This is a genomic window from Pseudomonas sp. MD330_10 (assembly GCF_042610415.1).
GTDB lineage: Bacteria > Pseudomonadota > Gammaproteobacteria > Pseudomonadales > Pseudomonadaceae > Aquipseudomonas > Aquipseudomonas rhodesiae.
This window is the reverse complement of record NZ_JBHGZU010000012.1, coordinates 56,097-113,767: the sequence shown is the minus strand read 5'-3', so window position 1 is coordinate 113,767 and position 57,671 is coordinate 56,097. Positions and strand designations below refer to the sequence as shown.

The following is a 57,671-nucleotide window of genomic DNA, read 5'->3' as shown; positions in this document are numbered from 1 at the left end:
CAAGCGCTCAATACCTGCCGCCTCCGCAGCCATGGCAGGGATGGCATCTTCGGTTACCCCGAAACTGCGCAGCCCGGAGGGGATCTCCACATCGGCGCACAGGCGCGTCATCGCCTCGACGGCCTGATCGGCGGCAGCGTTGACACTCAAGCCGGCCACATTCACGCCCATGGCCTCGGCGATGTCGCGCATGCGTTCGACACACGCCAATTTATTCCACTGCATCACGTAGGGCAGCAGCAACGAATTACTCACGCCGTGACCGACGTTGTAGCGCCCACCCAGCGGGTACGCCAAGGCATGCACCGCGCCCACGCCGGCGTTACCAAAGGCCATGCCGGCCATCAGGCTGGCGGTGGCCATGTCGTCACGAGCCTTCAGGTCAACCGGATTGGCGTAGGCCTTGGGCAACGCGTTGACGATCAGCTTGATCGCGCCAATGGCCAGGGCATCGGTGATCGGCGAGGCATTGAGCGACAAGTAGGATTCGATCGCGTGCACCAGCGCGTCCACGCCACTGGCGGCGGTGACGCTGCGCGGGCAGGTCAGGGTCATTTGCGGGCTGATCAGTGCGACATCCGGCAATAGGTAATCGCTGACGATGCCTTTTTTCAACTGGGCAGCCTTGTCGGAGAGGATCGCCACATTGGTCACCTCCGAGCCGGTGCCGGCGGTGGTGGGAATCGCGATCAGCGGCGGGCCTTTGCGCGGCACTTGGTCAACACCGAACAAATCCTCCAGCGCGCCGTGGTAACCGGCATAAGCGGCCACGCTCTTGGCAATGTCGATGGCGCTGCCACCGCCCACGCCGATCAAACCGTCGTGCCCGCCGTCGCGGTACGCCTGCATGCAGTCTTCGACAATGGCGATTTCCGGGTCGGGTTTTACGCGGTCGAAAATCTCATAGCTGCGCCCGCCCAAATGCTCCAGAGCCAGGGCCACCGTGCCGGACTGAACCAGTGCGGCATCGGTGACAATCAGTGGGTTATCCACATCCAGGCGCGTCAGCTCGGCGGCCAGTTGCTCGATGGCACCGGCGCCGGTCAGCAGTTTGTGGGCGATCTTGAATGAGGAAGTACTCATGTGCGCGGCCTCTTTTTGATGGATGGGCTGGCACAAGAGTAGCTGACTGAAACAGGTTGTCTTTCATTCAGCGGCTGAATGGTCACAGAACCTATGTGGGAGGAGGCGTGTCCCTTCCCACATAGGTTCTGCGCTGGACTTTACACCTGAGCAGTACGCAGTTTTTCACTGCGCCCGCGCAGCCATTCCAGGGTCAGCAGCAACAATACCGAGAACGCAATCAACAACGTCGCCGCCGCGGCAATGGTGGGGCTGAGGTTTTCGCGGATGCCGCTGAACATCTGGCGCGGCAAGGTCGCTTGCTCGGGGCCGGCGAGGAACAGCGTCACCACCACCTCATCGAACGAAGTGGCGAACGCGAACAGCGCTCCGGAAATTACCCCCGGCGCAATCAGCGGCAACGTCACCCGACGGAATGCGGTCAACGGCGACGCCCCCAGGCTGGCCGCCGCCCGCACCAGGTTATGGTTGAAGCCCTGCAAAGTGGCCGACACGGTGATGATCACGAACGGCACACCCAACACCGCATGCACCACGATCAGCGAGAAGAAGCTATTGCCCAGGCCCAGCGGCGCGAAGAACAGGTAGCTGGCCACGCCGATGATCACCACCGGCACGACCATCGGCGAAATCACCAAAGCCATCACCAGCGCCTTACCGGGGAAGTCGCCGCGGGTCAGGCCGATGGCCGCCAAGGTGCCGAAGACCATGGCCAGCACCGTGGCCGCCGGGGCGACGATGATGCTGTTTTTCAGGGCGCGCATCCACTCCGCCGAGGCGAAGAAATCTTGGTACCAGTGCAGAGAGAAGCCTTGCAGCGGGTACACCAGAAAGCTGCCGCTGTTGAACGACAGGGGGATGATCACCAGCACTGGCAGTATCAGAAACAGCAGGATCAGGCCGCAGAGAATCCGCAAGCTGTAAAACCACACCCGTTCCACCGGTGACATATAAGGGCTCAGCATCGCAAGGTCTCCTTAGCTCAGGCGCAGGCGGCTGGCGCCGACCAGCCGGTTGTAGATCAGGTACAGCAATACGGTCGCCAGCAGCAGCAAGCCGCCCAGTGCCGTGGCCATGCCCCAGTTGATGCTGGTGTTGGTGTAGAAGGCCACGAAGTAGCTGACCATCTGGTCGTTCGGGCTGCCCAGCAGCGCCGGGGTGATGTAGTAACCAATCGCCAGAATGAACACCAGCAGGCAACCGGCGCCGACGCCGGCGTAGGTCTGCGGGAAGTACACGCGCCAGAAACTGGTGAACGGGTGGCAGCCCAGGGAAATCGCCGCGCGCATGTAGGTTGGCGAGATCCCCTTCATCACGCTGTAGATCGGCAGGATCATGAACGGCAGCAGAATGTGCACCATGGAGATGTAGACCCCAGTGCGGTTGAACACCAACTCCAGGGGTTTATCGATCAGCCCCATGCTCAGCAGGGCGCTGTTGATCAGCCCGCCGGATTGCAGCAGCACGATCCACGCCGCCACCCGCACCAGGATCGAGGTCCAGAACGGCAACAGCACCAGAATCATCAACAAGTTACTTTTGCGTGCCGGCAGATTGGCCAGCAGGTACGCCAGCGGGTACGCCAGCAGTAAGCAGATGGCGGTGATCACCAGGCCCATCCAGAACGTACGGGCGAAGATATCCAGGTAGATCGCCTGATCCGGGGTGGCCGGAGCCACTTCGCCGAGGTCATCGATGCGGTGATCCACCGCCGCTAGCAGATAGAACGGCGTAAAGCTGTTGGTGTTGCGCCGGATCGCCTGCCAGTACGCCGGGTCGCCCCAGCGCTCGTCGAGGTTTTCCAACGCCTCTTTATAAGACCCGGGCACTTCGGTAAACGGCAGCGCCCGTGCGGTTTTGGTCAGCAGGCTGCGATAGCCGGCCAGTTCCATGTTCAAGCGTTTGGACAGATCGCCCAGGGTCTGATTTTTGCGCGCTTCGCCCAAATCTTCGCTGAGTGCCTGATACACCGGTTCGCCCGGCAGACCACGCCCATCCCAGGTTTTCACCGCCACCACGGTCCGCGGCAAACCGCCTACCACTTCTGGGTTACCGACGCTTTTGTAGAGCAATGCGACGATTGGCACCAGAAACACCAACAGCAGGAACAGCACCAGCGGCGCAATCAACGCTTGGGCTTTCCAGCGATTGAGCCGCTCGGCACGCGCCAGGCGCTGCTTGAGGGTGGGGCTGTTGACCTCGTTCGAGGGAACGGCGATGGCCATGGCTGACTCCGAATCTTGAAAATGAATGCAATCTTTCACACACAAGAAATCCCTTGCGGGAGGGGGCTTGCCCCCGATGGCAGAGGTTCAGTCAACACATGTATCGACTGGGTCGCCATCATCGGGGGCAAGCCCCCTCCCACAGGGTTATGCGGTGTTACTTCGCAGCCCAGGAGTTGAAACGCTGTTCGAGCTGCTCACCGTTATCAGCCCAGAAGCTCACGTCAATCTGCACCTGGTTGGCGATGTTTTCCGGGGTGGTCGGCATGTCCTTGAGGATGTCCTTGGCCAGCAGCGGTACGGCTTGGGTGTTGGCTGGGCCGTAGGCAATGTTTTCCGAGTAGGTCTTCTGCTGCTGCGGCGCAACCGAGAAGGCGATGAATTTTTTCGCCGCTTCGGCGCGGTCCTTGGCCAGGCCTTTTGGAATGGCCCAGGCGTCGAAGTCGTAGATACCGCCGTTCCACACCACTTTCAGGTTGCTTTCTTTCTGCACGGCGGCGATACGACCGTTGTAGGCCGAGCTCATCACTACGTCACCAGAGGCCAGGTACTGCGGCGGTTGCGCGCCGGCTTCCCACCACTGGATCGACGGTTTGAGTTCATCGAGCTTTTTGAACGCACGGTCCTGGCCATCTTTGCCGGCCAGCACTTTGTAGACGTCTTTGGGTGCGACGCCGTCGGCCATCAATGCAAATTCCAAGGTGTACTTGGCGCCTTTGCGCAGGCCGCGCTTGCCCGGGAATTTCTTGGTGTCCCAGAAATCCGCCCAGCTGGTTGGCGCGGAGGCCAGTTTGTCAGCGTTGTAGGCCAACACCGTCGACCAAACGAAGAAGCCCACGCCGCACGGCTGGATCGCGCCCTTCACGTAGTTCGCGCTGTCGCCGAACAGTTTCGGGTCCAGTGGCTCGAACATGTCTTCGTCGCAACCGCGGGACAGTTCCGGCGACTCCACTTCCACCAGGTCCCAGGACACGCTCTTGGTGTCGACCATGGCTTTGACCTTGGCCATCTCACCGTTGTACTCACCGGCGACGATCTTGCCGTTGCCCGCGCTTTCCCACGGTGCATAGAAGGCCTTGACCTGTGCCGCCTTGTTCGCGCCGCCAAATGACACGACGGTCAGGTCCGGGCCGGCCATGGCGTGCGTTGCGCCCATCAAGCCAATTGCCAGGGCCGAATACTTCAGGGATCTCAACATTGTTGTTCTCTCCACGTGCAGGGTTGGTGAAGCCATGGGGGCGATCAATTCGCCTCTAGAAGTGGGTCGAGTGCGCGAACGTGCTCGACTTGCCAGCCAATCGGTACCACGTCGCCGACTGCCAGGGCTGGGTCCAGCTCGGCGATCGGTTGTTTCACAAAAAAATCGGTCTTGCCGCAGACTTCCAGGCGCACCCGCACGTGGTCGCCCAGGTAGATAAATTCCGCCACACGCCCCGAGAAGCGGTTGACGCAGCTTTCGCTGGAGCCATTGAGGCTGACGCGCTCCGGGCGCACCGACAACGTCACCGGGCCGCCGACCTGGCCGACGTTCACCGCCAGCGCCTCAACCTTCTCGCCCCGCGCCAGCTCCACCACGCAGCGTTCGCCGCTGCGGCTGTGCAGGCGACCGTTGAGACGGTTGTTTTCGCCAATGAAGTTAGCCACGAAGGTGTTCTTCGGCTCTTCATACAGGGTGCGCGGCGCGGCTATCTGCTGGATCTCGCCCTGGTGGAACACCGCAACGCGGTCGGACATGGTCAAGGCTTCGCCCTGGTCGTGGGTCACGTACACCACGGTCACACCGAGGCGCTGGTGTAGGTGCTTGATCTCCATCTGCATGTGTTCGCGCAGTTGTTTGTCGAGGGCGCCGAGGGGTTCGTCCATCAGCACTAGTTGCGGTTCGAACACCAGCGCTCGGGCCAAGGCCACGCGCTGTTGCTGACCGCCGGAGAGCTGCGCCGGGTAGCGCTGGGCGAAGGCGTCGAGCTGGACCATGCTCAGCACGCGTTTGACGCGCTCGCTGATGTCGGTCTTGCTCAAACCGCGCACCGACAGCGGGAACCCCAGGTTCTCGGCGACGGTCATGTGCGGGAACAACGCGTAGTTTTGGAACACCATGCCGATATCGCGCTTATGCGGCGGCACGTTGTTGATAGAGCGCCCGGCCAGCTGGATCTCACCGGCGGTCGGGGTTTCGAAGCCGGCGAGCATCATCAGGCTGGTGGTCTTGCCCGACCCTGAAGGCCCGAGCAAGGTGAGGAACTCGCCCTTGCGGATCTCCAGGTTGAGGTCTTTGACGATCAGGTTCTCGCCGTCGTAGCTCTTCTGCACGCCACGAAAGCTGACCAGCACATCATTTGAATCCACCTCGCTCATACCCGCACCTTTTATTTTGGACTGCTGTGGCACAAGCGTAGTCCAGGGGCGAGGCCCCGGAAATCGGGGGCCAGGAGAGAATCTCATCAGCCGGTTGGAAGGCTGGGGGTAGGGATCGCCCTACACCGATGGCGGGCACTGGACAGTGCGGCGGCAAGAACCCCGCTGCAAGCGACAAGAATGGGTGCGGCGCGGTTTTGCGGGGTGTCGCAAATAGATATGCCGCTACAGAAGCTTGTGTTCCATGGCGTACCGCACCAGCTCGGCCAGGGAGGTGATATTAAGCTTCTGCATCAGGCGCGCCTTGTGGGTGCTGATGGTCTTGCTGCTGAGGGCCAGTTGCTGGGCGATGTCATTGACATTGGCGCCCTGCGCCAGGCGTTCGAACACCGAGAACTCGCGCTCCGAAAGCAATGAATGCAGTGGGCGGGCATCGGTGAGGCCGACTTCGAAGACCATCCGGTCGGCCAGGTCCGGGTCGATATAGCGCCCACCGGCCGCTACCTTGCGAATCGCCGTCAGCAGCAACGCCGGATCACTGTCCTTGGTGGCGTAGCCGGCGGCGCCGACCTTCAAGGCCCGCGCGGCCATCTGCGCTTCGTCATGCATCGACAGCACCAGGATCGCCGGCGGGTTGTTCAATGCCCGAATCCGCGCAATCGCTTCCAGGCCATTGACGCCCGGCATGGAGATGTCCAGCAGCACCACCTCACAGGCGACGTGGCGCAACGTCTCCAATAACTGCTCGCCATTGCTCGCCTCTCCCACCACCTGCAGGTCTTTGGCCAGGCCGATCAATTGCTTGATGCCTTCACGGACGATGGTGTGGTCTTCGGCTACCAGTACACGGATCACAAGGCTTTCCTCTTATTGTCAGGCATCCAATGGCACCGTCACGCTCAGGGTGGTGCCCTCCCCCAGCTCGCTGTGCAGGCTCAGTTGCCCGCCCATGATCAACACCCGCTCGCGCATGCCCACCAGGCCGAACGAGGTCGCACGGCCTTGTGCCTGAACGAAGCCGACGCCGTCGTCGCTGATGGTCAGGCGCAGGTCGGTGCCTTCAATCGCCAGGCTAAGTTCCACAGTATGCGCCTGGGCATGGCGCATCACATTGGTCAGCGCCTCTTGCAAGATACGAAACAGGCCGACGGCCTTTGCGTCGCTCAGGGCCGGCAGGTTATCCGGCACCTGCACCAGGCAAGGAATGTGCGTGCGCGCTTCAAAGCGCCGGGCCTGCCACTCGATGGCCGAGGCAATGCCCGCGTCGAGAATCGGCGGGCGCAGCGCGGTGGCCACGTCGCGCACCAATTGGAAAAGCTGGGCGATCAGGCGCTTCATGCTGTTCAGGCGCTCATGCAGGCCGGGGTCCAACTGCGCGTAGGCCAGCTCGCACATGGAGGTTTCCAGCTTGAGCACGGTGAGCATCTGCCCGAGTTCATCGTGCACTTCACGGGCAATGCGGGCCTTTTCTTCTTCGCGCACGGTTTCCAGGTGGGCCGACAGCTCGCGCAATTGCGCCTCGCTTTGCAGCAAGGCCGCCAGGGTGCGGCGCAGTTCGGTGACGTCGTTGAGGAACACCACCAGGTACTCGGCATCGGCAAAGCGCACAAAACTCAAGGAAACGTTGGCCGGCAGGATGCTGCCATCGGCGCGCAAACAATCGGTGGCGAAATTCTGCGGTCCTTCTTCGCTGGCCCGTGCGCGTTTCCACAGATTGAGCCAGCGGTCCATGTCCAGCGTGGGGTCGAGGTCGACCAGCGGCCGCTCGATCAAAGTGCCGGGGCCATAACCGAGCATGTTTTCGGCCGCACGGTTGGCGTAGCGCACATGACTGTCCCAGTTCACCCAGAGAATGCCGACGGTGCTTTGATCGATGGAAAACTGCGTCAACCGCAGCGCCTGGGCACCGGCCGCACGGGCGGCGCTTTCTTCGCGGGCGGCCAGCAGGTCGTGTTCCAGTTGGCGTTGGTGGCGACGCTGCCAGAACACCACCGCCAGGCTGGCGAGCAGCAGCAGGCACAGCAACAGGCTCAGGTTCTGCCATAGCCCCGGGGACTGCGTTAGCCGGGGATATTGGGGTTGCAGCCAGCGGTTGTGCAGTTGGTCCAGGTCACGGGCGGGAATGGCACGCAGCGCGCTTTCCATGATGCCGGCCAGTTCCGGCCATTCGCGGCGGGTGGCTACACGCAAGAGTTGCGGTAGGCCGATATCCCCCACCACCGCCAGCCCGGCGAATTCCGCTTCGGCGGAAAGACGACTCAGTTGCGCTTCATCCACTACGGCATAGCGGGCCTGTTGGCTGACCAGCAATTGCAGGGCCTGGCGCTCCATGGGCACGCCTTGCAGATTGAGATTGGGGTATGTGCTGCTCAGGTAATCGGCCACGGCACTGGGCATGCGCACCGCAACGCGGGATTGATCATCGAGTTTTTCCAGCTCCACGGCAGCGCCGCCCTCACGGATGCCCACCACACGCTGAGGCACGCGCATATAGGGGTCGGTGAACAACCACAGGCGCAGACCGGCCGGGGTTTGCTGCAGGCCGGGAGCCATGTCTACCTCGCCCTCGCGTACGGCCTCTTCCAACTGCTCCTGAGTGGGAAAGTTGCGCCACGTCAGTTCGATATTCAGCGCCTTGGCCAGCCACTGCATCAATTCGACATTGGCCCCCGACAAACGCTGTAGGCGCCGATCGTACTGCGCGTAAGGCGCTTGCAACACTACGCCGACCCGCAGCTCCGGATGCTCGGTCAGCCATTGGCGCTGCTGCGCAGTGAGTTGCGCCTGCGGTACGCCAGGCGCGGGGGCGGCGTTTGCCATCAAGGCAACGCACAAACAGCCGATAAGCAGCAGACAGCGAAAACCCATGATCCACGTCTCACATCACTGACAAATACTGACCAACCCATTAGGCTGCTGGAATCACTTCTGGCCGGGAATTAACGATGCCCTTTCATCACCGTTCGGCACTGCCAGCATTGTGCCTGTCGCTGCTCTTTACCAGTGCCTTTTCTGTACAGGCCGCTGACGCTCCCGCGCCAGAAGCCGAAAAACCCGTAGCGCGCCAGCCCCTGCCGGAACGCAGCCAGGCTGAAGCCAGCGCCCTAGAACGCACAATCCCACAGCAGGAGCAGCAGCAATTGCAGGCTGGTAGCGATTCCTTCCTGGCCCTGTGGAAACCCGCCAACAGCGCCGAGCCCGAGGGCGTGGTGATTATCGTACCGGGCGCCGGGGAAAATGCTGACTGGCCGCAAGCAATCGGCCCTTTACGCCGCAAATTGCCGGATGCCGACTGGGGCAGCCTGAGCCTGTCGTTGCCGGATGTGAGCGTAGACACCCTGCCGCCGCGCGTTATGGAAGCGCCCAAAGCCACGGTCGACACCAGCAGCAAAGAAGCCAGCACCGCGGATAAACCCATCGAACAAGCCGCCAGCGCCGAAGCCGAGGGCACCGACCCGTCGGTGGTTCCGGGCGCCGACGAGCAGGATAAGACCGATGCCTCGCGCATTTTTGATCGCATCGACGCCGCCGTGGCCTTCGCCCAAACCCAGAGTGCGCGCAGTGTAGTGCTGCTCGGCCATGGCACCGGAGCTTGGTGGGCGGCGCGCTACTTGACCGAGAAGCAACCGTCCCAGGTGCAGAAATTCGTCATGGTCGACGCCAAGACACCCAATGGCCGTCAGCCGGACGTGCAGCAACTGGCCCCTGGCCTGAAAATGCCGACTGCCGACGTTTTCTATCAAGACAACACGCAGTCCAGCAAAAACGCCATGGCTCGCCTGCAGGCGGCCAAGCGGTTGAAGAATGACGGCTATAAACAGGTGTCGCTCAAGACCCTGCCCGGCAACAGCGCCGCCGAGCAGGAACAGCTTTATCGCAGGATCAGAGGCTGGTTGAGCCCCCAAACAACACAAAACTGAAGTGGGAGGGGGCAAGCCCCCTCCCATATTTTGATTGGAGTTCTATCTTCAACGGTGGCGACTAACGAAAATCCCGGCGTTCGCGAATCAACGCATAGGCGTTGTGCAACTCGCGGGTGCGCTCGGTGGCCTCGCGTACCTGCGCTGGACTGGCGCCGGTGCCGGCGATTTTGTCCGGATGGTGACGGCTGAGCAGGCGACGGTAGGCACGCTTGATCGTTGACGGGTCCGCGGTGGCCGTCACCCCCAGCAACCGCAGGGCATCCTGATACGTTGCGCTGCGATTGACCAACGGCTTGCGCTCGGGCGCGTAGTCAGCGGCCAGCGCCTTGAGCTGTTGCGGCGTCCAGCCGAGCCAGCGCCCCCACTGCTCGATCAGGTCGCGCTCGGCGTCATCCGCACGGCCGTCCGCCCAGACCATCCGCCAGCAGGCGCGCAGCACGCCTTCGGCCGCATGGGGCTGAGCCTTGAGCACGCGCAGGTATCTACGCACCCGGTCGGCCCCGGATTTGCCCCGATTGAATGCCGCAATCGCACGCCGCTGAGCTGATTCGGTCATGTCCAGGGCGCGCATTTCTTGCCGCGCCTGCTGAATATGCCCATCCACCACGCGGCCATTGCTCTTGGCCAGCCGCCCCAGCAACACAAACAGCAATTCGTCATTGCGTAAGGCCGGGCGACCGCCCAGGCGCTCGCGCAACTGCGCCCAACTGCGCAGTTGCAGGCGACGATCCAGCGCCTGCCCCAGCAGTGCCCCCAACAAAGCCCCCGGAATACTGGCAATGGCAAAGCCAGCCGCGGCGCCGATCAGCGTCCCTGGCCACAACATATTACTGCCCCGCTATGAGCAGGGATTCGACTTGCGCCAGGCGCTCCAGCGTACCGACATCAATCCAGCGTCCTGCCATGTGCTCCCCCGTTACCTGACCTTTCGCCATGGCCGCGCGCAACAGCGGCGCCAACTTGAAGGCACCCGCGCTGCAACCTTCAAACAACTTGGGGTCGAGCACGGAAATGCCACTGAAGGTCAGGTTATCGGCACCGGGCGCCGCATCATGAAGCAGACCGTGATCCAGGTAAAAATCACCGCCCGAAGGGTGATGCGCCGGGTTATCGACCATCACCAGATGCGCCAGCCCCTTGAGCGGTTGCTTGAGCTGGGAGAAATCGTAGTCAGTCCAGATATCGCCATTGACCACCAGAAAAGGTTGATCCCCCAGCAATGGTAGTGCCTGGAAAATCCCGCCGCCGGTCTCCAGCGGCTCACCCTCCGGGGAGTACCGGATGCGCAGCCCGAATTGCGCACCGTCGCCCAGATAGCTTTCGATCTGCTGACCGAGCCAGGCGTGGTTGATCACGATGTCGGTGAAGCCGGCCTTGGCCAGCGCCTCCAGGTGATACTCGATCAGGCGCTTGCCACCGGCCTGCACCAGCGGCTTAGGGGTGTGCAAAGTGAGCGGACGCATCCGCTCGCCTTTGCCCGCAGCCAGGATCATGGCCTTCATACAACGGCCTCGGCCGGCTGGCGCAGGCTGACCAACAGCTCGGACAATTCACTCAACTGCGGACGCTCAGCCACTACCGCTTCTATATAAGCGAAGAAGCGCGGCACGTCGGCCAGGTAGCGAGGCTTGCCGTCGCGGTGGCAGATACGCGCAAAAATGCCGATGACCTTGAGATGGCGCTGCACGCCCATCAAGTCGCTGGCACGCAGGAATTCATCGAAGTCCGCCTGCACCGGGATGCCAAGTTTCATGGCCTGCGCCCAATAACCACGCTGCCATTCCCGCACACGGGCCTGGGGCCAACTAAGAAAAGCGTCTTTGAACAGACAAGTGATGTCGTAGGTGACCGGACCATAAACCGCATCCTGGAAATCCAGCACGCCCGGGTTCGGCTCGCTGATCATCAAGTTGCGTGGCATATAGTCGCGGTGCACCAGCACTTTGGGCTGCGCCAGGGCGCTGTCGATCAACCGATCGCTGACGCACTGCCAGAGGGCTTGTTGGTGGGTATCCAATTCGATACCCAGGTGTCGGCGCACGTACCACTCGGGAAACAGTTCCAGCTCGCGCCGCAGCAAGGCGACGTCATAACTGGGCAGCGGCGCATCCATCGGCAATTGCTGAAAAGCCAGCAAGGCATCGATGGCCTCGGCGAATAATTGATCGGCGTTGTGCTCGTCGATCACGTCCAGGTAGGTTTTTGTGCCCAGGTCATTGAGCAAAAGAAAGCCTCGCGGCAGATCTTCTGCATAAATTTTCGGAACATTTATCCCAGACCTCGCAAGTAAATGCGCGATATCGACGAAAGGTTTGCAGTTTTCCTGGGGGGGTGGCGCATCCATGACCACGAAAGTTCGGCCACCTCCCTCCCAACGGAAATAGCGCCTGAAACTCGCGTCGCTGCTGGCCGCGGTCAATGTGGCCGGGGGTACGGCACCCCAGCCGTGAGCGTTGAAAAGGATCGGCAACTGCTCATCCAGCCAGACTTCCAGCTGTTGTAAACGTAGATCTTGCTCGGGCATTACAAGGGTCTCCGACGGCGCTAGCCGTCAAGCGGGTCATGCTTTATTATCACGCATCTTTTTCAGACCATCGAGAGGCGTGCGGCCCACACCGCGGGCAGATGGCACGCAGGAAGCCCGGACTAATAAGATGGCATTGAAATCCCCCGCGTTTCGTAGAAAATTTCCGTTGCTGGTAACCGGCAGTCTGCTGGCCATGCAACCTTTCGCCACCTCATTCGTGGTCGCCGCGGAACAGTATGACTGCTCAGTCTCTGCTTCGGGTGCCTGGGATTGCGCGCCGAAAACCGCCGCTGCCCCGCTACCACCGCGCCCGGTGCATGACGGTGCAGCCGTCAGTTCGGCCAACAGCACGGCGCAAGCCGATGCCGGTGGTAGCACTGAGGCCGAGCCCAAGACCGCACTGGTCACCGAAGCCAAGGGCCGCGGCCTGCGCTCGCGCAGCGCCGACTATAGCCACTTGGACTGGGTGCCTCGCGAAAAGTTGACCGCGGCCCAACTGGCCGAAACCGGTCCTTACTGCGCCGGTGCGTACGTCGAACCGACACGTCCTGGCATGAACGACAAGACCAACAAGAGCGACGCGCCGACCTTCATCGGCGCCAAGGCCTCTCGTTACGAGCAGGAATCGCAAGTTGCGACCCTGGCCGGTGATGTCGTCATGCGCCAGGGCAGCATGCAGCTCGAATCCCAGGAAGCCAGCCTGTACCAGGCCGAGAACCGTGGCGAGCTGAACGGCAACGTGCGTCTGCGTGACAACGGTGCGCTGATCGTCGGCGACCACGCCCAGGTTCAGTTGGACACCGGCGCCGCCCAGATCGATAACGCCGAATACGTGATGCACAAGTCGCGCATCCGCGGCAGCGCGCTGTACGCCAAGCGTGCCGAAAACGCGATCATCCGCCTCAAGGACGGTACGTACACCACCTGTGAGCCGGACAGCAACGCCTGGCAGCTCAAAGGCAACAACATCACGTTGAACCCGGCCACCGGTTTCGGTACGGCGACCAACGCGACGTTGCGGGTCAAGAACATCCCGATCCTGTATACGCCTTATATCTATTTCCCAATCGACGATCGTCGTCAGTCCGGCTTCCTGCCGCCGAGCTTTGCCACTGGTGGCGAAACGGGCTTTGCGCTTACTACGCCGTACTACTTCAACCTGGCGCCTAACTACGATGCCACGTTGTACCCGCAATACATGACCAAACGCGGCCTGTTGATGGAAGGCGAGTTCCGCTACCTCACCAAGTCCAGCGAAGGCCAGTTCGGCGGCGCGTACCTGAACGACGACAGCGACGAGCGCAGCAAGCAGACCGATTCCGAGAAAACCCGCTATATGCTCAATTGGCAGCATAAGGGTGGGTTGGATTCGCGGTTGTCGACTCAGGTCGATTACACCAAGATCAGCGATCCGTTCTATTTTCAAGATTTGAAAAGTAACCAAATCGGCGTCGAATCCCAGGACTTCCTCAATCAGCAGGGATCCGTTACCTATCGCGGTGATTCTTATCAGGCTCGCTTGAATCTTCAAGCTTACCAACTGGCAACTATTTCCCAGATAACGCCTTATGACAGGCTGCCGCAAATCACCTTCAATGGTGCACTGCCTTATCATCCAGGCGGACTGAACTTCAGTTATGAAACAGAAGCCGTAAGATTTGATCGAGACCTTCGCAGCGGCATGGTTCTTGACAAAGATGGCGGCCCTGCCAATCCAGATGGCACCTTTGGTGAAAAACGCCTTGATGAAAACGTCACAGGCCTAACACGTGCTAATGGCACTCGACTTAATGTTGCTCCAGCCGTTGATTACCCAATGAACTGGACCTACGGCTTCATTACACCGAAGCTCAAATACGTCTATACCAAATACGATCTGGACCTGGACGGAACAGGCAAGTCGCAGATGGCGAAAGCTGGTCAAACCTTCAAGAGTTCACAGGATCGTGCGGTACCCATCGCTAGCGTGGACAGCGGCCTGTACTTCGACCGCCAGACCAACTGGTTCGGCAAAGCCTACAACCAGACCCTCGAACCGCGTGCTTACTACCTCTACGTCCCGAACAAGGACCAGAGCGATATTCCTGTCTTCGACACCAGCGAATACTCGTTCAGCTACGCCTCGTTGTTCCGCGACAACCGCTTCAGCGGCTCTGACCGGATCGGTGACGAGAACAAACTGTCCCTGGGCGTGACCAGCCGCTGGATCGAAGAAAACGGTTTCGAACGTCAGCGCGTCAGCGTCGGCCAAGCGGTTTACTTCAAAGACCGTGAAGTTCAGCTTCCGGGCGTACTGGCAGCCGAACGTGCCGATGCACAATCCGACGTATCCCCTGTCGCCCTGGAATACGAATTCCGCTTCAACCGCGACTGGCGTGCCACTGCCGATTACAACTGGGACACCGAGGAACACAGCGCTCGCTCCGGCAGCGCAATGTTCCACTACCAGCCGGAAGACAACCCCAACAAGGTGGTCAACCTCGGTTATCGCTATCGTAACGACCAAGTGGTCTACAACCAGCTGACCGGCAAATGGCAGTTCGGTGGGGACTACGGCACCGAAGGTCAACCGAACTTCGTGAAGGATTACTACAAAATCCAACAACACGACTTCTCGATGATGTGGCCGATCATTCCGCAGTGGAACCTGATCACCCGCTGGCAGTATGACTATGCCCGCAACCGCACCCTGGAAGCGTTTGGTGGTTTCGAGTACGACAACTGCTGCTGGAAACTGCGCGTCATCAACCGTTACTGGGTATCCAACGACGAATACACCCAGATCGCCCCCCTTAACGAAAAGGGTGACCACGGGCTCTTCTTCCAGATCGTCCTCAAAGGACTCGGCGGCCTGACCGGCGCCAAGGTAGAGAGCTTCCTCGACAAAGGCATTCAAGGTTATCGTGAACGTGAAGATCAAGCTTTCTGATTGTCTGCGCCCGCTCCTGCTGGGCGCGCTATTCCTTGGGACCGCATCGGCGCATGCCGCGGTCCAGCAGTTGGACAAGGTTGTGGCCATCGTCGATAACGACGTGATCATGCAGAGCCAACTGGACCAGCGGGTCAAGGAAGTTCAGCAAACCATCGCCAAGCGTGGCGGTGGCGTGCCACCTACCAGCGTCCTGGATCAACAGGTACTGGAACGCTTGATCGTCGAGAACCTGCAACTGCAGATCGGCGAACGTTCCGGCATTCGCATCTCGGACGAAGAGTTGAACCAGGCGGTAGGCACAATTGCTCAGCGCAACAACATGAGCATCGACCAGTTCCGCGCCGCCCTGGCGCGTGACGGCCTGTCCTATGAAGATGCCCGTGATCAGATCCGCCGTGAAATGATCATCAGCCGTGTACGTCAGCGCCGTGTGGCCGAGCGGGTTCAGGTGTCCGAGCAGGAAGTGAAGAACTTCCTCGCCTCGGACCTGGGCAAAATGCAGCTTTCCGAAGAACTGCACCTGGCCAATATCCTGATTCCGACACCGGACAGCGCCAACTCCGAACAGCTCAACGCAGCCGCCGCCAAAACCAAAGCGATCTACGATCGCCTCAAGGCCGGTGCCGATTTCGCGCAAATGGCCATCGCCCAGTCCGGCAGTGACAACGCCCTTGAAGGCGGTGATATGGGCTGGCGTAAAGCCGCTCAATTGCCACCGCCGTTCGACCGTGAACTGAGTTCGATGGAGGTCGGTGGCATTACCCAACCAGCACGCACGCCGGGTGGTTTCATCATCCTGAAGCTGCTGGAGCGCCGTGGTGGCCAGACCTCACTGAAAGACGAAGTACATGTTCGTCACATCCTGGTCAAACCGAGCGAAATCCGTAGCGAAGCGCAAACCAAGGAGCTGGCCGAGAAGATCTACGACCGCATCCAGAATGGTGAAGACTTTGCCACCCTGGCCAAGAGCTTCTCGGAAGATCCGGGTTCGGCCCTTAACGGCGGCGACCTGAACTGGATCGACCCGAAAGCACTGGTGCCAGAGTTCCAACAAGTCATGGCCGATACCCCGCAAGGTGTGTTGTCCAAGCCGTTCAAGACTCAATATGGCTGGCATGTGCTGGAAGTCCTCGGCCGTCGCGCCACCGACAACACCAGTCAAGCCCGCGAACAGCAAGCGCTGAACGTACTGCGCAACCGCAAGTACGATGAGGAGCTGCAAACTTGGCTGCGTCAGATCCGTGACGAGGCCTATGTGGAAATCAAGCTGCCAGGCGCCGAGCAAACAGGCACCGACCAGGCAGTTCAGTGAAACCTCAGCGTTTCGCGGTGACACCCGGCGAGCCCGCCGGCATCGGTCCAGACCTGTGCCTGCTGCTCGCCTCGCAACCTCAGCCACACCCCCTGATTGCCATTACCAGCCGCGACCTGCTCCTTGAGCGGGCCGCGCAGCTGGGTGTGGCTGTGGATTTGCTGGACGTGGCACCGGGCAACTGGCCCAACGTGCCGGCACCGGCAGATAGCTTGTATGTGTGGGACACCCCAATGCACGCCAAGGTCGTGGCCGGGCAGCTGGATACGGCCAATGCGGCGTTTGTGTTGCAAACCCTGACTCGCGCCGGGCAAGGCTGCCTCGATGGCGACTTCGCGGGCATGATCACCGCGCCGGTGCACAAGGGCGTGATCAATGAGTCCGGCATCGCGTTTTCCGGTCACACCGAGTTCCTTGCCGAGCTGACCCACACCACACAAGTCGTGATGATGCTTGCCACCCGCGGCTTGCGTGTAGCCCTGGTGACCACGCACCTGCCGCTGCGTGAAGTTGCCGACGCCATTACCTCCGAGCGTTTGGAGCGCGTGACGCGCATCTTGCATGCCGACTTGCGCCAAAAATTCGGCATCGCCCAACCGCGCATCCTGGTCTGCGGGCTTAACCCCCACGCCGGTGAAGGCGGTCACCTGGGGCATGAAGAAATCGACATCATCGAACCCACCCTGGAGCGTCTGCGCCAAGAAGGCATGGACCTGCGCGGCCCACTGCCCGCGGACACTCTGTTTACCCCCAAATATCTGGAGCACTGCGACGCAGTGCTGGCGATGTACCATGACCAAGGGCTGCCGGTGCTGAAATACAAAGGCTTCGGCGCCGCCGTAAACGTGACTCTGGGCCTGCCGATCATCCGCACCTCCGTCGACCATGGCACTGCCCTGGACTTGGCGGGCAGCGGCAAGATCGATACCGGCAGCCTGCACGTGGCTCTGGAAACCGCCTATCAGATGGCCGAGACCCGTATATGACCGAGCATTACCAACACCGGGCGCGCAAGCGCTTCGGGCAGAATTTCCTGCACGACGCAGGCGTGATCGACCGCATCCTGCGCTCCATTCACGCCAAGCCCGAAGACCGCCTGCTGGAAATCGGCCCAGGCCAGGGCGCACTGACACAAGGCTTGCTGGCCAGTGGCGGGCAGTTGGACGTGGTGGAGTTGGACAAGGACCTAATCCCGATCCTCAATCAGCAATTCGCCGGCAAGTCCAACTTCAACCTGCATCAGGGCGATGCGCTGAAGTTCGACTTCAATAGCCTCAACGCCGCGCCTAATAGCCTGCGCGTGGTCGGCAACCTGCCTTACAACATCTCCACACCGCTGATCTTCCACCTGCTGAACAACGCAGGGATCATCCGCGATATGCACTTCATGCTGCAAAAAGAAGTGGTGGAGCGCCTGGCCGCTGGCCCTGGAGGCGGCGATTGGGGTCGACTGTCGATCATGGTTCAGTACCACTGCCGCGTCGAACACCTGTTCAACGTTGGGCCGGGCGCCTTCAACCCGCCGCCGAAAGTTGATTCGGCCATCGTACGCCTGGTCCCCCATGCCGTGCTGCCACACCCGGCCAAGGATCATCGCTTACTGGAGCGCGTGGTACGCGAGGCGTTCAACCAGCGTCGCAAAACCTTGCGCAACACGCTCAAGGCGCTGCTGAGTAACGCGGAAATCGAAGCCGCTGGCGTGGACGGCAGCCTACGTCCCGAACAACTGGACCTGGCCGCATTCGTGCGCCTGGCCGACCAGTTGGCCATCCAGCCTGCGCCAGCCGCAGACTGAAGCCTGCCGTGCATGGGCCAGACGGCATGTCTGGCCTAGTGCCCACCTCTTGGCCTAGACTGATCCGCATCTGCTGTCTTCCGCTTTTGCTTTTAAGGCCTCTTGCATGTCCGATCCTCGCTACCAGATCGACGTCAGCGTCGTCACCCGCTTCCTGGCGGAACAATCGCAACCTGAACAGAACCGCTACGCCTTTGCCTACACCATCACGGTGAAAAACAACGGGCTGGTGCCGGCTAAACTCCTCTCTCGCCACTGGGTGATTACCGACGGTGACGGCCAGGTCGAAGAAGTCCGCGGCGCCGGCGTTGTCGGCCAGCAGCCATTGATCGACAGCGGCGCCAGCCACACTTACAGCAGCGGCACGGTGATGACCTCCAAGGTCGGAACCATGCAGGGCTCCTATCAAATGAAAGCCACCGACGGTCATTTATTCGACGCCATGATCAAACCATTCCGTCTCGCCGTGCCCGGAGCCCTGCACTGATGGCGACGTATGCGGTCGGTGACCTGCAAGGTTGCCTGGAGCCCCTCAAATGCCTGCTGGAACGGGTCGCCTTCGACCCGGCGCAGGATCGCCTGTGGCTGGTGGGTGATTTGGTCAACCGTGGCCCCGAGTCGCTGGAAACCCTGCGCTACCTGTATAACCTGCGACATTCGTTGGTTTGCGTGTTGGGCAATCACGACCTGCACCTGCTGGCAGCGGCGAATAACATCGAACGTCTGAAAAAAGGCGATACGCTGCGGGAAATTCTCGAAGCACCTGACCGCGACGAACTGCTCGACTGGCTGCGTCGGCAAAAGATCATGCATTACGACGAAGGCCGCCGCATGGCGCTGGTGCATGCCGGCATCGCGCCACAATGGACGCTGAAAAAAGCCCTCAAATGTGCAGCCGAAGTCGAACACGCTCTGGCCGACGATAGCCTGTACACCGCCTACCTCGACGGCATGTACGGCAACGAGCCGGTTAAATGGGATAACGACCTCACCGGCGTCGCTCGACTGCGGGTCATCACCAACTACTTCACGCGCATGCGTTTCTGCACCGCCGAGGGAAAACTGGACCTCAAAAGCAAGGAAGGCGCGGACACCGCATTGCCCGGCTATAAGCCCTGGTTTGCCCATAAAGAACGCAATACCCGTGACACCAAGATCATCTTCGGCCACTGGGCGGCCCTGGAAGGCCAGTGCGATGAGCCCGGCGTGTTTGCCCTCGACACCGGTTGCGTGTGGGGCGGCGCCATGACCTTGATGAACATCGACACCGGCGAGCGTCACCGCTGCCAATGCCAACCCCCTCTTCCCGTTACACAGCCGGCCGCCGCCAAGCGCTAGACGCCGCTTGCCGCCCGCCCAAGGAGCCCGCCATGAGCGAATTCAAACGTATCCCTCCCGAACAAGCCCAGGCCCTGCGCGAGCAAGGCGCGGTAGTAGTCGATATCCGTGACCAGCCGACCTACGCCGCTGCGCACATTGCTGGCGCCAAGCACTTGGACAACGTCAACATCGCTGACTTTATCCGCGACGCCGACCTCGACGCACCGGTGATCGTGGCGTGCTACCACGGTAACTCCAGCCAGAGCGCAGCCGCGTATCTGGTCAATCAAGGCTTCTCCGACGTCTATAGCCTGGATGGCGGGTTTGAGCTGTGGCGTGCGACCTTTCCTGCAGACATCGCATCAGTCGATTCGCAATAATTTTTTTCACACCCCGCTACCCCGCGTGACGCTTGGGCTCGCGCCGTTTCTGACGAACGGCGCGGTCAAACTAATTACGTATCGCGCCTTGACCTCTCCGATTCCGAACTATCCTTAAGCGCAGGCCATCCGAATCAGGGGAGAGCCGGTACACCGGCGTGCGGGTCATCGGTAACGTTTCAGGGTGTTCTGGGGGGAAAACAACCATTGGCGATCGTCGATGGTTGCCAGCATCGACTGATTGATCCGGCGTCGGCTCCACGTATCGAGCGAGGTGACGACGTCATGAGTATTTTTAGCCACTTCCAACAACGCTTCGCATCCACACAGCAGGAGGAACTCACGCTTCAAGAGTATCTCGAGCTGTGCAAGCAGGACCGCAGTGCCTACGCATCCGCCGCCGAGCGCCTGCTGTTGGCCATCGGTGAGCCGGAGCTGGTAGACACCTCGAACAATTCGCGTCTGTCGCGAATATTTTCCAACAAGGTGATCCGCCGTTACCCGGCCTTTGAAGACTTCCATGGCATGGAAGAGTGCATCGATCAGATCGTCTCCTACTTCCGCCACGCCGCCCAAGGCCTGGAAGAGAAGAAACAGATCCTCTACCTGCTCGGCCCCGTCGGCGGCGGCAAGTCGTCCCTGGCAGAAAAGCTAAAACAACTGATCGAGAAAGTGCCCTTCTACGCCATCAAGGGTTCGCCGGTGTTCGAATCGCCTCTTGGCTTGTTCAACGCTACGGAAGATGGCGCAATCCTCGAAGAAGACTTCGGCATACCACGGCGCTATCTCAATACCATCATGTCGCCCTGGGCCACCAAACGCCTGGCCGAGTTCGGCGGCGATATCAGCCAGTTCCGCGTGGTGAAGCTTTATCCATCGATCCTCAATCAGATCGGCGTGGCCAAGACTGAACCGGGGGACGAGAACAACCAGGATATTTCCGCATTGGTGGGCAAGGTCGATATCCGCAAACTGGAAGAATTCCCGCAGAACGACGCCGACGCTTACAGCTACTCAGGCGCATTGTGCCGGGCCAACCAGGGCCTGATGGAGTTCGTGGAAATGTTCAAGGCACCGATCAAGGTGCTGCACCCACTGCTTACCGCGACCCAGGAAGGCAACTACAACAGTACCGAAGGCCTGGGCGCCATTCCATTTACAGGCATCCTGCTGGCCCACTCCAACGAATCGGAATGGCACACCTTCCGCAATAACAAGAACAACGAGGCGTTCATCGATCGGATCTACATCGTCAAGGTGCCGTACTGCCTGCGGGTCAGTGATGAGATCAAGATCTACGACAAGCTGCTGTTCAACAGCTCCTTGTCCAAGGCTCATTGCGCGCCCGACACCCTGAAGATGCTGGCCCAGTTCACCGTGCTGTCACGGCTAAAAGAGCCGGAAAACTCCAACATCTACTCAAAAATGCGGGTGTACGACGGCGAAAACCTCAAGGACACCGACCCCAAGGCCAAGTCTATTCAGGAATATCGCGACTCCGCTGGAGTAGACGAGGGCATGAATGGCCTGTCGACCCGCTTCGCGTTCAAGATCCTGTCCAAAGTGTTCAACTTCGATCCCCACGAGATTGCCGCCAACCCGGTACATCTGCTGTATGTGCTGGAACAGCAGATCGAACAGGAGCAGTTCCAGGCCGAAACCCGCGAACGTTACCTGCGATTCCTCAAGGAATACCTGGCACCGCGCTATATCGAGTTTATCGGCAAGGAAATCCAGACTGCGTACTTGGAGTCCTACAGCGAATACGGCCAGAACATCTTCGACCGCTACGTGTTGTATGCGGACTTCTGGATCCAGGATCAGGAGTACCGCGACCCCGAAACCGGCGAAATTCTCAACCGCGTAGCGCTCAACGAGGAATTGGAAAAAATCGAAAAACCGGCCGGCATCAGCAATCCGAAGGATTTCCGCAACGAAATCGTCAATTTCGTACTGCGCGCCCGTGCCAACAACAACGGCAAGAACCCTACCTGGCTCAGCTACGAGAAGCTGCGGGTGGTTATCGAAAAGAAAATGTTCTCCAACACCGAGGATCTGCTGCCGGTCATCAGTTTCAATGCCAAGGCCAGCAAGGAGGATCAGCAAAAACACAACGACTTCGTTACTCGAATGGTCGAGCGTGGCTATACCGACAAACAGGTACGCCTTCTTTCGGAATGGTACCTGCGGGTCCGGAAATCGCAGTGAGAGAAGCAGCTGTAAGCTTCTAGCGACAAGCGGCAAGGGAAAAGCGACAGAGCCCGTCAGTGGGCTCTGCCTTGCGGCTTGAAGCTCACGACTTGAAGCTCCCCGGAGGGGCCCCATGAGCTATGTGATCGACCGACGCCTTAATGGCAAGAACAAGAGCACGGTTAACCGCCAGCGTTTTCTGCGGCGTTACCGTGACCACATTAAAAAGGCGGTTGAAGAAGCCGTCAGCCGCCGCTCCATCACGGACATGGAGCACGGCGAACAAATCAGCATCCCCGGACGTGACATCGACGAACCCGTCCTGCACCACGGCAGAGGCGGCAAACAGACCGTCGTGCATCCTGGCAATAAGGAGTTCACCACGGGTGAGCATATCCAGCGTCCCCCAGGCGGTGGCGGCGGCAAGGGCCCGGGCAAAGCCGGCAACTCCGGTGAGGGCATGGACGAGTTCGTGTTCCAGATCACTCAGGAGGAGTTTCTCGAATTCATGTTCGAGGATTTGGAACTGCCTAACCTGGTCAAACGCAACCTGACCGGCACCGACACCTTCAAGACCGTACGCGCCGGCATCAGCAACGAAGGCAACCCCTCACGGATCAATATCATCCGCACCCTGCGCTCAGCTCACGCGCGGCGGATCGCCTTGTCAGGCAGTAGCCGCGCCAAGCTGAAGCAGGCCAAAGAGGAACTGGCGCGCTTGAAGCGGGATGAGCCGGACAACTTCGGTGATATCCAGGAGATAGAGGCAGAAATCGAAAAACTCAGTGCACGCATTCACCGCGTGCCGTTTCTCGATACGTTCGATTTGAAATACAACTTGCTGGTCAAACAACCCAATCCCAGCTCCAAGGCCGTGATGTTCTGCCTGATGGACGTGTCCGGCTCCATGACCCAGGCCACCAAGGACATCGCCAAACGTTTCTTTATCCTGCTGTACCTGTTTCTCAAGCGGAACTACGACAAGATCGACGTTGTGTTTATCCGCCATCACACCAGCGCGCGGGAAGTCGACGAAGAGGAGTTTTTCTACTCGCGTGAAACCGGCGGCACCATTGTTTCCAGTGCCTTGAAGCTGATGCAGGAGATCATGGCCGAGCGCTACCCGGCCAACGAATGGAATATCTACGCCGCCCAGGCCTCGGACGGCGATAACTGGAACGACGACTCGCCAATCTGCCGCGACATTCTGATCAACCAGATCATGCCGTTCGTGCAGTACTACACTTACGTCGAAATTACCCCCCGTGAGCACCAGGCCCTGTGGTTCGAATACGAGCGTATCGGCGAAGCGTTTGCCGACACGTTCGCCCAGCAGCAATTGGTCTCGGCCGGCGATATCTACCCGGTCTTCCGTGAACTCTTCCAGCGCAGGTTAGTGACATGACCGCCAAAAAAGAGACTAAGCGCCAACCCCTCTCCACCGGGTCCGAATGGACCTTTGAACTGATCCAGGCCTATGACCGGGAAATCAGCCGTATTGCGGCGGGTTATGCCCTGGACACTTACCCCAACCAGATCGAGGTGATCACCGCCGAACAAATGATGGACGCCTATGCCTCGGTCGGCATGCCCCTGGGCTACCACCATTGGTCATACGGCAAACACTTCCTCAGCACCGAAAAGTCCTACAGTCGTGGCCAGATGGGCCTGGCGTACGAAATCGTCATCAACTCCGACCCCTGCATCGCTTATCTGATGGAAGAAAACACCATCTGCATGCAGGCGCTGGTCGTGGCCCACGCCTGCTATGGGCATAACAGTTTTTTCAAGGGCAATTACCTGTTCCGCACCTGGACCGATGCCAGTTCAATCATTGATTACCTGGTGTTCGCCAAGCAGTACATCATGCAATGCGAGGAGCGGCACGGCATCGATGCTGTGGAGGATCTGCTCGACTCCTGCCATGCCCTGATGAACTACGGGGTCGACCGCTACAAACGGCCTTATCCGATTTCCGCCGAGGAAGAGCGCCTGCGCCAGAAAGAGCGCGAAGAGCATTTGCAGAAACAGATCAATGATCTATGGCGCACGATTCCAAAACGCGCCGGCAAAAATAACGATAAGGATAATGCGCGCTTCCCCGCCGAACCCCAGGAAAACATCCTGTATTTCCTCGAAAAACACGCGCCGCTGCTGGAGCCCTGGCAAAGAGAAATCGTGCGTATCGTGCGCAAGATCGCCCAGTACTTCTACCCTCAACGCCAGACCCAGGTAATGAACGAGGGCTGGGCAACCTTCTGGCACTACACGCTGATGAACGACCTTTATGATGAAGGCCTGGTTACCGACGGCTTTATGATGGAGTTCCTCACTTCCCACACCAGCGTGGTGTTCCAGCCGGGTTTCGACAGTCCCTATTACAGCGGCATCAACCCCTATGCGCTGGGCTTTGCCATGTACCGCGATATCCGGCGCATGTGCGAAAACCCCACCGAGGAGGACCGTCGTTGGTTCCCGGAAATCGCGGGCAGTGACTGGCTGTCCACGATCAAGTTCGCCATGAGCAGCTTTAAGGATGAGAGTTTTATCCTGCAGTACCTGTCACCCAAGGTGATCCGCGACCTCAAGCTGTTCAGCATTCTGGATGACGATCTCAAGGACGATCTGGTGGTACCGGCCATCCATGACGAGCCGGGCTACCGCATCATCCGCGAAACCCTGGCCGCGCAATACAACCTGGGCAATCGCGAACCCAATGTGCAGATCTACAGCATCGATGTACGCGGCGACCGTTCGCTGACGTTGCGTCATCAACAGCACGATCGCAAGCCGTTGGGCGACTCCACCGATGAAGTCCTCAAGCACCTGCATCGGCTATGGGGTTTCGACATTCATCTGGAAACCTTACAAGGCGATCAGGTCATGAAGACCCACCATGTCCCGCCGCGCAGCGATCACAATGACAACGACTATGGCCGCCTGGACATGGCCGTCGTGCATCTCTGAAGCAGCAAAGCCTCCATCGGTCAGGCACAGACGGTATCCTGTGCAGCTAATGGAGGCTTTTTCATGAAGATCTACAAAGTTGGCGGCGCAGTGCGCGACCGCTTGCTGGGCATCGACGTCACTGACATTGACCGCGTCGTTGTCGGCGCGACCACCGAAGAGATGCTGGCCAAGGGGTTCAAGCCTGTCGGCGCTGATTTTCCGGTATTTCTGGACCCGAAGAACGGCGACGAATACGCCCTCGCCCGCACCGAACGCAAGAGTGGCCGGGGTTATGGCGGCTTTGTGTTCCATGCAAGCCCAGAAGTTACGCTGGAAGAAGACCTGATTCGCCGCGACCTGACCATCAATGCCATGGCGGAGGACGATGACGGCAACCTGATCGACCCTTACAACGGCCAGCAAGACCTGAAAGCCCGCGTCCTGCGCCATGTTTCCCCGGCGTTCGCCGAAGATCCCCTGCGAGTGCTCCGCGTAGCAAGGTTCGCCGCGCGTTATGCACATTTGGGTTTCAAAGTCGCACCGCAAACCCTCGCGCTAATGCGCCAACTCAGCGAGTCCGGAGAACTGGAAGCTCTGACCCCTGAACGCAGTTGGAAGGAAATCTCCCGCGCATTAATGGAAGATCAGCCTCAGGTGTTTATTCAGGTACTGCGCGACTGCAACGCGCTGAAAACCCTGATGCCTGAAGTCGACGCCCTGTTCGGCGTACCGCAGCCCGAGGCACACCATCCTGAAATCGACACCGGCGTGCATACCCTCAGCGTGCTGGAACAGGCCGCTCTGCATCGGCAACCGTTGACCGTTCGCTGGGCCTGCTTGCTCCACGATCTGGGTAAAGGCCTGACACCTGTGGATAAGTTGCCGCAGCACATTGCCCACGAACATAGGGGGCTGAAGCTGATCAAGGCGGTCAATGAACGCTTCAAAGTGCCGCGGGACTGCCAGGAGCTGGCGCTGCTGGTCGGCCAATATCACACCCACGGCCATCGCGCCCTGGAGCTGAAAGCCTCGACACTGCTAGAGTTGTTGCAAAGTTTTGACGTGTATCGCCGGCCGCAGCGTTTCGAAGAATTCGTGGTCGCCTGCGAAATGGACGCCCGTGGTCGCAAAGGCCTTGAGCAACGCAGTTATCCACAGGCGGATTATCTGCGCGGTGCGGCGCAAGCGGCACGTAGCGTTGCGGTGGCGCCGCTGCTGGAGAAAGGTTTCAAGGGCCCTGAACTGGGTGAAGCGCTCAAGCGGGAAAGACTCAAGACACTCAAGGCTTACAAGGAACAGCGCGCTTTATAACAGCGCGCTCGGCGTCAATGGCTGGCCCCGCCATTCAAATGCAACCGGCGCCAGCACCTGATCGATATGCGAATCGCGCCATAAGTGCGCCATCGTCTTGCCCGCTTCGGGGTGTAGGCGATCCGGTGCCATCAACGACAGCGGCCATAAAACAAAGGCGTTTTTGAGGATTTCCGCTCGCGGCAGCACCAAACCGTCAAAGTTGCCGACCAGTTCGCCGTACAACAGCACATCGATATCCAGGGGCAACCCTTTGCGATCCGGCGCATAGCGACCGTTATCCGCTTCAATCGACTTCAACCGGCGATCCAGCTCCATCAACGGCAGGTCGGTATACGCCGACACGACCAGGTTGAAGAACGGCCCGCTCTTGATACCGACCGGCTGGCTCTCGAACACTGCCGAACAGCGTACATCCACCAGAAAGCCCGCCAGCGCATCCAGCCCCGCGCGCAAGTGGCGTTCGCGCTCGATATTGCTGCCAAGGCCAAGGTAAATCTGAGTTAGCGACATCCGCGCTCGATCTCCACGCCGACACCCTTGGCGGCCGGGACGGCTCCGGGCTTGGTCAATTTGAGGTGCAGCCAGGGAATCTGGAATTCGCCCATCAAGACTTCGGCCAGACGCTCGGCAAAGGTTTCCACCAACTGGAACTGGGATTGCTCGGCGAACTCCTGGATCCGTGCGGATACGCTCGCGTAGTCCAGCGCCAGGGTCAGGTCGTCACCGGCCGCGGCCGGGCGATTGTCCCAGGCGAAGCTCAGGTCCAGACGCAGGCATTGTCGGATGCCGCGCTCCCAGTCGTAGGCCCCGATCACGGTGTCGACTTCCAGGCCTTCGATAAACACTCTGTCCAAGCACTCTTCTCCGCAGCACGACAAGGGCGCGATGCCCCGTTAGAATCAGGGCGTCCTCGCCCGGAATAGTTAGCATGTTTTGGTCACTGGCGATTCTCGCCTACCTGCTCGGCTCGCTGTCCTTCGCCATTTTGCTCAGCCGCCTGACGGGAAATCCCGATCCGCGAATGGGTGGCTCCGGCAATGCCGGCGCTACCAATATGCTGCGTCTGGCCGGCAAAAAACTTGCGGTCCTGACATTACTAGGCGATGTGTGCAAAGGCCTGTTGCCCGTGCTGATCGCCAGCCTTGCCGGCCTGACCCTGCAACAACAGGCCTGGGTGGGCGTATGTGCCGTACTCGGCCATCTGTTTCCCTTGTACTTTCGCTTTCGCGGCGGCAAAGGTGTCGCTACGGCGGCCGGCATGCTGCTGGGGATCTACCCGCCGGCGGCGCTACTGGCCGTACTGGCCTGGCTGCTGACGTTCTACCTGACCCGCACCAGCTCGCTGGCAGCGCTGATCGCCACGCCCCTGACCTTGCCGTTGCTGGCCTGGCAGGAACCGGCGGCGCTATTACCGATGAGCGTGTTGACGCTGCTGATCGTCTGGCGCCATCGCGGCAATTTACGCGACCTGTTTGCTGGGCGCGAACGGCATTTTTAAATACCGGTTCACACCCCCGTTACAAAGGCGACAACTGCTCCATCGGCCAGCGCGCCTGCACGCTGATCGCCAGGCTTTCATGCTGCCCCGCCTGCAAACGCTGGCAACCGGCATAGGCAATCATCGCGCCATTATCGGTGCAGAATTCAGGGCGGGCGTAGAACACATCGCCCTTCATATCGCCGAGCATTTTTTCCAGAGAACTGCGCAACGCCTTGTTGGCGCTGACGCCGCCGGCGATCACCAGACGTTTCATGCCCGCTTGCTTGAGGGCGCGCTTGCACTTGATGGTCAAAGTCTCCACCACGGCCTGCTGGAACGCCAGCGCGATGTCGCAACGGACTTGTTCGCTGTCGTCCCCGGCGCTGATGCTTTGCTGCCAGGTATTGAGCGCGGAGGTTTTCAAGCCGCTGAAGCTGAACATCAGGCCCGGGCGATCGCACATGGGCCGCGGGAACGTGTAGCGACCGGCGACGCCCTTTTCGGCGAGGCGGGCGATTTCCGGTCCACCGGGATAATTGAGGCCCATCATCTTGGCGGTCTTGTCGAAAGCTTCGCCGGCCGCATCATCCAAGGACTCGCCGAGGAGGGTGTATTGGCCGATGCCGTCCACCTGAACCAGCTGCGTATGACCGCCGGATACCAACAAAGCGACGAACGGGAACTGTGGCGGTGCTTTTTCCAGCATCGGGGCCAATAAATGGCCTTCCATATGGTGCACTCCGAGGGCCGGAATGCCCCAGGCGAAAGCCAATGCCTGGGCGCAAGAGGCCCCAACCAGCAGGGCTCCGACCAATCCAGGGCCGGCGGTGTAGGCAATCGCGTCAATCTCGGTCGGCACACAACCGGCCTCGGCCAACACCTGGCGAATCAGCGGCAGCATGCGCTTGACGTGATCACGACTGGCAAGTTCCGGCACCACGCCGCCATAGGCGCGATGCAAGTCGATCTGACTGAACAGTGCGTCGGCCAAAAGCCCGCGTTCACTGTCGTAAAGTGCGACACCGGTTTCGTCGCAGGAGGTTTCAAGTCCCAGTACTAGCATGGGTTTGCGCCTTGTAGAGGCTGAATTCGAAGGCGCGCATAATAGTCGCCGCTCCACTTCCCGACTAGCGGTTTTCGATCAGAGGCTTTGCATTCCGGGCAATGAGGGGTTAACATCCGCAACCCTTAAAAACCGACGACCTCAGCCGTGAATTGTTTGCGACGAGAACGTTGATCCCGGTAATGAAAGAAGGTAGCTCTGGATGCCAGCCGTCAAAGTTAAAGAGAACGAACCCTTCGACGTAGCTCTGCGTCGTTTCAAGCGCTCCTGCGAAAAAGCCGGTGTACTGGCTGAAGTTCGTAGCCGCGAATTTTACGAGAAGCCAACTTCTGAGCGTAAGCGTAAAGCAGCAGCCGCTGTTAAGCGTCACGCCAAGAAAGTTCAGCGCGAACAGCGCCGCGCCGTTCGTCTGTACTAATACACAGACGATCGTAGCAAGCTTCTGCCAAGCCCGGCCCTCAGCCGGGCTAATGGCATTTGCGGATAACGCTTGATGCTTCATCGTCGACGCCGCACATGCGACCGAGACACTGCTTCACACGTCAGGACTGGCTCTTCTGCCAGCGGTGCACGTCTCTTCTGACGAGCCTAACAAGGCTACTGACGAGCACACTTATTTTTATAAACAGGCGATCGACCGTGTCGGCTGTGCCCATCACCGAGCTTCCGAGGCCACCATTGGCCAAGACCGGATGCCTGGGCGACATTTCCAAGCCGAAGACTGATAGACACTAACGTCAGCGAATGTTCGGCAGATACACTTCCTGACAGTCCAAGCAGAGAATTGATGATCAAGCCACCTGACGTGCGCTTGAATACTTCATGGGCCCTCATTTACACGCAGTGATGACGAGAACGCCATGGCCGGGCTAATTCCCCAGAGCTTTATTGACGACCTTCTGAACCGCACCGACATCGTCGATGTTGTCAGCTCGCGCCTGCAAATGAAGAAAGCCGGCAAGAACTACACCGCCTGCTGCCCATTTCACAAAGAAAAGACCCCATCCTTCAGCGTCAGCCCCGACAAGCAGTTCTACTACTGCTTCGGCTGCGGCGCAGGCGGCAATGCCCTCGGCTTTATCATGGACCACGACAACCTGGACTTCCCCCAGGCCGTCGAGGAACTGGCCAAAGCCGCCGGCATGGAAATCCCCCGCGAAGAAAGTGGCCGCCCGCACAAACCGCGACAGCCCACCGATTCGCCGCTGTACCCGCTGCTGACGGCCGCTGCCGACTTTTATCGTCAGGCGCTTAAAAGCCACCCACAGCGTAAAGCGGCCGTTGACTACCTCAAGGGGCGCGGCCTCACCGGTGAAATCGCCCGCGACTTCGGGCTTGGCTTCGCCCCACCGGGGTGGGACAACCTGTACAAACACCTGAGCAGCGACACCCTGCAACAGAAAGCCATGATCGACGCCGGCCTACTGGTGGAAAACGCCGAGACCGGCAAGCGCTATGACCGTTTTCGCGATCGAGTGATGTTCCCGATCCGCGACAGCCGCGGACGGATCATCGCTTTCGGTGGCCGCGTACTCGGCGACGATAAACCCAAGTACCTGAACTCCCCGGAAACGCCGGTCTTCCACAAAGGCCAGGAGTTGTACGGGCTGTTCGAGGCGCGCAAAAACAACCGCAACCTTGACGAAATCATCGTGGTTGAAGGTTACATGGACGTAATCGCCCTCGCCCAACAAGGCCTGCGCAACGCCGTCGCCACCTTGGGTACCGCCACCAGCGAAGAGCACATGAAACGCCTGTTTCGCGTGGTGCCCAGCGTATTGTTCTGCTTCGATGGCGATCAGGCTGGCCGCAACGCGGCTTGGCGCGCACTCGAAGCCACACTGTCGAGCCTGCAAGATGGCCGACGCGCACGCTTCCTGTTCTTGCCCGAAGGCGAAGACCCGGACACCCTGGTGCGTTCCGAAGGCACCGACGCCTTCCGCGCACGCATCAATCAACACGCGCAGCCGCTGGCGGACTATTTCTTCCAACAACTGACTGAAGAAGCCGACCCGCGCTCCCTCGAAGGCAAGGCCCACATGGCCACCCTCGCAGTGCCGCTGATCGACAAAGTGCCCGGCGCTAACCTGCGCACCTTGATGCGCCAGCGCCTTTTGGAAATCACCGGACTCAGCGGCGAAGCCGTGAGCCAACTGGTCCATAACGCACCGCAGGATACCCCGCCCGCCTACGACCCCGGCATGGACTATGACGCCATGCCTGACTATGCCGACTTCCATCCACAGCAGGAGGCATATGCCCCGCAGCAGGAATGGATACCAAAAAAACCCGGCGCCGGCGGCAAGAAGTGGGACAACAAGAAACCCTGGAACAAGAACGGTAAACGCGGTGATCGCGATGAGGCATATGCCCCGCGCACCCCGGTCGCTGTAGAAGCGCCAACGCTGATTGCCCTGCGCACACTAATTCACCACCCGCAATTGGCGGGCAAGGTTGAAAGTGCGGATCATTTTGCCAACGAGAGCAACACTTACGCCCAGGTACTGATCGCATTGATCGAGGCGATGCAGAAAAATCCTAAGCTAAACTCTATTCAGCTGATGGCTCGTTGGCATGGCACCGAACAAGGCCGACTGTTGAAAGCGCTCGCGGAAAAGGAGTGGCTAATTGACGGCGATAACCTTGAACAACAGTTTTTAGACACCATTACTAGGTTATCCGCGGGTCAGCATACGCAGACCCTCGATGAACTTATCAAGAGAGCAAGGCAGCCTGGATTATCGGCTGAAGAGCAAATTCAGATAGCAAAACAGATGCGCGACCTCTTAAAACAGAATGTTTCCGCATCAAACCCGACCTCAGCTGGCGTGTGAGGTCATAGCTCGGGTATAATCCTCGGCTTGTTTTTTGCCCGCCAAGACCTTCAGTGGATAGGGTGTTATGTCCGGAAAAGCGCAACAGCAGTCTCGTATCAAAGAGTTGATCACACTGGGTCGTGAGCAGGGTTACCTGACTTACGCGGAGGTCAACGACCACCTGCCTGAGGATATTTCAGATCCAGAGCAGGTGGAAGACATCATCCGCATGATTAACGACATGGGGATCAACGTATTCGAAACTGCGCCAGATAAGGATTCCCTTATGCTGGCCGACGCCGATACCGACGAAGCCGCCGCTGAAGAAGCTGCCGCCGCGTTGGCTGCGGTGGAGACCGATATCGGTCGCACGACGGACCCTGTGCGCATGTATATGCGTGAAATGGGTACGGTCGAGCTGCTGACACGTGAAGGCGAAATTGAAATCGCCAAACGTATCGAAGAGGGCATCCGTGAAGTGATGGGCGCAATCGCGCACTTCCCAGGCACGGTTGACCACATTCTCTCCGAGTACACCCGTGTGACCACCGAAGGTGGCCGCCTCTCCGACGTCCTGAGCGGTTACATCGACCCGGATGACGGCATTGCGCCGCCTGCCGCCGAAGTGCCACCGCCTGTCGATGCGAAAGCCGCGAAAGCCGACGACGATTCCGATGACGACGATGCTGAAGCCAGCAGCGACGATGAAGAAGAAGTCGAAAGCGGTCCGGACCCGATCATCGCTGCCCAGCGCTTCGGTGCGGTTTCCGATCAAATGGAAATCACCCGCAAGGCCCTGAAAAAGCACGGTCGCGCCAACAAGCAGGCCATTGCCGAGCTGCTGGCACTGGCTGAGCTGTTCATGCCGATCAAGCTGGTACCGAAGCAATTCGAAGGCTTGGTTGAACGCGTTCGCAGCGCTCTTGAGCGCCTGCGTGCACAAGAGCGTGCAATTATGCAGCTCTGTGTTCGTGATGCACGCATGCCGCGTACAGACTTCCTGCGCCAGTTCCCGGGCAACGAAGTGGACGAAAGCTGGACCGACGCACTGGCCAAAGGCAAAGCGAAGTACGCTGAAGCCATCGGTCGCCTGCAACCGGACATCATTCGTTGCCAGCAGAAGCTGAGCGCGCTTGAGGCCGAAACCGGTCTGACGATTGCCGAGATCAAGGACATCAACCGTCGCATGTCGATCGGTGAGGCCAAGGCCCGCCGCGCGAAGAAAGAGATGGTTGAAGCCAACTTGCGTCTGGTGATCTCCATCGCCAAGAAGTACACCAACCGTGGCCTGCAATTCCTCGACCTGATCCAGGAAGGCAACATCGGCTTGATGAAGGCTGTGGACAAGTTCGAATACCGTCGCGGCTACAAGTTCTCGACTTATGCCACCTGGTGGATCCGTCAGGCGATCACTCGCTCGATCGCCGACCAGGCCCGCACCATCCGTATTCCGGTGCACATGATCGAGACCATCAACAAGCTCAACCGTATTTCCCGGCAGATGCTGCAGGAAATGGGTCGCGAACCGACCCCGGAAGAGCTGGGCGAACGCATGGAAATGCCTGAGGATAAAATCCGCAAGGTATTGAAGATCGCTAAAGAGCCGATCTCCATGGAAACCCCGATTGGTGATGACGAAGACTCCCACCTGGGTGACTTCATCGAAGACTCGACCATGCAGTCGCCAATCGATGTCGCCACCGTTGAGAGCCTTAAAGAAGCGACTCGCGATGTACTGTCCGGCCTCACTGCCCGTGAAGCCAAGGTACTGCGCATGCGTTTCGGCATCGACATGAATACCGACCACACCCTTGAGGAAGTCGGTAAGCAGTTTGACGTGACCCGCGAGCGGATCCGTCAAATCGAAGCCAAGGCGTTGCGCAAGTTGCGCCACCCGACGCGAAGCGAGCATCTACGCTCCTTCCTCGACGAGTGATACCAGAACCCCCGGCCCAGGCCGGGGGTTTTGTTTTGCCCAGATAAAAATCCCCGCTTCACCCCTCCTGAGAAATGCCCGTCTACACTCGAAACATTCCCCGTGCCATAACGAGACCGTTATGCCCAGTTTGCCGACCGTGATACTGCTGTCGCTGCTGACCTGGACCGCAACGGCTGGCGCGTTGACTCTCACTGAAGATGAGCGTGGCTGGTTGGCGGACCATCAGGAGCTGCGCTTGGGGGTGGACACTTCGTGGCCTCCCTTCGAATATCGTGACGAGAATGGCCACTACCAGGGCCTGGCTGCGGACTATGTGCGCCTGATTCAGGATCGCCTGGGCATCAAGATTAAACTGATCGAGCCGGCGAGCTGGGGCCAGGTGTTGGAGCAGGCTCGAAACAGTCAACTCGATCTCATACCGGGCGTCATGTCCACACCGGAGCGCCAGAACTTCCTGGCCTTCACTCGACCTTACATCGACTTTCCAATGGTCATCCTTGCTCACGAAGGTGGGACGCGCCCGCGCACGCTCAAGGAGCTCTATGGGTTAAAAATTGCCGTAGTGGAAAACTACGCCCCCCATGAATTACTGCGTACCCATCATCCCGATCTCAATCTGGTCGCCTTGCCCAATGTCAGCTCCACGCTCCAGGCGCTGGCCACCGGAAAGGTGGACGCCGTAGTCAGCGACCTGGCCTCCAGCGTCTGGAGTCTGCGCGAACTCAAACTTGAAGGCTTATATGTCAGTGGTGAAACGCCCTACCGCTACCAACTGGCGATGGGGGTACCACGGAACGACAAGATACTGGTGAGCATCCTCGACAAAGTACTGGCGGACCTCAGCCCTGACGAAACCAGCGCGATCCAGCAACACTGGGTGGGTAATTTCTCGGATAACCGCACTTTCTGGAACGATCTGCTGCTATACGGCCTGCCCGCACTGCTGTTGATGAGCGCCGTATTGATCATCGCGATTCGGATCAATCGCCGGCTCAGCTCGGAGATTTCCCGCCGCGTCGCGCTTGAACAAGAACTGCGCAGTAGCGAATACCACTACCGCAGCCTGGTGGAGAGTTTGTCGGCCATTGCCTGGGAAGCCAGCATCGCTGATTTTACCTACAGCTATGTGTCCCCCCACGCCGAGGAACTGCTGGGCTATCCCCGCGCGCATTGGCTGATTCCAGGGTTCTGGCGCAACATCATCCACCCCGCCGATCTGACCCGCACCGAAGCCTATTGCCACCGTGAAACCCGCGCCAAGCGCGATCACAGCGTTGACTACCGCGTAATCACTGCCGACGGCCGCTGCCTGTGGGTACGCGACATCGTTAGCCTGATCGAACACGGCCATGAGCCCGTCCTGCGCGGCTTGATGATTGATATCAGCGAAGCCAAGCGCACCGAAGAGGCGCTGCAGCTGTCCGAGCAGAAGTTCGCTTCGGTGTTCCAACAATGCCCGGACATATTAGTAATCGCCCGTTTCAGCGATGGTTGCCTGCTAGAGGTCAATAAAGCGTTTGAAGACCAGATCGGCTTAAGCGCTGCTCAAGTACTGGGTAAAACCGCCACTGAATTGAACATTTGGGGCATCGACGACGCAGGGCCCGACTTGCTGCATCGGGTGCAGACCACCAGCATTCGCAATCTGGAAATGTCCTTTCGACGCAGCAACGGCCAAGCCTTCACCGGGCTGATTTCCGCGGAGCCATTCCAGCTCGACATGGTGGAAGCCATCGTCGTGGTGGTGCGCGACATCACCCAGCTCAAGGAAACCCAGCAACAGCTGCAAACCTCCGAGGAGAAATTCGCCAAGGCCTTTCATGCCTCGCCCGATGGCTTGCTGCTCAGCCGCCAGCGCGACGGGCTGCTGATTGAGTTCAACGAAGGTTTCAGTCGCCTCACCGGTTTCACCGCCGCCACGTCCATCGATCAGACCGCCTTGGAGCTGGGCATCTGGGTCGACCTCAATGAACGCAAACACCTGTTGGAACTGATGCGCCGCGACGGGTTTGTGCGCGATTTCATCTGTCATATCCGCCGTGCCGACGGCCTGATACGTCTGTGCGAATTGTCCAGCCGCCCGCTACCCATTGGCGACGAGGCCTGCATGCTCACCATTGCCCGGGACATCACTGAACGCCAGCTGATGCAAGAAAAGCTGCAGCAGGCCGCCACTGTGTTCGAGAGCACCGCTGAAGGCGTACTGATTACCGACACTCGGCAGAACATCATCGCCGTCAACCGCGCCTTCAGCGAGATCACCGGCTACAGCGAGGCCGAAGCACTTGGCCAAACACCACGCTTGCTGGCCTCCGGTCTGCATGACAGTGCCTTCTATGCGGCGATGTGGCATCAGTTGACCTCTCACGGCCATTGGCAGGGCGAGATTTCCAACCGGCGCAAGAGCGGCGAGCTTTACCCCAGCTGGTTAACCATCAGCGCCGTGCGTAACCGCGAGAATGTCGTCACTCACTTCGTGGCGGTGTTCGCCGATATCTCCAGCCTCAAACTGGCCCAGGCCCGACTCGACTACCAAGCTCATCATGACCCCCTTACCGGCCTGCCGAATCGCACGCTGTTTGAAAACCGGCTACAAGCCGCGCTCAACGGCCATCAGCAAACCGGCAAACAAGGCGCTGTGCTGTTCCTCGACCTCGACCGCTTCAAGCACATCAATGACAGTCTCGGCCACCCTGTCGGCGACCTGCTGCTTAAAGGCATCGCGCTGCGCCTCAAGGAGCAACTGCGCGACATCGACACCGTCGCGCGTCTGGGCGGCGACGAATTCATCATCCTGTTACCCGGCCTGCAACATGAAGGCGATGCCGAGCACTTGGCCAATAAACTGCTGGCATGCTTCACGCCGCCGTTTCAGGCCGGCGAGCATGAGTTCTTTATCAGCGCGAGCATCGGCACCAGCCTCTATCCCCAGGACGGCACCGACGTCGCCACTCTGGTCAAGAACGCCGATGCCGCGATGTACCGCTCCAAGGCCAAGGGGCGTAATCGTGTCGAATGCTATACCCGCGACCTCACGGTTCAAGCCAAGGAGCGCGTAGCCTTGGAACATGAGCTGCGCCGCGCCATCGAACGCAATGAGTGCAGCCTCTATTACCAACCCAAACTCTGCCTGAAGACCCACGCCCTGATCGGCGCCGAAGCCTTGATCCGCTGGCACCACCCAACCTTTGGCGACGTGCCGCCCGAACACTTCATCCCGCTCGCTGAAGAGAACGGCATGATCCTGCAAATCGGCGACTGGGTGCTGGAACAAGCCTGCCGCCAACTTCACGCCTGGCAAGGCACGTTCGATGATTTCGGCCCGCTGTCGGTCAACCTCGCCGGCGCACAGTTGCGTCATCCCAACCTGCTGCCGCGCATCGAACAACTGCTGCACGACTACCGCCTGGAGCCCGGCTGCCTGCAACTGGAGATCACCGAAAACTTCATCATGAGCCAGGCCGAAGAAGCCCTCGATGTGCTGCACGAACTCAAACGTTTGGGCGTCCAACTGGCGATCGACGACTTCGGCACTGGGTATTCCTCCCTCAGCTACCTCAAACGCTTGCCGCTGGACTTCCTTAAGATCGACCAATCCTTCGTCCGCGGCCTGCCCGATGACCCCCACGACGTTGCCATCGTGCGCGCCATCATCGCCCTGGGCCACAGCATGCAATTCACCATCATTGCCGAAGGCGTGGAAAACCCCGCACAACAAGCCTTCCTTGCCGACGAAGGCTGCGAACAGATGCAAGGCTACATCGTCAGCCTGCCTTTGCCGCCGGAGCTTTTTGCCGCCACGTTCCTTCGTATGACAGTTGAGGATTTTTCGGATAGCACAGCGAGGAAACCATCGCTATAATCCGCGACCTGTTAAGGGCCTATAGCTCAGTTGGTCAGAGCAGAGGACTCATAATCCTTTGGTCCACGGTTCAAGTCCGTGTGGGCCCACCAACTCCAAAGCCGCGCATTGCGCGGCTTTCGCGTTTCTGGCGTTTGATAAATAGCAGCCAATAATCTCAAAAAGCCTGACACCGTCCACAAAACGTCCATAGCTCACTTGGCAAACAACTGCCCAATATCTTTGAACGCCTTGAATTCCAGTGCATTCCCGCACGGATCAAACAGGAACAACGTGACCTGCTCCCCCACCTGCCCCTTGAAGCGAATATGCGGTTCCAGCACGAACTTCGTCTGCCTGGCTTGCAGGCGCTCGGCCAGGGCATGCCAGTCTTCCCACCCCAACACCACACCAAAATGCGGCACGGGCACGTCGTGGCCATCGACTGCGTTAGTGTGCGCCGCTTGCTGGGACGCGGTCTGCGGGTGTTCGTGGATCACCAGTTGATGGCCGAAGAAGTTGAAGTCGACCCAGTGTTCGCTGGAACGCCCTTCCTCCAGGCCGAAGACCTTACGGTAGAAGTACCGCGCAGCCGCCAGATCGAATACAGGAATTGCCAGGTGAAAAGGAGCGAGTGCCATCAGGTCAACCCTCTTTTGGATTTTTGAATGCCTGGGAGTTTAGCCTTGCTCCCGCCGATGAAAAGACGATAGTTTTCGCGCCGAGCTCAAATAATTTCGATGATTTAAGGGGCCGAAGCTGCGCGAATCGCAGCCCTCGTCTCGGTCTCTCGCCATGGCACCTTTGCGGCCACCAGGCTACTTGCTGGCCGGCGCAAGCCTGTAACATGCCCGCCCATCGCCGCCTTCACTGGAGTTCCGCCCTTGTCTGTCCTGGATGAAATCGATCGCCAACTGATCGCCGCGCTGCAGATCAATGCCCGCGAAAGCGTGGCCATGCTGGCCCGCCAACTGGGCATCGCGCGCACCACGGTCACCTCGCGCCTGGCGCGCCTGGAGAAAACCCAAGTGATCACCGGTTATGGCGTGCGCCTGGGCCAGCGCGTGGTGGATGGCGGCCTGCAGGCCTATGTTGGCATCACCGTACAGCCGCGCTCCGGTAAAGAAGTACTGCGCAGGCTCAGCGCCATGGCTCAGGTGCAACAGCTGTGCGCGGTGAGCGGCGAGTTCGATTATGTGGCGTGGTTGCGCACCGATTCGCCGGAACAGTTGGACCAACTGCTGGACCAGATCGGCAGCGTCGACGGTGTGGAGAAAACCACCACGTCGATCATCCTCAGTAACAAATTGGATCGCGGCCAGCCAATTTGACTAATCATCTCGTCATATTGACTAAAATCAATCCAATCCGACGACACATTGCGTCTTATTAACGATCACAACCGTCCCTAAACTGGCTGCCATCTTTTCCTATACTCAGCGGGTCGCGTCCCGCCAAGCCGTCAGTAAGGTCAGCCATGAGCATTCCGTCCAGCACCATCAGCAAGACCAATCGCCACCCTGCCGACGGCAAAAAACCCATCACCATCTTTGGCCCGGACTTTCCGTTTGCATTCGATGACTGGATTGAACATCCGGCCGGCCTGGGCAGCATTCCCGCCGAACACCATGGCGCCGAGGTGGCGATCGTCGGCGCCGGCATCGCCGGGCTGGTTGCGGCTTACGAGCTGATGAAGCTGGGCCTCAAACCGGTGGTGTATGAAGCCTCGAAAATGGGCGGCCGCTTGCGTTCCCAGGCGTTTGAAGGGGCCGAAGGCATCATTGCCGAACTCGGCGGCATGCGCTTCCCGGTGTCGTCCACCGCGTTCTACCACTATGTAGACAAACTGGGTCTGGACACCAAACCGTTCCCCAACCCACTGACACCCGCCTCCGGCAGTACCGTGATCGACCTTGAAGGTCAGACCCACTACGCACAAAAATTGTCGGATCTGCCGGCCCTGTTCCAGGAAGTGGCTGACGCCTGGGCCGATGCGCTGGAGGCCGGTTCGCAGTTCGGCGATATCCAGCAGGCCATCCGCGACCGCGACGTGCCGCGCCTCAAGGCCCTGTGGAACAAGCTGGTGCCGTTGTGGGACGACCGCACGTTTTATGATTTTGTCGCCACTTCCAAAGCCTTCGCCAAACTGTCGTTTCACCACCGCGAAGTGTTCGGCCAGGTCGGTTTCGGCACCGGAGGCTGGGACTCGGACTTCCCCAACTCGATGTTGGAGATATTCCGCGTGGTGATGACCAACTGCGACGACCACCAGCACCTGGTGGTCGGCGGCGTGGCCCAGGTGCCCATGGGCATCTGGCGCCATGTGCCGGAACGTTGCGCCCACTGGCCGGCCGGCACCAGCCTCAGCACACTGCACCGTGGCGCGCCACGGGCTGGGGTCAAGCGTATCGCCCACGCCGCCAATGGCCGCTTTGCCGTCACCGACACCTACGGCGACACCCGCGAATACGCTGCCGTGCTGACCACCTGCCAGAGCTGGCTGCTGACCACCCAGATCGAGTGCGATGAAACCCTGTTCTCGCAAAAGATGTGGATGGCACTGGACCGCACTCGCTACATGCAGTCCTCGAAAACCTTCGTGATGGTCGACCGCCCGTTCTGGAAGGACAAAGATCCGGAAACCGGCCGTGACCTGATGAGCATGACCCTCACCGACCGTCTGACCCGGGGCACTTACCTGTTCGACAATGGCGACGACAAGCCTGGGGTGATCTGCCTGTCCTACTCGTGGATGAGCGATGCGCTGAAGATGCTGCCGCAGCCCATCGATAAACGGGTGAAACTGGCCCTGGACGCGTTGAGCAAGATCTACCCGAAAGTCGACATCAAGGCGCGCATCATCGGCGACCCGATCACCGTGTCCTGGGAGGCCGACCCGCATTTCCTCGGAGCCTTCAAAGGCGCGCTGCCTGGGCACTATCGTTATAACCAGCGCATGTATGCGCACTTTATGCAAAAGGACATGCCTGCCGAACAACGCGGGATCTTCATCGCCGGGGACGACGTGTCCTGGACACCCGCGTGGGTGGAAGGCGCGGTACAAACCTCACTGAATGCCGTATGGGGCATCATGAATCACTTTGGCGGTCGCACTCACCCCGAAAACCCGGGGCCAGGTGATGTGTTCGACGAGATCGGACCAATCGCCCTCGCCGATTAAGGAGCCAGGCCATGCGTGTCGCGATCTACCAATGCCCACCGCTGCCGCTGGATGTGGCCGCGAACCTCAAACGCTTGCACACCGTGGCGCACGAGGCGTCCGGCAGCGCCGATGTGTTGGTGCTGCCGGAGATGTTTCTGACCGGCTATAACATCGGGGCCAAAGCCGCCGGGGCGCTGGCCGAAGCGCCGGACGGGGACTCGGCGCAAGCGATTGCCAAGCTGGCGAAAAACGCCGGCCTGGCCATCCTGTATGGCTACCCGGAACGGGCCAATGACGGGCAGATCTACAACGCCGTGCAACTGATCGACGCCAACGGTCAGCGCCTGTGCAATTACCGCAAGACTCATTTGTTCGGCGATCTGGACCACTCGATGTTCAGTGCCGGGGACGATGATTTCCCGCTGGTGGAACTCAACGGCTGGAGGCTCGGGATGCTGATCTGTTACGACTTGGAGTTCCCGGAAAACACCCGGCGCCTGGCCCTGGCCGGCGCCGAACTGATTCTGGTGCCCACCGCGAATATGGTGCCGTTCGATTTCGTCGCCGACGTAACCGTGCGAGCGCGGGCCTTCGAGAACCAGTGCTACGTGGCTTACGCCAACTACTGCGGGAACGAAGAGGACATTCACTATTGCGGGCAGAGCAGCCTGGCAGCACCGAATGGCGAGCGCATCGCCCTCGCAGGTCTGGATGAGGCCTTGATTGTCGGCACCCTGGATCACCAGGCAATCCTCAACGCGCGCATGGCCAATGACTATTTGCAGGACCGTCGCCCCGAGCTGTACGGCACGCTGCACAAGCCCTGATCCCGCAGGTTTGCTAGCATGAGCGCTTCCCACGCTTTGGAAGTGCCCATGCCCGCCCCGGCCTACCCTCACCCTGCCACCCTGACTCTGGCCAACGGCCTGCGTGTCACCCTGCACGCTGCACCCCATTTAAAGCGCTGCGCCGCTGTGGTGCGGGTGGCCGCCGGTAGCCATGATGCGCCCTTGGCGTGGCCGGGGTTGGCGCACTTTCTGGAACACCTGTTGTTCCTGGGGACTGAGCGCTTTCCGACAGGCGAAGGGCTGATGACCTACGTGCAGCAGCATGGCGGACAGGTCAACGCCAGCACCCGTGAACGCACCACCGAATTTTTCTTCGAACTGCCGGTGTCGAACGTTGCACAAGGGCTGGAGCGGTTGGCGGATATGCTGGCGCGCCCACGCCTGGCACTGGACGATCAGCTACGGGAGCGCGAAGTGCTGCAAGCGGAGTTCGTGGCCTGGTCCCAAGACGCCAAGGCCCAGCAGCAAGTGGCCTTGCTCGAAGGTGTGGCGAACGGTCATCCGCTGCGCGACTTCCATGCCGGCAACCGGGACAGCCTGCCGGTGGAAACCGAGGCCTTTCAGCAAGGCTTGAGGACATTTCACGCGCAGTTCTATCAGAGCGGGCAGATGACACTGAGCCTGGCCGGTCCCCAACCGCTGGATCAACTCCAAGCCCTGGCGCACCGCTTCGGCGAAATCATCGTCCCCGGTTCCGGACAACCACAGGTGGCACCACCAGCCCTGATGCAAAGCCAGCCCCAGGGTTATCGCCATGTCGCCGGACAGCATCTGCACCACGTCATCGCCTGCAACGCACCACGTGAAGCCCTGGAGTTCCTGTGTACCTGGCTCAACAACCCAGCGCCCGGCGGCCTATTGGCCGAACTGCAAGCCCAAGGCCTGGCCACCGCGTTGCACGCCAGCGTGCTCTATCACTTCGCCGGGCAGGCGCTGTTGGACATCGACGTTACGCTCAGCCAGCCAGGCGAGCCGGCAGCTCAGGTTGAAGCGTTGCTGCACGACTGGCTGGGCTTTTTCGCACACAGTGATTGGACGTCACTGCGCGAAGAGTTCGCCCGATTGACCGCGCGCCAGCGGCAGGTCCAGGGCGCATTGGCCCTGGCCCGCAACGACCGCGAAGCCCTGTCGGATCAGGACATCACCGCGCTGCGCACGCTGCTGGATTCACTGCACCTGCCATGCGCTCGGCACTTATGGCAACTGCCCCCCCACAACCCCTTCCTGCGCCCACCGGTCAAAGACCAACGCGCCGGCTTGATTCGTGGCCAGACCAGCGCCCATCGCGGCTTGCGCACCTTTGCCCAGGACCGCTCGCGGGGCCGTAGGGACGCAGCCGCGCTGACCTTCAGCCAGGCCCTACCCATAGACAGCCAGGAAGGTGCGCTGTACTTGAACTGGCGATTTGACTCGCGCGCGCCGTCCGGGCTGGAAGGTGCGCTGCATGCTTTGAGCGAAAACGCTCGCCAAGCGGGGCTTGAGTTGACCGTTGAAACGATCGGCCATGATTGGCGGGTCAGTCTGGTCGGGCTTCACGCGCTCATGCCGACGGTACTTGAAGCGTTAGCGCAAAATCTGACGCAAGCACAGGAAACACCCGACACCACGCCGCCGCTGCTCGCCATTCGTACGCTGCTTAAAGCGCTGCCCGCCTGCTGCGCAGAGACCACGGCCGCAGATGCACATGACACCGTGTCCTGGAACACCGCGCGTTGGCATGGGCTGGGAGTAGGTTTGCCGCCGGCGTGCGAGGCGCTGATAAAGACAGCGGCCGCGCGACTGCCGGGGCAACCGACGAGCATTGAACGCCACACCCGAGACCTCAAAGGCCAACGCGTATGGCATGAGGTCAACACTGACGCCAGCGAAGCAGCCCTGCTGCTGTTCTGTCCGACACCCAGCCCTTCCCTGGCGGATGAAGCCGCGTGGCGCCTGCTCGCTCATCGGGTCCAGGGGCCGTTTTACCAACGCCTGCGGGTGGAACAGCAGATCGGCTACGCCGTGTTCAGTGGTATCCGACAGATCAGCGGGCAGACCGGCCTGTTGTTTGGCGTGCAATCGCCCCATCTGTCGCTGGATGAAATTGTGCAGCAGCTGCACAGTTTCCTGGAGCAGCTGCCTGGGCTGATCGAAGACGACACCGACTTGGGCAACGCGGCCCTGGCGCAGCAGTTCGCTGTCGATACCCTCCCCACCGCACAGGCGTCGCAACTGATTTGGCACTCGCACCTGGCGGGCCATCCGTCGGATTATCTCGCGCTGCTTCAACGACATATCCGTGACTGCACGCACGCAGACCTGCAGCGCGCCGCTCAGCAGCTGAACCACGCCGCTGGTGGCTGGCACTGCGTGGCCAACGGCCCACACACAGCGAACGCTTGGCCTCTCAATAACTGATCATTGCCGCCCCTGTAACAGCCTTTTTCCACCAAGACAGCGCTAACTTGAAAAGAATTAAGTAACATTCCCACGCACGCATCTGAACATCTCCGACAGGAGGTGGACTATATGTATTACTTGGTAGTAAACGTCCCATCCCTTCGTAGGAGTAAGAATATGACCTGGTCCAAACCTGCTTACACTGATCTGCGCATCGGTTTCGAAGTCACCATGTACTTCGCCAGCCGTTAATCCGCTGGGTATTACAACGCCTCGGTTCGCCCGGGGCGTTTTTGTTTTGAGCTTTGCTTGATGGAGCGACCATGTTTGTCCAGATCCTAGGTTCCGCCGCCGGCGGCGGTTTCCCGCAGTGGAACTGCAATTGCGTGAACTGCGCAGGCTTTCGTGACGGCAGCCTGCGGGCCCAAGCGCGCACCCAGTCGTCCATCGCGATTTCCGATGACGGCGTCAATTGGGTGCTGTGCAATGCCTCGCCGGATATTCGTGCGCAACTGCAAGGCTTCGCGCCCATGCAACCGGGCCGCGCCCTGCGTGACACCGGCATCAGCGCGATCATCCTGATGGACAGCCAGATCGACCACACCACCGGCCTGCTGAGCCTGCGCGAGGGCTGCCCGCATCAAGTGTGGTGCACCGACATGGTCCACGAGGACCTGAGCAGCGGCTTCCCGTTGTTCACCATGCTGACCCATTGGAACGGCGGCCTGGCCTGGAACCGTATCGAGCTGGATGCAAGCTTCACCATCCCGGCTTGCCCCAACCTGCGTTTCACTCCGCTGCCGTTGCGCAGCGCGGCGCCGCCCTACTCGCCGCACCGATTCGACCCACACCCGGGCGACAATATCGGTCTGATCGTCGAAGACCTGCGCACCGGCGGCAAACTCTTCTATGCCCCGGGCCTGGGCAAAGTCGACGCGCCATTGCTCGACATCATGGCAAGCAGCGATTGCCTGCTGGTGGACGGCACGATGTGGGACGACGATGAAATGCAGCGCCGTGGCGTCGGCACCCGTACCGGCCGCGAGATGGGCCACCTGGCACAGACCGGCCCCGGCGGCATGCTGGAAGTGCTTGAGCAGTTGCCACAGCAGCGCAAGGTGCTTATCCACATCAACAACACCAACCCAATCCTCGACGAAGATTCCCCCGAGCGGGCCGAGCTGGCGCGGCGCAATGTGGAAGTGGCTTACGACGGCATGAGCATTGAATTGTAGGAGCAAGCGAAATGACTGATACACCGCTGACGCGCGACGCATTCGAACAGGCCCTGCGGGCCAAGGGCGCCTTCTATCATATTCATCACCCCTACCATGTGGCGATGTACGAAGGCCGCGCCACCCGCGAGCAGATCCAAGGCTGGGTTGCCAACCGCTTCTACTACCAGGTGAACATTCCGCTGAAGGACGCCGCAATCCTGGCCAACTGCCCGGACCGTGAAATCCGTCGCGAGTGGATCCAGCGCCTGCTCGACCACGACGGCGCGCCCGGCGAAGACGGCGGCATCGAAGCCTGGCTGCGCCTGGGCCAGGCCGTGGGTCTGGACCCCGACCAACTGCGTTCCCAGGAACTGGTACTGCCCGGCGTGCGCTTTGCGGTGGACGCTTACGTCAATTTCGCCCGCCGCGCCAGCTGGCAGGAAGCGGCCAGCAGCTCGCTGACCGAACTGTTCGCGCCGCAGATCCACCAGTCGCGCCTCGACAGCTGGCCACAGCATTACCCATGGATAGACCCGGCCGGCTACGAATACTTCCGTACCCGTCTGGGCCAGGCTCGCCGCGATGTGGAACACGGTCTGGCGATTACGCTGCAGCACTACACCACCCGTGAGGGCCAGGAGCGCATGCTGGAAATTCTCCAGTTCAAACTGGACATTCTGTGGAGCATGCTGGACGCCATGAGCATGGCCTATGAACTGAACCGCCCGCCGTATCACAGCGTGACCGACCAGCGGGTGTGGCATAAAGGGATCACCCTATGAGCTTTGATCGCAGCAAGACACCCACCTGGCGTCCGGGTTATCGATTCCAATACGAGCCGGCGCAAAAGGGTCACGTGCTGCTCTATCCCGAGGGCATGATCAAGCTCAACGACAGCGCGGCGTTGATCGGGGGGTTGATCGACGGAGAGCGCGACGTCGCGGCGATCATTGCCGAGCTGGATAAACAGTTCCCCGGCGTGCCAGAGCTGGGTGACGACATCGAGCAATTCATGGAGGTCGCCCGTGCAGAGCACTGGATTACCCTTGCCTGAGAAACCGCCGATTGGTCTGCCGCTTTGGCTGTTGGCTGAGCTGACCTATCGTTGCCCGCTGCAATGTCCGTACTGCTCCAACCCCCTGGACTTCGCCGAGCAGGGCAAGGAGCTGAGCACCGAGCAATGGTTCAAGGTATTTCGCGAAGCCCGCGAGATGGGCGCCGCGCAACTGGGTTTTTCCGGGGGCGAACCGCTGGTGCGCCAAGACCTTGCGGAGCTGATCGGCGAAGCACGCAGGCTGGGGTTCTATACCAACCTGATCACCTCCGGCATCGGCCTGACCGAGCAGAAGATCAGCGACTTCAAGAAAGCCGGCCTGGATCATATCCAGATCAGCTTCCAGGCCAGCGACGAACAGGTGAACAACCTGCTGGCCGGCTCGAAAAAAGCATTTGCGCAAAAGCTGGAAATGGCCCGCGCGGTAAAAGCGCATGGCTATCCGATGGTGCTGAACTTCGTCACCCATCGGCACAACATCGACAAGATCGACCGCATTATCGAGCTGTGCATCGCCTTGGAAGCGGATTTCGTCGAACTCGCCACCTGCCAGTTCTATGGCTGGGCGCAGCTCAATCGTGTGGGTCTGTTGCCGACTCGGGAGCAACTGGTACGCGCCGAACGCATCACCAATGAATACCGCGCCAAGCTCGAAGCCGAAGGCCATCCGTGCAAATTGATCTTCGTAACGCCGGACTACTATGAGGAGCGCCCGAAAGCCTGCATGAACGGCTGGGGCAGTATCTTTCTGACGGTGACACCGGACGGCACTGCGCTGCCTTGTCACGGCGCCCGACAAATGCCGGTGCAATTTCCCAATGTGCGCGACCACAGCATGCAGCACATCTGGTACGACTCTTTCGGTTTCAATCGCTTTCGCGGCTACGACTGGATGCCCGAGCCGTGTCGTTCATGCGATGAGAAGGAAAAAGACTTCGGTGGCTGCCGCTGCCAGGCGTTCATGCTCACGGGCGATGCCAGCAATGCCGACCCGGTGTGCAGCAAGTCCGAGCATCACGGCATCATCCTCAATGCACGGGAAGAAGCCGAACACGCCACCCAGACCATCGAGCAACTGGCCTTCCGCAACGAGCGCAACTCACGGCTCATCGCGAAAGGCTGAAGCCTCAACGCTTGGCGATGATATACACCGCATGGACGATGCCTGGGATGTAACCGCACAGGGTCAGCAGAATATTCAGCCAGAACGCGCCGCCGAAACCTACCTGCAGGAACACACCCAATGGCGGCAACAGAATGGCGATGATGATACGAATGAAATCCATGGGTCAGCTCCAATCAATCGGCTCGTGCGAGCCGTGTAGCTAATCGACCTTGGGTGTTCGTGAGGGTTCAGTGGATCTGGCACGAAGCCATGCGTTAACGATCAGGCAAAAAAAAACACCCCCAGCCAAAAGAATCAGGCTGGGGGCGTTGCGTATACCGCGAGACGGTTCAGGAATTGGGGTTAAACGGCAATGCCTTTGCGGCACTGCAATTGCGCGGTGCGCACGCGGGAGAAGGCGCGGGCCAGGCGCAGGAGCATTTCGTCAATGTTGCCTTTGCTCACGGTCAGCGCGGGGGTGAAGCGCAGGCAGTCGGGCTGTGGCGCGGTGAGGATCAGTCCTTCATGTAATGCCGCGTTGACCACTGCATCCGCGGAGTCTTCCGACAACGTCAGCCCCCATAGCAGGCCGTGGCCGCGCACGGCGCCATGGTTATAGCGGTAAGCCAGGCGAGCCAGGCCTTCGCTCAGATAGAGGCCGGTCTCACACACCTGCTCAAGAAAACCGTGTTCCAGCACGCTGTTGAGAACGGCGACACCGGCCGCCGCCATCAGCGCATTGCCATGATGGGTGCCTTCCAGCTCGCCGACATCGAAGCAGCACGCGTTGCCACGCGCCAGCAGCGCCGCCAATGGCACGCCGCCGCCTAGGCCCTTGCCCAGGGTGATGATGTCGGCGCGCACGCCATAGTGCTGCTCGGCCAGTAGTGTTCCGCAACGGCCGATGCCGGTTTGCACTTCATCGAGGATCAGCAAAATCCCCAACTCCCGGCACAGCCGTTCGACGCCCTTGAGGTAGTGCTCGCTGGCGGGCACCACGCCGGCGCCCTGGATCGGCTCAAGCATGATCGCCACCGTCTGAGCGTCCACCGCCGCGTGCAATGCCGGCAAGTCGTTGAATGGCACATGACTGAAGCCTGGCAATTGCGGCTCAAAGCGGTTTTCCTGGGCGCCCGACGAGGCGGCGAGTGCCGCGAAGCTGCGGCCATGTCGAGCGTTGCTCGCACTGATAATGCGATAGGCCCCGCCGCGGTGCAGTTGGCCCCACTTACGCGCCAGTTTGATGGCCGCTTCACACGCCTCCGCGCCGCTGTTAAGCAGGTAGGCCTGGTCGCTGCCCGTGCGATGGCACAAGCGTTCGACCAAGTTGAGTTGCGCACGGTTGTGCAGGGCCATGCCGGGATTGATCAATGCCTGGGTCTGGTCGGCCAGGGCGTTGATCAACACCTGCGGGCTGTGACCAAGGCTGTTGGCAGCATTGCCCTGACTGAAATCCAGATAGGCGCGGTCGTCGCTGTCCCACAACCAAGAGCCCTGGCCGCGTACGAACACTTGCGGGGGCTTAGCGACGGTGGGCATCAGCGCATCACTGGACGGTTCATCGGGCGTCGAATCCAGTACCAAGTCATCCAGGCTAGGCGCGGGCCGGCGTAAGGTAAACAGATTCACACTTCACCCCCGACAGCAAGCGGACATTGTCCACTCACGACTTGGATGTTTTTTGAGTTGCCTATGTAAACGCTATTAAAAAGAACGCTGCTCATTGCACGATCCGGCCCTGTAAGCCCTGCGAATAGGCGCTAGACTAGGCGCCTCGGCGGCCTTCGGCCATTTCGTTTTTCCAGCTTTTTCGATAAGCAAACCTTATGGATTTTAAGCAACTGCGTTATTTCGTCGCGGTGTATGAAGAAGGCCATGTGGGGCGGGCCGCAGAACGTCTATCGATCTCCCAGCCGGCGCTGTCGCAGCAGATCCGCCATCTGGAACAGCACTTGGACGTCAGCCTATTCGAACGCAGCAGCAAACGCCTGCTGCCGACGCTGGCGGCGCACACGCTGTATAACCATGCACTGCCGCTGATTGATGGCATGCAACACGCCGTCGAAGCGTTGCGCAACTTCAAAGGCCAGGCATTGCGCACGTTGGCCATCGGCGTGCTGCAGACCGTGCATACCAGCCTGGTGCCACAGATGCTCGAACGGGTGCGCAAGGCCCAACCGCATCTGGTGGTGCAGATCTACGAATTGACCGGGCTGGAGATTGAACGGCGACTGCTCAACGGCTCGCTGGACATCGGCATCAGCTACCTGCCGCCGCGTCAGCCGGGGTTGCAAGGCGTGTTGCTGTACGAAGATGAGCTGAAGGTGGTGATCCCTGAGGATCATCCTTTGCGGGAATTCAAGAAAGTGTCGCTGAAACAGGCGGCTGAGTTGCCGATGTTGCTGCTGGGGGAAGAGTTTCAGATCCGACAAATCTGGCAAGGCCAACTTGCTAACCTCGGGCGGCGCCCGCAGGTACAGGCCGAACTCAATACCATGGTGGGGATTCTCGACAGCTTGCCGCACACCCGGTTGGCCACCGTGCTGCCGGGACGCTCCCAGGACGAACACAACAGTCAGTCACTGCTGTGGAAACCCCTGAGCGAACCACGGGTGCCCTTGAAAGTCGGCCTGGTGTGTCGCGATGTGCAGCGCCAACAGGCAACGATGGCCTTGTTGCGCACCTTGCTTGAAGACGTGATGAATGCCCCGCAGACGCCCGCCTGACTTTTTCGCGGGCAAAAGAAAACCCCGCCGAAGCGGGGCTTTGCAGACTGTTTCCCTGACATCCATTTCACTCCGCCGTCCTGGCAGAATCCTACGTGTCCGTGTTGTTGCTTTGCGCTTCCTGCGCGACGTCCATGTGAAGTAGATTATCGATGGATCCAATGTGGCGATAGAGGACGATTAGCAGCACGTCATGTAAGAGATTGCTTACACGCCCTCCAAGCCTTTAGAACTGGGCTTCATCCAGCAAAAATAGCGATTCGCTACCGGCTTTTACCGACGCACACAACGAGTGGATACGCGGCAGCAGGCGCGCAAAGTAGAAGCGTGCAGTGCCCAGTTTGCTGGCGTAGAAGTCGTCCTCGGTTTCCTTGCCCCATGCGGCCTTGGCCATGCGTGCCCACATATAGGCATAGGCCATGTAACCAAACGCATGCAAATACTCCACCGACGCCGCGCCGATTTCGTTCGGGTTGGTTTTGGCGCGATCAAGCACCCAGGCCGTCAGCTCATCCAGGTTATCCACCGCCGCGTTCAGCGGACGGATGAACTCGCCCAGCTCAGCCCCGGCTGTCGCGGTGAACTGGCGAACCTCGTCGGCGAACAAACGATAGAACGCGCCGCCGCTGCCAACGATCTTGCGCCCCATCAAGTCCAGGGCCTGGATGCCATTGGTGCCTTCGTAGATTTGGGTGATGCGCACATCGCGCACCAATTGTTCCTGGCCCCATTCACGAATGTAGCCGTGGCCGCCAAACACTTGCTGACCCAGCACGGTGGTTTCCAGGCCCAAGTCGCTGAGGAACGCCTTGGCCACCGGCGTGAGCAAGGCCACCAGGTTGTCGGCGCGCTCGCGGGCGGCGGCATCGTCGCTGAACTTGGCGATATCCAATTGGGTGGCTACGTAGGTGGAGAACGCACGGCCACCTTCGTTCGACGCTTTCATGGTCAGTAGCATGCGACGCACGTCCGGATGGACGATGATCGGGTCGGCCACTTTGTCCTTGGCCTGGGCGCCGGTCGGCGCACGGCTTTGCAAGCGGTCACGCGCGTACTCGATGGCGTTCTGGTAGGAACGCTCACCGGACGCCAGACCCTGAATGCCTACGCCCAGACGCTCGTAGTTCATCATGGTGAACATCGCCGCCAGACCACGGTTAGGCTCGCCCACCAAATAACCCACGGCTTCGTCGAAGTTCATCACGCAGGTAGCGGACGCCTGGATGCCCATCTTGTGTTCGATGGAGCCGCAGCTCACTGGGTTACGCGCGCCCAGGCTGCCATCGGCATTGACCATAAACTTAGGCACCAGGAACAGCGAGATGCCCTTGGGACCGGCCGGCGCATCGGGCAACTTGGCCAACACCAGGTGGATGATGTTTTCGGTCAGGTCGTGCTCGCCGCCGGTGATAAAGATTTTGGTCCCGCTGACCTTGTAGGAACCGTCCGCCTGCGGCTCGGCCTTGGTGCGGATAATCCCCAGGTCGGTACCGGCATGGGCTTCGGTGAGGCACATGGAACCGGCCCACTCGCCGGAATACATCTTCGGCAGGTAGGTGGCTTTCAAGTCTTCGTTGGCGTGGGTCGCGATCGACACGCAGGCGCCGGAGGTCAGCATTGGGTACAGGCCGAACGCCAGGCTCGACGAGTTGATCATCTCTTCAACCTGGGCCGACACCGCCTTGGGCATGCCCATGCCGCCAAACGCGGGGTCGCCACCCACGCCCACCCAGCCGCCTTCGGCGTAGGTTTTATAGGCCTGTGGGAATCCATCCGGCGTCGATACCACCGTGTCCGCCCAGCGGCAACCTTGCTCATCGCCGCCGCGGCTGAGCGGGGCGATGCATTTGGCGGTGACTTTGCCGGCTTCTTCGAGGATCGCCTCAACGGTTTCGGCATCTACGCTGTCTGCCAACGCCGGCAACTGAGCCCAGGTGTTGGCGACGTCGAACACTTCGTTGAGGACGAAGCGCATATCCCGCAGCGGCGCTTTGTAATCAGCCATGGCAAACCTCGTTAGAACGTAAAAAGTGATTCGGTAGGATCGGTTTTACAGGCCCCGAGTGTAACCGAACAACTTTTGAGACACATAGGGTCTGCTTGTGACTGACAAGTATTTTTAAGTCACCCCAACATAAATGCCTCCGCAGGCAGACTCATCAGGCACTCACTCCCCGCCTCCACCGCCGCACGATGAGTGATGGTGCGCGGCAACAGGCGTTTAAAGTAGAACTCGCAGGTGGCCAACTTGGCCTTGGCGAACTCGCCGTCGCTGTGGGACTGCGCGGCAATGGCCATGCGTAGCCACAAGTAGGCGAGGATGATGTACCCGCTGTACATCAAGTAATCCACAGCCGCCGCGCCCACTTCGTCCGGGTTCTTCATCGCGGCCATGCCCACCTTGGTGGTTAACTCGCCCCATTCCTGGTTCAACTGATTGAGCTGCGCCACATACCCCTTGAGCTGCGGGTGTTCGGCATTCGCAGCGCAGAACTTATGCACGATCTTGGTAAACCCACGTAGCAACTTACCTTGGCTGCCCAGCACCTTACGGCCCAGCAGGTCGAGGGCCTGGATGCCGTTGGTGCCTTCGTAGATCGGTGCGATCCGCGCATCCCGCGCCAATTGCTCCATGCCCCATTCGCGGATGTAGCCGTGGCCGCCGAAGATCTGCATGCCGAGGTTGGTCACCTCCAGGCCGGTATCGGTCATGAAGGCTTTGCAGATCGGTGTGAGGAAGGCCAACAGGTCTTCGGCCTCCTGGCGCTGGGCGGCGGCGTCGCCCAGGTGGGCGGTGTCCAGCAGTTGCGCGGTGAAATAGGCCAGCGCCCGATTGCCTTCGTTGAAGGCCTTCATGGTCAACAGCATGCGTCGCACGTCGGCGTGCACGATGATCGGGTCGGCAGGCTTGTCCGGGGCCTTGGGGCCGGTCAGAGAACGCATTTGCAGGCGGTCATTGGCGTACTTGATCGCGCCCTGGAAACTCGCCTCGCCATTGCACAGCCCCTGCATGCCGGTGCCCAGGCGCGCGTGGTTCATCATGGTGAACATGCAGTTGAGGCCTTTATTGGCCTCGCCGATCAGAAAGCCTTTGGCGCCGTCGAAGTTCAGCACGCACGTAGCCGAGGCCTTGATGCCCATCTTGTGTTCGATGGAGCCGCAGTGCACCGCATTACGCTCGCCGGAATCGGCGTGGAACTTGGGCACGATAAACAACGAAATACCTTTGGTACCCGCCGGTGCGTCCGGCAGTTTGGCCAGCACCAGGTGGATGATATTGGCGCTCAGATCGTGCTCGCCGGCCGAAATGAAAATCTTGCTACCGGTGACGGCGTAGCTGCCGTCCGCCTGGGGCACGGCGCGGGTTTTGATCAGGCCCAGGTCGGTGCCGCAGTGGGCTTCGGTCAGGCACATGGTGCCGGTCCATTCGCCGGCGGTGAGTTTGCTCAGGTAGGTGTCTTTCTGTTCGGCGGTGCCATGGGCGTGGATCGCCGACATGGCGCCGTGGGTCAAGCCGGGGTACATGCCCCACGACGTATTGCTGGAGCCGATCATCTCGCTGAGCACCAGGCCCAGTGATTGCGGCAAGCCTTGACCACCGTAGGCCGGGTCGGCCGCGACGCCGTGCCAGCCACCTTCCACGTACTGGGCGAACGCTTCTTTGAAGCCCTTGGGTGTGGTCACAACGCCATTGTCGAAATGGCAGCCCTCTTCATCACCGCTACGGTTGAGCGGCGAGAGCACGTTCTCGCAGAATTTCGCACCTTCTTCGAGGATGGCACTGACCATGTCCGGGCTGGCGTCCGTCGCGCCCAATGCCGCGTAGTGACCGTGGAAATCAAACACGTTGTCGATCAAAAAGCGCATGTCGCGCAGGGGAGCTTTGTACTCAGGCATGGCGATGTCTCCAGCGGCAGATCGCTCCAACCTACCGCCGGCCGGCACGCCGTTCAATCACTGTAGGGCCGCTGAATACACCGCCATTACTCAACCGGCAGCGCTCTGCATGCGTACCGCGCCACGGCGGTTCTGGCCGGCCGCGATTACGCAGTTACGTCCCGCGCCCTTGGCCGCGTACAGCGCCTGGTCGGCGGATTTGAGTACTTCTTCCGGCGTGCGTTGCTCCACCTGGCGCTCGGCCACACCGATGCTGACCGTCACCGAGACACTCGACGCCCCGCTACCCGCCCGACGTTGACGGCCCTGTTGGTCATCCTGCGGACGGTCCGCGTTGCGCAGCTTGATATCGTAGTTGGCGACGATCTCGCGGATCTCCTCCAAGTGCGGCAGGCACTCATCCAGGGTCTTGCCGGCGAATACCACGGCAAACTCTTCCCCGCCGTAACGGTAGGCGCGCCCGCCGCCGTTGACCTTGGACAGCTTGCTCGCCACCAGGCGCAACACCTGATCGCCCACATCATGGCCGTGGGTGTCGTTGAAGCGCTTGAAGTGATCGACGTCGGTCATCGCCAGCACATAGTTGCGCCCCAGGCGCTGCATGCGCTCGTTGAGGGCCCGCCGCCCGGGCAGGCCGGTCAACTCGTCACGGAATGCCATTTGATATGCCTCATGGGCTACGCCGGCGGCGATCATCAACATGACCTGGCTGCACATGATGTTCAGGGTGAACGGCAGGATGAACGTTTGCGGCAGCATCCAGAACAACCCCATCACGCCCACCAATTGCGCCGCATGCAGCGGACGCGGCTGGTACCAGTACTGCGCGGCAAGGGTGACGAAACCAATCAGAAACATCGGGTATGACAGTTGAATCAGGCTCATCCAGCTGCCATGCAGCGCCGGCCAGCGAATTTCCGCCAGCCAGTTCAGCAGCGCCTGGGGATAACTTTGCTCCAAGGCCAGCGCGACACTGCCGACGGCCAGCAGCACGGCGCAGCGTGCGACAAAGTCGCGGAACAGATGGGTTTTTTCCTGCCACAGCGCATAAATGCTGAACAGCAACGGCAACAACAGGCAGCACAGATGAAACACCACCGCTGCGTCTTCACGCACGCGGCCGTTATCGCGGTAGTAATCGGTCTGGGTATCGAGCAGGAAGTAAGCGACGTACACCGTGATCATCAGAAACAGTTCGCGCTGACGGCGGTACACCGCGCAATACGAGCCGCCGAGCAACAGCACCAGGGTCGGCAACACGTTGAACAGCGACGTGAAGAAGACGTTGAGGTCCTTGACGTACGCAGCCGAGAGCCCGGCCAGTAAAAGCAGCAACGAAGGAAGGAAATGGCTAAAACGTACAGCGGACACGCGTGACAAGGGTAAAGCTCCGACCCGCAAAAAGTAATGGCACTTTGCCTTAGCGCAAACAGTTAAGCACACCTTGCGCGGGATGCGTCACATTGCCATCACTGTAACGGCAGCCAGGCTCAATCCCTGAGCGCTGAGCTGCGTTTTTTAACCGTCGAAAAAAAACCGCCGCAGCCTTTGGGCTGCGGCGGTTTCCAAGAAACCCGGTAAGGCTTAGTAAGCCAGGCCGAAGTTTTCTTCTTTCATGTCCATCAGGTTGCTGGCGCCCGACAGCATGGTCGCCACGTGGGTACGAGTACGCGGCAGGATGCGCTGGAAGTAGAAGCGCGCGGTCTGCAACTTGGCGGTGTAGAACGCCTCGTCGGTAGTCCCGGCGGCCAGCTTTTCAGCGGCAACCCGTGCCATATCGGCCCAGAAGTAAGCCAGGCAGGCGTAGCCGGAGTACATCAGGTAGTCCACCGACGCGGCCCCGACTTCTTCACGGTCTTTCATCGCCGCCATGCCGACCTTCATGGTCAGTTCGCCCCACTCTTTGTTCAATGCCGCCAGCGGTGCGACAAACTCGCTGACCGCTTCGTTGCCTTCGTTGGCCTGGCAGAACTTGTGCACGATCTTGGTAAAGCCCTTGAGCGCTTCGCCTTGAGTCATCAGCACTTTACGGCCCAGCAGGTCCAGGGCCTGGATGCCGGTGGTGCCCTCGTACAGCATCGAAATGCGGCTGTCGCGAACGTTCTGCTCCATGCCCCACTCGGCGATGAAGCCGTGGCCGCCGTAGATCTGCACACCGTGGTTGGCGGATTCAAAACCGACTTCGGTCATGAACGCCTTGGCGATCGGGGTCATAAATGCCAGCAGGCCATCGGCCTGTTTCTTGGCTTCGTCGTCGGTACCGTACTTGACGATGTCCACTTGCTTGGCGGTGAAGTACACCATCGCACGGTTGCCTTCAGCGAAGGCTTTCATGGTCAGCAGCATGCGACGCACGTCAGGGTGCACGATGATCGGGTCGGCGGCCTTGTCCGGCGCTTTCGGGCCAGTCAGGGAACGCATTTGCAGGCGATCGCGAGCGTATTTCAGGCCGCCCTGGAAGCCGATCTCGGCGTGGGCCAGGCCTTGCAGCGCGGTGCCCAGGCGAGCGGTGTTCATAAAGGTGAACATGCAGTTCAGACCTTTGTTCGCCGGGCCGATCAGGAAACCGGTGGCCGCGTCGAAGTTCATCACGCAAGTGGCGTTACCGTGGATGCCCATCTTGTGTTCCAGGGAACCACAGCTCACCGCGTTGCGCTGGCCGATGGTGCCATCGGCATTCGGCAGGAACTTGGGCACGATAAACAGCGAGATGCCTTTGGTGCCGGCCGGCGCGTCCGGCAGGCGGGCCAGCACGATGTGCACGATGTTATCGGCCATGTCGTGTTCACCGGCCGAGATGAAGATCTTGGTGCCGGAGACTTTGTAGGAGCCGTCGGCCTGTGGCTCGGCCTTGGTGCGCAGCATGCCCAGGTCGGTGCCGCAGTGCGGCTCGGTCAGGCACATGGTGCCGGTCCATTCGCCCGACACCAGCTTGGTCAGGTACGCCTCTTGTTGCTCGGGCGTGCCGTGCTCGGAAATGGTGTTCATGGCGCCATGCGACAGGCCTGGGTACATGCCCCACGACCAGTTGGCTTCGCCGACCATCTCGCTGACTGCCAGGCCCAGGGATTCCGGCAGGCCTTGGCCGCCGTGCTCCACGTCGTGGGCCAGGCTTGGCCAGCCGCCTTCGACGAACTGTTTGTAGGCTTCTTTGAAACCGGTTGGGGTTTTAACGCCCGACTCACTCCAGGTGCACCCTTCAAGGTCGCCCACGCGGTTCAGCGGTGCCAGTACTTGCTCACAAAACTTGGCGCCTTCTTCAAGGATGGCGTCGACCATGTCCGGGGTAGCGTCCTGGCAAGCCGGCAGGCTCTGATAGTGCGCTTCATAGCCAAGCAGTTCGTCACGAACGAAGCGAATATCACGCAAGGGGGCCTTGTAGTCAGGCATAGCGATAAACCTCTGCTGATGTATCTGGAATGAACAACCGCGTGGATGAACTGTGGCGGTCAAACAGGTGTTTGAAACATACGTTTACGACCTGGGGATGTCAAGCACCGCTCGGATGCCGTTTGTCATGACGGGCATCAATGCCACGCACGCCAATGCCTGCGGCGCGACGCCACAGGGAGTGAGTGTAGGAAATCATTACGCAAGACGCGCGGTGAGCGAACTGGTGCGCGTCGAACTGAGGGCAGCCACGATTGTGACCGCCCCACTAGATCGGGAGGGATTAGGTATTCAGATGTCGAGCTGCTACGCAGGCCCGCTCAACAGAAAAAGTGCGGGCTAAGCGTAGGTGTCGATCAACGTACCGAGCATTTCATCCGAAGCCTTGGCGACTTTGACACCCAGCTCCACCTGAAACTTACCCTCGGCCATTTCGACCATATTGCTC

At 60.1% G+C, this 57,671-nt stretch carries 49 protein-coding genes and 1 tRNA gene (2 of these 50 cut by a window edge); 29 read left to right on the top strand and 21 right to left on the bottom strand.

The genetic code is table 11. The features are described 5' to 3' along the window. From ACFZPT_RS18880 to ACFZPT_RS18850, 7 genes are all read right to left on the bottom strand, one after another. Positions 1–1,083: the 5' portion of an iron-containing alcohol dehydrogenase gene (locus tag ACFZPT_RS18880; protein ID WP_034101051.1), read on the bottom strand. 66 nt of this gene lie to the left of the window's left edge; only the first 1,083 of its 1,149 coding nucleotides appear in the window; it begins with the start codon at positions 1,081–1,083; its stop codon lies beyond the left edge, outside the window. A gap of 140 nt (positions 1,084–1,223) precedes the next feature. Beyond that, entirely contained in the window at positions 1,224–2,048 is an 825-nt protein-coding gene (locus tag ACFZPT_RS18875) for an ABC transporter permease (protein WP_034115270.1), read from the bottom strand. Between the two features lie 12 nt (positions 2,049–2,060). Beyond that, on the bottom strand, positions 2,061–3,308 hold the full coding sequence (locus tag ACFZPT_RS18870; protein ID WP_034101053.1) for an ABC transporter permease: 1,248 nt from the start codon (positions 3,306–3,308) through the stop codon (positions 2,061–2,063). A 157-nt stretch (positions 3,309–3,465) separates the two neighbouring features. Continuing rightward, positions 3,466–4,506 carry an ABC transporter substrate-binding protein gene (locus ACFZPT_RS18865; protein WP_034101055.1) on the bottom strand — a complete coding sequence of 347 codons (1,041 nt, stop codon included), beginning with the start codon at positions 4,504–4,506 and terminating at the stop codon, positions 3,466–3,468. A gap of 44 nt (positions 4,507–4,550) precedes the next feature. Continuing rightward, complete coding sequence (locus ACFZPT_RS18860; protein ID WP_034101057.1) at positions 4,551–5,663, bottom strand: ABC transporter ATP-binding protein; 1,113 nt, start codon at positions 5,661–5,663, stop codon at positions 4,551–4,553. A gap of 225 nt (positions 5,664–5,888) precedes the next feature. Further along, the gene (locus tag ACFZPT_RS18855; protein WP_034101058.1) at positions 5,889–6,518 is read right to left on the bottom strand and encodes a response regulator transcription factor; all 630 of its coding nucleotides are present in this window, start codon (positions 6,516–6,518) and stop codon (positions 5,889–5,891) included. An 18-nt stretch (positions 6,519–6,536) separates the two neighbouring features. Continuing rightward, a complete protein-coding gene (locus ACFZPT_RS18850; protein WP_034115271.1) occupies positions 6,537–8,531 on the bottom strand; it encodes a histidine kinase in 1,995 nt (664 codons plus the stop codon). Between the two features lie 77 nt (positions 8,532–8,608). On the opposite strand from ACFZPT_RS18850, the gene ACFZPT_RS18845 reads away from it, so the two are divergent. Next, positions 8,609–9,583: an alpha/beta hydrolase family protein gene (locus tag ACFZPT_RS18845; protein ID WP_034101060.1), complete on the top strand. Its 975-nt coding sequence runs from the start codon at positions 8,609–8,611 to the stop codon at positions 9,581–9,583. Positions 9,584–9,644: 61 nt separating this feature from the next. Here ACFZPT_RS18845 and ACFZPT_RS18840 read toward each other — a convergent pair whose 3' ends face one another. From ACFZPT_RS18840 to ACFZPT_RS18830, 3 genes are read right to left on the bottom strand one after another with little or no spacing between them, the layout of a single operon-like run. Beyond that, positions 9,645–10,412 (bottom strand): TerB family tellurite resistance protein, encoded by a 768-nt coding sequence (locus ACFZPT_RS18840; RefSeq protein WP_034115272.1) that lies wholly within the window; start codon positions 10,410–10,412, stop codon positions 9,645–9,647. A gap of 1 nt (position 10,413) precedes the next feature. Then, positions 10,414–11,088 carry an N-acetylmuramate alpha-1-phosphate uridylyltransferase MurU gene (murU, locus tag ACFZPT_RS18835; protein WP_034115273.1) on the bottom strand — a complete coding sequence of 225 codons (675 nt, stop codon included), beginning with the start codon at positions 11,086–11,088 and terminating at the stop codon, positions 10,414–10,416. Continuing rightward, positions 11,085–12,110: an aminoglycoside phosphotransferase family protein gene (locus ACFZPT_RS18830; protein WP_034101064.1), complete on the bottom strand. Its 1,026-nt coding sequence runs from the start codon at positions 12,108–12,110 to the stop codon at positions 11,085–11,087. Before ACFZPT_RS18830 ends, murU begins: the two co-directional genes overlap by 4 nt. A 130-nt stretch (positions 12,111–12,240) precedes the next feature. Between ACFZPT_RS18830 and ACFZPT_RS18825 the strand changes: the two genes are divergently transcribed. The 11 genes from ACFZPT_RS18825 to ACFZPT_RS18775 all read left to right on the top strand — a co-directional run bounded on the left by ACFZPT_RS18825 (position 12,241) and on the right by ACFZPT_RS18775 (position 26,302). After that, a complete protein-coding gene (locus ACFZPT_RS18825; RefSeq protein ID WP_034115274.1) occupies positions 12,241–15,042 on the top strand; it encodes an LPS-assembly protein LptD in 2,802 nt (933 codons plus the stop codon). Next, positions 15,017–16,357 carry a peptidylprolyl isomerase gene (locus ACFZPT_RS18820; RefSeq protein WP_034115275.1) on the top strand — a complete coding sequence of 447 codons (1,341 nt, stop codon included), beginning with the start codon at positions 15,017–15,019 and terminating at the stop codon, positions 16,355–16,357. The genes ACFZPT_RS18825 and ACFZPT_RS18820 overlap by 26 nt, the downstream gene beginning before the upstream one ends. Further along, positions 16,354–17,343 (top strand): 4-hydroxythreonine-4-phosphate dehydrogenase PdxA, encoded by a 990-nt coding sequence (gene pdxA, locus ACFZPT_RS18815; protein ID WP_034115276.1) that lies wholly within the window; start codon positions 16,354–16,356, stop codon positions 17,341–17,343. Before ACFZPT_RS18820 ends, pdxA begins: the two co-directional genes overlap by 4 nt. After that, entirely contained in the window at positions 17,340–18,152 is an 813-nt protein-coding gene (rsmA, locus tag ACFZPT_RS18810; RefSeq protein WP_034101068.1) for a 16S rRNA (adenine(1518)-N(6)/adenine(1519)-N(6))-dimethyltransferase RsmA, read from the top strand. The genes pdxA and rsmA overlap by 4 nt, the downstream gene beginning before the upstream one ends. 106 nt (positions 18,153–18,258) lie before the next feature. Continuing rightward, positions 18,259–18,639, top strand: coding sequence for a Co2+/Mg2+ efflux protein ApaG (gene apaG, locus ACFZPT_RS18805; protein WP_034101069.1), 381 nt, complete (start codon positions 18,259–18,261; stop codon positions 18,637–18,639). Further along, on the top strand, positions 18,639–19,490 hold the full coding sequence (locus ACFZPT_RS18800) for a symmetrical bis(5'-nucleosyl)-tetraphosphatase (RefSeq protein ID WP_034115277.1): 852 nt from the start codon (positions 18,639–18,641) through the stop codon (positions 19,488–19,490). The genes apaG and ACFZPT_RS18800 overlap by 1 nt, the downstream gene beginning before the upstream one ends. Positions 19,491–19,522: 32 nt before the next feature. Next, entirely contained in the window at positions 19,523–19,852 is a 330-nt protein-coding gene (glpE, locus tag ACFZPT_RS18795; protein ID WP_034101073.1) for a thiosulfate sulfurtransferase GlpE, read from the top strand. A gap of 285 nt (positions 19,853–20,137) precedes the next feature. Further along, positions 20,138–22,060: a PrkA family serine protein kinase gene (locus ACFZPT_RS18790; protein ID WP_034101074.1), complete on the top strand. Its 1,923-nt coding sequence runs from the start codon at positions 20,138–20,140 to the stop codon at positions 22,058–22,060. A 115-nt stretch (positions 22,061–22,175) separates the two neighbouring features. After that, positions 22,176–23,447 carry a YeaH/YhbH family protein gene (locus ACFZPT_RS18785; RefSeq protein ID WP_034101075.1) on the top strand — a complete coding sequence of 424 codons (1,272 nt, stop codon included), beginning with the start codon at positions 22,176–22,178 and terminating at the stop codon, positions 23,445–23,447. Next, complete coding sequence (locus ACFZPT_RS18780) at positions 23,444–25,009, top strand: SpoVR family protein (protein WP_034101076.1); 1,566 nt, start codon at positions 23,444–23,446, stop codon at positions 25,007–25,009. Before ACFZPT_RS18785 ends, ACFZPT_RS18780 begins: the two co-directional genes overlap by 4 nt. A 63-nt stretch (positions 25,010–25,072) precedes the next feature. Next, a complete protein-coding gene (locus ACFZPT_RS18775; protein ID WP_034115278.1) occupies positions 25,073–26,302 on the top strand; it encodes a multifunctional CCA addition/repair protein in 1,230 nt (409 codons plus the stop codon). Here the strand turns inward: ACFZPT_RS18775 and folK are convergent. Together folK and folB are read right to left on the bottom strand one after the other, a co-directional pair. Beyond that, on the bottom strand, positions 26,297–26,815 hold the full coding sequence (folK, locus tag ACFZPT_RS18770) for a 2-amino-4-hydroxy-6-hydroxymethyldihydropteridine diphosphokinase (protein ID WP_034101079.1): 519 nt from the start codon (positions 26,813–26,815) through the stop codon (positions 26,297–26,299). The two genes, ACFZPT_RS18775 and folK, sit on opposite strands and share 6 nt — an antisense overlap. Then, entirely contained in the window at positions 26,806–27,159 is a 354-nt protein-coding gene (folB, locus tag ACFZPT_RS18765) for a dihydroneopterin aldolase (protein WP_034115279.1), read from the bottom strand. Before folB ends, folK begins: the two co-directional genes overlap by 10 nt. Positions 27,160–27,233: 74 nt before the next feature. On the opposite strand from folB, the gene plsY reads away from it, so the two are divergent. Beyond that, complete coding sequence (gene plsY / locus ACFZPT_RS18760; protein ID WP_034101082.1) at positions 27,234–27,803, top strand: glycerol-3-phosphate 1-O-acyltransferase PlsY; 570 nt, start codon at positions 27,234–27,236, stop codon at positions 27,801–27,803. 19 nt (positions 27,804–27,822) lie between these two features. On the opposite strand, the gene tsaD is transcribed toward plsY, so the two are convergent. After that, on the bottom strand, positions 27,823–28,848 hold the full coding sequence (gene tsaD / locus ACFZPT_RS18755; RefSeq protein WP_034115280.1) for a tRNA (adenosine(37)-N6)-threonylcarbamoyltransferase complex transferase subunit TsaD: 1,026 nt from the start codon (positions 28,846–28,848) through the stop codon (positions 27,823–27,825). Positions 28,849–29,050: 202 nt separating this feature from the next. Here tsaD and rpsU point away from each other — a divergent pair, with 202 nt between their 5' ends. From rpsU to ACFZPT_RS18730, 5 genes are all read left to right on the top strand, one after another. Continuing rightward, positions 29,051–29,266 carry a 30S ribosomal protein S21 gene (gene rpsU, locus ACFZPT_RS18750; protein ID WP_002551877.1) on the top strand — a complete coding sequence of 72 codons (216 nt, stop codon included), beginning with the start codon at positions 29,051–29,053 and terminating at the stop codon, positions 29,264–29,266. A 442-nt stretch (positions 29,267–29,708) separates the two neighbouring features. After that, positions 29,709–31,682, top strand: a complete 1,974-nt coding sequence (dnaG, locus tag ACFZPT_RS18745) for a DNA primase (RefSeq protein ID WP_379555516.1) — start codon at positions 29,709–29,711, stop codon at positions 31,680–31,682. 67 nt (positions 31,683–31,749) lie between these two features. After that, positions 31,750–33,600, top strand: a complete 1,851-nt coding sequence (gene rpoD / locus ACFZPT_RS18740; protein WP_034101087.1) for an RNA polymerase sigma factor RpoD — start codon at positions 31,750–31,752, stop codon at positions 33,598–33,600. Between the two features lie 121 nt (positions 33,601–33,721). After that, complete coding sequence (locus tag ACFZPT_RS18735) at positions 33,722–37,465, top strand: bifunctional diguanylate cyclase/phosphodiesterase (protein WP_099312157.1); 3,744 nt, start codon at positions 33,722–33,724, stop codon at positions 37,463–37,465. 15 nt (positions 37,466–37,480) lie between these two features. After that, positions 37,481–37,557: transfer RNA gene (locus ACFZPT_RS18730), tRNA-Ile, on the top strand. 102 nt (positions 37,558–37,659) lie between these two features. Here ACFZPT_RS18730 and ACFZPT_RS18725 read toward each other — a convergent pair. After that, entirely contained in the window at positions 37,660–38,085 is a 426-nt protein-coding gene (locus ACFZPT_RS18725; protein ID WP_034115282.1) for a VOC family protein, read from the bottom strand. A 243-nt stretch (positions 38,086–38,328) separates the two neighbouring features. Between ACFZPT_RS18725 and ACFZPT_RS18720 the strand changes: the two genes are divergently transcribed. The 9 genes from ACFZPT_RS18720 to pqqE all read left to right on the top strand — a co-directional run bounded on the left by ACFZPT_RS18720 (position 38,329) and on the right by pqqE (position 47,228). After that, on the top strand, positions 38,329–38,775 hold the full coding sequence (locus tag ACFZPT_RS18720; protein ID WP_034115283.1) for an Lrp/AsnC family transcriptional regulator: 447 nt from the start codon (positions 38,329–38,331) through the stop codon (positions 38,773–38,775). Between the two features lie 167 nt (positions 38,776–38,942). Then, entirely contained in the window at positions 38,943–40,625 is a 1,683-nt protein-coding gene (locus tag ACFZPT_RS18715; protein WP_034101758.1) for an NAD(P)/FAD-dependent oxidoreductase, read from the top strand. Between the two features lie 11 nt (positions 40,626–40,636). Beyond that, positions 40,637–41,434: a carbon-nitrogen hydrolase family protein gene (locus tag ACFZPT_RS18710; RefSeq protein ID WP_034115284.1), complete on the top strand. Its 798-nt coding sequence runs from the start codon at positions 40,637–40,639 to the stop codon at positions 41,432–41,434. A gap of 48 nt (positions 41,435–41,482) precedes the next feature. Next, a complete protein-coding gene (gene pqqF / locus ACFZPT_RS18705; protein WP_034115285.1) occupies positions 41,483–43,852 on the top strand; it encodes a pyrroloquinoline quinone biosynthesis protein PqqF in 2,370 nt (789 codons plus the stop codon). Positions 43,853–44,011: 159 nt separating this feature from the next. Further along, a complete protein-coding gene (pqqA, locus tag ACFZPT_RS18700; protein WP_003194766.1) occupies positions 44,012–44,086 on the top strand; it encodes a pyrroloquinoline quinone precursor peptide PqqA in 75 nt (24 codons plus the stop codon). 71 nt (positions 44,087–44,157) lie between these two features. Then, positions 44,158–45,069, top strand: coding sequence for a pyrroloquinoline quinone biosynthesis protein PqqB (pqqB, locus tag ACFZPT_RS18695; protein ID WP_034115286.1), 912 nt, complete (start codon positions 44,158–44,160; stop codon positions 45,067–45,069). Positions 45,070–45,080: 11 nt separating this feature from the next. After that, a complete protein-coding gene (gene pqqC, locus ACFZPT_RS18690; protein WP_034115287.1) occupies positions 45,081–45,833 on the top strand; it encodes a pyrroloquinoline-quinone synthase PqqC in 753 nt (250 codons plus the stop codon). Continuing rightward, complete coding sequence (pqqD, locus tag ACFZPT_RS18685) at positions 45,830–46,105, top strand: pyrroloquinoline quinone biosynthesis peptide chaperone PqqD (RefSeq protein ID WP_034101097.1); 276 nt, start codon at positions 45,830–45,832, stop codon at positions 46,103–46,105. Before pqqC ends, pqqD begins: the two co-directional genes overlap by 4 nt. Then, a complete protein-coding gene (pqqE, locus tag ACFZPT_RS18680; protein ID WP_034115288.1) occupies positions 46,098–47,228 on the top strand; it encodes a pyrroloquinoline quinone biosynthesis protein PqqE in 1,131 nt (376 codons plus the stop codon). The genes pqqD and pqqE overlap by 8 nt, the downstream gene beginning before the upstream one ends. A gap of 4 nt (positions 47,229–47,232) precedes the next feature. On the opposite strand, the gene ACFZPT_RS18675 is transcribed toward pqqE, so the two are convergent. Both ACFZPT_RS18675 and ACFZPT_RS18670 read right to left on the bottom strand, forming a co-directional pair. After that, the gene (locus ACFZPT_RS18675) at positions 47,233–47,391 is read right to left on the bottom strand and encodes a YqaE/Pmp3 family membrane protein (protein WP_003228885.1); all 159 of its coding nucleotides are present in this window, start codon (positions 47,389–47,391) and stop codon (positions 47,233–47,235) included. Positions 47,392–47,573: 182 nt separating this feature from the next. After that, complete coding sequence (locus tag ACFZPT_RS18670; protein ID WP_034115289.1) at positions 47,574–48,839, bottom strand: aspartate aminotransferase family protein; 1,266 nt, start codon at positions 48,837–48,839, stop codon at positions 47,574–47,576. Positions 48,840–49,036: 197 nt separating this feature from the next. Between ACFZPT_RS18670 and ACFZPT_RS18665 the strand changes: the two genes are divergently transcribed. After that, positions 49,037–49,936, top strand: coding sequence for a LysR family transcriptional regulator (locus ACFZPT_RS18665; RefSeq protein WP_034101101.1), 900 nt, complete (start codon positions 49,037–49,039; stop codon positions 49,934–49,936). 226 nt (positions 49,937–50,162) lie between these two features. Here ACFZPT_RS18665 and ACFZPT_RS18660 read toward each other — a convergent pair whose 3' ends face one another. From ACFZPT_RS18660 to ACFZPT_RS18645, 4 genes are all read right to left on the bottom strand, one after another. Next, positions 50,163–51,941: an acyl-CoA dehydrogenase C-terminal domain-containing protein gene (locus tag ACFZPT_RS18660; RefSeq protein ID WP_034115290.1), complete on the bottom strand. Its 1,779-nt coding sequence runs from the start codon at positions 51,939–51,941 to the stop codon at positions 50,163–50,165. 119 nt (positions 51,942–52,060) lie between these two features. Further along, positions 52,061–53,833, bottom strand: coding sequence for an acyl-CoA dehydrogenase C-terminal domain-containing protein (locus tag ACFZPT_RS18655; protein WP_099312153.1), 1,773 nt, complete (start codon positions 53,831–53,833; stop codon positions 52,061–52,063). A gap of 90 nt (positions 53,834–53,923) precedes the next feature. Continuing rightward, a complete protein-coding gene (locus ACFZPT_RS18650; protein ID WP_034115292.1) occupies positions 53,924–55,213 on the bottom strand; it encodes a diguanylate cyclase in 1,290 nt (429 codons plus the stop codon). Positions 55,214–55,417: 204 nt separating this feature from the next. Beyond that, positions 55,418–57,223, bottom strand: coding sequence for a phenylacyl-CoA dehydrogenase (locus ACFZPT_RS18645; RefSeq protein ID WP_034101105.1), 1,806 nt, complete (start codon positions 57,221–57,223; stop codon positions 55,418–55,420). Between the two features lie 52 nt (positions 57,224–57,275). Here ACFZPT_RS18645 and ACFZPT_RS18640 point away from each other — a divergent pair, with 52 nt between their 5' ends. Next, positions 57,276–57,566, top strand: coding sequence for a hypothetical protein (locus ACFZPT_RS18640; protein ID WP_034115293.1), 291 nt, complete (start codon positions 57,276–57,278; stop codon positions 57,564–57,566). Here ACFZPT_RS18640 and ACFZPT_RS18635 read toward each other — a convergent pair. After that, on the bottom strand, positions 57,563–57,671 hold the 3' portion of the coding sequence (locus tag ACFZPT_RS18635; protein WP_034101107.1) for a hypothetical protein. 173 nt of this gene lie beyond the right edge of the window; 109 of the gene's 282 nt are visible here — the last part of the coding sequence; its start codon lies beyond the right edge, outside the window; its stop codon occupies positions 57,563–57,565. The genes ACFZPT_RS18640 and ACFZPT_RS18635 overlap by 4 nt on opposite strands.

Excerpts from the sequence above, each read along its gene's own strand:
- ACFZPT_RS18875 (WP_034115270.1), bottom strand. The coding sequence starts at position 2,048 with ATGCTGAGCCCTTATATGTCACCGGTGGAACGGGTGTGGTTTTACAGC.
- ACFZPT_RS18870 (WP_034101053.1), bottom strand. The coding sequence starts at position 3,308 with ATGGCCATCGCCGTTCCCTCGAACGAGGTCAACAGCCCCACCCTCAAG.
- ACFZPT_RS18865 (WP_034101055.1), bottom strand. The coding sequence starts at position 4,506 with ATGTTGAGATCCCTGAAGTATTCGGCCCTGGCAATTGGCTTGATGGGC.
- ACFZPT_RS18860 (WP_034101057.1), bottom strand. The coding sequence starts at position 5,663 with ATGAGCGAGGTGGATTCAAATGATGTGCTGGTCAGCTTTCGTGGCGTG.
- ACFZPT_RS18850 (WP_034115271.1), bottom strand. The coding sequence starts at position 8,531 with ATGGGTTTTCGCTGTCTGCTGCTTATCGGCTGTTTGTGCGTTGCCTTG.
- ACFZPT_RS18845 (WP_034101060.1), top strand. The coding sequence starts at position 8,609 with ATGCCCTTTCATCACCGTTCGGCACTGCCAGCATTGTGCCTGTCGCTG.
- ACFZPT_RS18840 (WP_034115272.1), bottom strand. The coding sequence starts at position 10,412 with ATGTTGTGGCCAGGGACGCTGATCGGCGCCGCGGCTGGCTTTGCCATT.
- murU (WP_034115273.1), bottom strand. The coding sequence starts at position 11,088 with ATGAAGGCCATGATCCTGGCTGCGGGCAAAGGCGAGCGGATGCGTCCG.
- ACFZPT_RS18830 (WP_034101064.1), bottom strand. The coding sequence starts at position 12,110 with ATGCCCGAGCAAGATCTACGTTTACAACAGCTGGAAGTCTGGCTGGAT.
- ACFZPT_RS18825 (WP_034115274.1), top strand. The coding sequence starts at position 12,241 with ATGGCATTGAAATCCCCCGCGTTTCGTAGAAAATTTCCGTTGCTGGTA.
- rsmA (WP_034101068.1), top strand. The coding sequence starts at position 17,340 with ATGACCGAGCATTACCAACACCGGGCGCGCAAGCGCTTCGGGCAGAAT.
- apaG (WP_034101069.1), top strand. The coding sequence starts at position 18,259 with ATGTCCGATCCTCGCTACCAGATCGACGTCAGCGTCGTCACCCGCTTC.
- ACFZPT_RS18800 (WP_034115277.1), top strand. The coding sequence starts at position 18,639 with ATGGCGACGTATGCGGTCGGTGACCTGCAAGGTTGCCTGGAGCCCCTC.
- glpE (WP_034101073.1), top strand. The coding sequence starts at position 19,523 with ATGAGCGAATTCAAACGTATCCCTCCCGAACAAGCCCAGGCCCTGCGC.
- ACFZPT_RS18790 (WP_034101074.1), top strand. The coding sequence starts at position 20,138 with ATGAGTATTTTTAGCCACTTCCAACAACGCTTCGCATCCACACAGCAG.
- ACFZPT_RS18785 (WP_034101075.1), top strand. The coding sequence starts at position 22,176 with ATGAGCTATGTGATCGACCGACGCCTTAATGGCAAGAACAAGAGCACG.
- ACFZPT_RS18780 (WP_034101076.1), top strand. The coding sequence starts at position 23,444 with ATGACCGCCAAAAAAGAGACTAAGCGCCAACCCCTCTCCACCGGGTCC.
- ACFZPT_RS18775 (WP_034115278.1), top strand. The coding sequence starts at position 25,073 with ATGAAGATCTACAAAGTTGGCGGCGCAGTGCGCGACCGCTTGCTGGGC.
- folK (WP_034101079.1), bottom strand. The coding sequence starts at position 26,815 with ATGTCGCTAACTCAGATTTACCTTGGCCTTGGCAGCAATATCGAGCGC.
- plsY (WP_034101082.1), top strand. The coding sequence starts at position 27,234 with ATGTTTTGGTCACTGGCGATTCTCGCCTACCTGCTCGGCTCGCTGTCC.
- tsaD (WP_034115280.1), bottom strand. The coding sequence starts at position 28,848 with ATGCTAGTACTGGGACTTGAAACCTCCTGCGACGAAACCGGTGTCGCA.
- rpsU (WP_002551877.1), top strand. The coding sequence starts at position 29,051 with ATGCCAGCCGTCAAAGTTAAAGAGAACGAACCCTTCGACGTAGCTCTG.
- dnaG (WP_379555516.1), top strand. The coding sequence starts at position 29,709 with ATGGCCGGGCTAATTCCCCAGAGCTTTATTGACGACCTTCTGAACCGC.
- rpoD (WP_034101087.1), top strand. The coding sequence starts at position 31,750 with ATGTCCGGAAAAGCGCAACAGCAGTCTCGTATCAAAGAGTTGATCACA.
- ACFZPT_RS18735 (WP_099312157.1), top strand. The coding sequence starts at position 33,722 with ATGCCCAGTTTGCCGACCGTGATACTGCTGTCGCTGCTGACCTGGACC.
- ACFZPT_RS18725 (WP_034115282.1), bottom strand. The coding sequence starts at position 38,085 with ATGGCACTCGCTCCTTTTCACCTGGCAATTCCTGTATTCGATCTGGCG.
- ACFZPT_RS18710 (WP_034115284.1), top strand. The coding sequence starts at position 40,637 with ATGCGTGTCGCGATCTACCAATGCCCACCGCTGCCGCTGGATGTGGCC.
- pqqF (WP_034115285.1), top strand. The coding sequence starts at position 41,483 with ATGCCCGCCCCGGCCTACCCTCACCCTGCCACCCTGACTCTGGCCAAC.
- pqqB (WP_034115286.1), top strand. The coding sequence starts at position 44,158 with ATGTTTGTCCAGATCCTAGGTTCCGCCGCCGGCGGCGGTTTCCCGCAG.
- pqqC (WP_034115287.1), top strand. The coding sequence starts at position 45,081 with ATGACTGATACACCGCTGACGCGCGACGCATTCGAACAGGCCCTGCGG.
- pqqD (WP_034101097.1), top strand. The coding sequence starts at position 45,830 with ATGAGCTTTGATCGCAGCAAGACACCCACCTGGCGTCCGGGTTATCGA.
- ACFZPT_RS18675 (WP_003228885.1), bottom strand. The coding sequence starts at position 47,391 with ATGGATTTCATTCGTATCATCATCGCCATTCTGTTGCCGCCATTGGGT.
- ACFZPT_RS18665 (WP_034101101.1), top strand. The coding sequence starts at position 49,037 with ATGGATTTTAAGCAACTGCGTTATTTCGTCGCGGTGTATGAAGAAGGC.
- ACFZPT_RS18660 (WP_034115290.1), bottom strand. The coding sequence starts at position 51,941 with ATGGCTGATTACAAAGCGCCGCTGCGGGATATGCGCTTCGTCCTCAAC.
- ACFZPT_RS18655 (WP_099312153.1), bottom strand. The coding sequence starts at position 53,833 with ATGCCTGAGTACAAAGCTCCCCTGCGCGACATGCGCTTTTTGATCGAC.
- ACFZPT_RS18645 (WP_034101105.1), bottom strand. The coding sequence starts at position 57,223 with ATGCCTGACTACAAGGCCCCCTTGCGTGATATTCGCTTCGTTCGTGAC.